59 protein-coding genes and 2 tRNA genes (2 of these 61 running past the window's edge) are annotated in these 53,351 nt (G+C 67.9%); 27 read left to right on the forward strand and 34 right to left on the reverse strand.

Annotated features, from left to right (window positions below; genetic code table 11):
• The 5 genes from proB to DKG75_RS06870 form a co-directional block, all read right to left on the reverse strand.
• Positions 1 to 306, reverse strand: the 5' portion of a protein-coding gene (gene proB, locus DKG75_RS06850) for a glutamate 5-kinase (protein ID WP_109920354.1). The gene continues 849 nt to the left of window position 1, outside the view; only the first 306 of its 1,155 coding nucleotides appear in the window; the start codon lies at positions 304 to 306; its stop codon lies beyond the left edge, outside the window.
• Positions 307 to 357: 51 nt separating this feature from the next.
• A complete protein-coding gene (gene obgE, locus DKG75_RS06855; protein ID WP_109920355.1) occupies positions 358 to 1,422 on the reverse strand; it encodes a GTPase ObgE in 1,065 nt (354 codons plus the stop codon).
• Positions 1,423 to 1,526: 104 nt separating this feature from the next.
• A complete protein-coding gene (rpmA, locus tag DKG75_RS06860) occupies positions 1,527 to 1,796 on the reverse strand; it encodes a 50S ribosomal protein L27 (RefSeq protein ID WP_109920356.1) in 270 nt (89 codons plus the stop codon).
• Positions 1,797 to 1,826: 30 nt separating this feature from the next.
• Positions 1,827 to 2,141 (reverse strand): 50S ribosomal protein L21, encoded by a 315-nt coding sequence (rplU, locus tag DKG75_RS06865; protein WP_109920357.1) that lies wholly within the window; start codon positions 2,139 to 2,141, stop codon positions 1,827 to 1,829.
• Positions 2,142 to 2,260: 119 nt separating this feature from the next.
• Positions 2,261 to 2,605: a DUF2293 domain-containing protein gene (locus DKG75_RS06870; protein WP_109920358.1), complete on the reverse strand. Its 345-nt coding sequence runs from the start codon at positions 2,603 to 2,605 to the stop codon at positions 2,261 to 2,263.
• Between the two features lie 108 nt (positions 2,606 to 2,713).
• Here DKG75_RS06870 and DKG75_RS06875 point away from each other — a divergent pair.
• Positions 2,714 to 2,803 (forward strand) — tRNA-Ser (locus DKG75_RS06875).
• 51 nt (positions 2,804 to 2,854) lie between these two features.
• Here the strand turns inward: DKG75_RS06875 and DKG75_RS06880 are convergent.
• Together DKG75_RS06880 and DKG75_RS22695 are read right to left on the reverse strand one after the other, a co-directional pair.
• A complete protein-coding gene (locus tag DKG75_RS06880) occupies positions 2,855 to 3,787 on the reverse strand; it encodes a 2-hydroxyacid dehydrogenase (RefSeq protein ID WP_166646466.1) in 933 nt (310 codons plus the stop codon).
• 99 nt (positions 3,788 to 3,886) lie between these two features.
• Positions 3,887 to 4,099, reverse strand: a complete 213-nt coding sequence (locus DKG75_RS22695; protein ID WP_133636927.1) for a hypothetical protein — start codon at positions 4,097 to 4,099, stop codon at positions 3,887 to 3,889.
• On the opposite strand from DKG75_RS22695, the gene DKG75_RS06885 reads away from it, so the two are divergent.
• The 7 genes from DKG75_RS06885 to DKG75_RS06915 all read left to right on the forward strand — a co-directional run bounded on the left by DKG75_RS06885 (position 4,098) and on the right by DKG75_RS06915 (position 9,529).
• Positions 4,098 to 4,913, forward strand: coding sequence for a transporter substrate-binding domain-containing protein (locus tag DKG75_RS06885; protein WP_109920360.1), 816 nt, complete (start codon positions 4,098 to 4,100; stop codon positions 4,911 to 4,913). The two genes, DKG75_RS22695 and DKG75_RS06885, sit on opposite strands and share 2 nt — an antisense overlap.
• 76 nt (positions 4,914 to 4,989) lie before the next feature.
• A complete protein-coding gene (locus DKG75_RS06890; protein WP_109920361.1) occupies positions 4,990 to 5,697 on the forward strand; it encodes an ABC transporter permease subunit in 708 nt (235 codons plus the stop codon).
• 1 nt (position 5,698) lies between these two features.
• Entirely contained in the window at positions 5,699 to 6,391 is a 693-nt protein-coding gene (locus DKG75_RS06895; protein WP_109920362.1) for an ABC transporter permease, read from the forward strand.
• A gap of 8 nt (positions 6,392 to 6,399) precedes the next feature.
• Positions 6,400 to 7,155: an amino acid ABC transporter ATP-binding protein gene (locus tag DKG75_RS06900; protein ID WP_109920363.1), complete on the forward strand. Its 756-nt coding sequence runs from the start codon at positions 6,400 to 6,402 to the stop codon at positions 7,153 to 7,155.
• Between the two features lie 66 nt (positions 7,156 to 7,221).
• Entirely contained in the window at positions 7,222 to 7,602 is a 381-nt protein-coding gene (locus DKG75_RS06905) for a YbaN family protein (RefSeq protein ID WP_109920364.1), read from the forward strand.
• A gap of 108 nt (positions 7,603 to 7,710) precedes the next feature.
• Positions 7,711 to 8,703, forward strand: coding sequence for a fatty acid desaturase (locus DKG75_RS06910; RefSeq protein WP_109920365.1), 993 nt, complete (start codon positions 7,711 to 7,713; stop codon positions 8,701 to 8,703).
• Positions 8,696 to 9,529 (forward strand): sugar phosphate isomerase/epimerase family protein, encoded by an 834-nt coding sequence (locus DKG75_RS06915; RefSeq protein ID WP_109920366.1) that lies wholly within the window; start codon positions 8,696 to 8,698, stop codon positions 9,527 to 9,529. The genes DKG75_RS06910 and DKG75_RS06915 overlap by 8 nt, the downstream gene beginning before the upstream one ends.
• Here the strand turns inward: DKG75_RS06915 and DKG75_RS06920 are convergent.
• From DKG75_RS06920 to DKG75_RS06935, 4 genes are read right to left on the reverse strand one after another with little or no spacing between them, the layout of a single operon-like run.
• Complete coding sequence (locus DKG75_RS06920) at positions 9,526 to 10,608, reverse strand: ABC transporter ATP-binding protein (protein ID WP_109920367.1); 1,083 nt, start codon at positions 10,606 to 10,608, stop codon at positions 9,526 to 9,528. The genes DKG75_RS06915 and DKG75_RS06920 overlap by 4 nt on opposite strands.
• Positions 10,608 to 11,414, reverse strand: coding sequence for an ABC transporter permease (locus DKG75_RS06925; RefSeq protein WP_109920368.1), 807 nt, complete (start codon positions 11,412 to 11,414; stop codon positions 10,608 to 10,610). The genes DKG75_RS06920 and DKG75_RS06925 overlap by 1 nt, the downstream gene beginning before the upstream one ends.
• Positions 11,414 to 12,289, reverse strand: a complete 876-nt coding sequence (locus DKG75_RS06930) for an ABC transporter permease (RefSeq protein WP_243746522.1) — start codon at positions 12,287 to 12,289, stop codon at positions 11,414 to 11,416. Before DKG75_RS06930 ends, DKG75_RS06925 begins: the two co-directional genes overlap by 1 nt.
• On the reverse strand, positions 12,279 to 13,379 hold the full coding sequence (locus tag DKG75_RS06935) for an extracellular solute-binding protein (RefSeq protein ID WP_109920370.1): 1,101 nt from the start codon (positions 13,377 to 13,379) through the stop codon (positions 12,279 to 12,281). Before DKG75_RS06935 ends, DKG75_RS06930 begins: the two co-directional genes overlap by 11 nt.
• Before the next feature lie 152 nt (positions 13,380 to 13,531).
• On the opposite strand from DKG75_RS06935, the gene DKG75_RS06940 reads away from it, so the two are divergent.
• The gene (locus DKG75_RS06940) at positions 13,532 to 14,479 is read left to right on the forward strand and encodes a LysR family transcriptional regulator (protein ID WP_109920371.1); all 948 of its coding nucleotides are present in this window, start codon (positions 13,532 to 13,534) and stop codon (positions 14,477 to 14,479) included.
• A gap of 6 nt (positions 14,480 to 14,485) precedes the next feature.
• Here DKG75_RS06940 and DKG75_RS06945 read toward each other — a convergent pair whose 3' ends face one another.
• The 4 genes from DKG75_RS06945 to DKG75_RS06960 form a co-directional block, all read right to left on the reverse strand.
• Positions 14,486 to 16,093 (reverse strand): carboxyl transferase domain-containing protein, encoded by a 1,608-nt coding sequence (locus DKG75_RS06945; RefSeq protein WP_109920372.1) that lies wholly within the window; start codon positions 16,091 to 16,093, stop codon positions 14,486 to 14,488.
• Position 16,094: 1 nt separating this feature from the next.
• Entirely contained in the window at positions 16,095 to 16,586 is a 492-nt protein-coding gene (locus DKG75_RS06950; RefSeq protein WP_109920373.1) for a biotin/lipoyl-containing protein, read from the reverse strand.
• A gap of 163 nt (positions 16,587 to 16,749) precedes the next feature.
• On the reverse strand, positions 16,750 to 18,234 hold the full coding sequence (locus tag DKG75_RS06955; protein WP_109920374.1) for an acetyl-CoA carboxylase biotin carboxylase subunit: 1,485 nt from the start codon (positions 18,232 to 18,234) through the stop codon (positions 16,750 to 16,752).
• Between the two features lie 19 nt (positions 18,235 to 18,253).
• Complete coding sequence (locus DKG75_RS06960) at positions 18,254 to 18,862, reverse strand: TetR/AcrR family transcriptional regulator (RefSeq protein WP_166646465.1); 609 nt, start codon at positions 18,860 to 18,862, stop codon at positions 18,254 to 18,256.
• A gap of 114 nt (positions 18,863 to 18,976) precedes the next feature.
• Between DKG75_RS06960 and DKG75_RS06965 the strand changes: the two genes are divergently transcribed.
• Positions 18,977 to 20,194, forward strand: coding sequence for an acyl-CoA dehydrogenase family protein (locus DKG75_RS06965; RefSeq protein WP_109920376.1), 1,218 nt, complete (start codon positions 18,977 to 18,979; stop codon positions 20,192 to 20,194).
• A 6-nt stretch (positions 20,195 to 20,200) separates the two neighbouring features.
• Here DKG75_RS06965 and DKG75_RS06970 read toward each other — a convergent pair whose 3' ends face one another.
• A complete protein-coding gene (locus tag DKG75_RS06970; RefSeq protein WP_109920377.1) occupies positions 20,201 to 21,241 on the reverse strand; it encodes a 2Fe-2S iron-sulfur cluster-binding protein in 1,041 nt (346 codons plus the stop codon).
• A gap of 19 nt (positions 21,242 to 21,260) precedes the next feature.
• Positions 21,261 to 22,415, reverse strand: a complete 1,155-nt coding sequence (locus DKG75_RS06975) for an alkane 1-monooxygenase (protein ID WP_109920378.1) — start codon at positions 22,413 to 22,415, stop codon at positions 21,261 to 21,263.
• A gap of 179 nt (positions 22,416 to 22,594) precedes the next feature.
• Between DKG75_RS06975 and DKG75_RS06980 the strand changes: the two genes are divergently transcribed.
• Entirely contained in the window at positions 22,595 to 23,602 is a 1,008-nt protein-coding gene (locus DKG75_RS06980; RefSeq protein ID WP_208112054.1) for a pyridoxamine 5'-phosphate oxidase family protein, read from the forward strand.
• A gap of 46 nt (positions 23,603 to 23,648) precedes the next feature.
• Here DKG75_RS06980 and ahpF read toward each other — a convergent pair whose 3' ends face one another.
• Entirely contained in the window at positions 23,649 to 25,223 is a 1,575-nt protein-coding gene (ahpF, locus tag DKG75_RS06985; RefSeq protein WP_109920379.1) for an alkyl hydroperoxide reductase subunit F, read from the reverse strand.
• Positions 25,224 to 25,328: 105 nt separating this feature from the next.
• Complete coding sequence (gene ahpC, locus DKG75_RS06990) at positions 25,329 to 25,892, reverse strand: alkyl hydroperoxide reductase subunit C (protein ID WP_109920380.1); 564 nt, start codon at positions 25,890 to 25,892, stop codon at positions 25,329 to 25,331.
• A 474-nt stretch (positions 25,893 to 26,366) separates the two neighbouring features.
• On the opposite strand from ahpC, the gene DKG75_RS06995 reads away from it, so the two are divergent.
• From DKG75_RS06995 to DKG75_RS07010, 5 genes are all read left to right on the forward strand, one after another.
• Positions 26,367 to 27,230 carry a DUF2189 domain-containing protein gene (locus tag DKG75_RS06995; RefSeq protein ID WP_109920381.1) on the forward strand — a complete coding sequence of 288 codons (864 nt, stop codon included), beginning with the start codon at positions 26,367 to 26,369 and terminating at the stop codon, positions 27,228 to 27,230.
• 78 nt (positions 27,231 to 27,308) lie between these two features.
• A complete protein-coding gene (locus tag DKG75_RS22950; protein WP_166646464.1) occupies positions 27,309 to 27,452 on the forward strand; it encodes a hypothetical protein in 144 nt (47 codons plus the stop codon).
• Between the two features lie 77 nt (positions 27,453 to 27,529).
• Positions 27,530 to 27,922, forward strand: a complete 393-nt coding sequence (locus tag DKG75_RS07000; RefSeq protein WP_166646463.1) for a mannose-binding lectin — start codon at positions 27,530 to 27,532, stop codon at positions 27,920 to 27,922.
• Positions 27,923 to 28,159: 237 nt separating this feature from the next.
• Entirely contained in the window at positions 28,160 to 28,759 is a 600-nt protein-coding gene (locus tag DKG75_RS07005; protein ID WP_109920383.1) for a hypothetical protein, read from the forward strand.
• On the forward strand, positions 28,734 to 28,937 hold the full coding sequence (locus DKG75_RS07010) for a hypothetical protein (protein ID WP_109920384.1): 204 nt from the start codon (positions 28,734 to 28,736) through the stop codon (positions 28,935 to 28,937). The genes DKG75_RS07005 and DKG75_RS07010 overlap by 26 nt, the downstream gene beginning before the upstream one ends.
• A 135-nt stretch (positions 28,938 to 29,072) precedes the next feature.
• On the opposite strand, the gene DKG75_RS07015 is transcribed toward DKG75_RS07010, so the two are convergent.
• Positions 29,073 to 29,148, reverse strand: a tRNA-Ala gene (locus DKG75_RS07015).
• 117 nt (positions 29,149 to 29,265) lie between these two features.
• Between DKG75_RS07015 and DKG75_RS07020 the strand changes: the two genes are divergently transcribed.
• The 5 genes from DKG75_RS07020 to DKG75_RS07040 all read left to right on the forward strand — a co-directional run bounded on the left by DKG75_RS07020 (position 29,266) and on the right by DKG75_RS07040 (position 33,126).
• On the forward strand, positions 29,266 to 29,556 hold the full coding sequence (locus DKG75_RS07020; RefSeq protein WP_109920385.1) for a YggT family protein: 291 nt from the start codon (positions 29,266 to 29,268) through the stop codon (positions 29,554 to 29,556).
• Positions 29,553 to 29,891, forward strand: a complete 339-nt coding sequence (locus DKG75_RS07025) for a DUF167 domain-containing protein (protein WP_109920386.1) — start codon at positions 29,553 to 29,555, stop codon at positions 29,889 to 29,891. The genes DKG75_RS07020 and DKG75_RS07025 overlap by 4 nt, the downstream gene beginning before the upstream one ends.
• Positions 29,892 to 29,903: 12 nt before the next feature.
• The gene (gene folD, locus DKG75_RS07030; protein ID WP_109920387.1) at positions 29,904 to 30,794 is read left to right on the forward strand and encodes a bifunctional methylenetetrahydrofolate dehydrogenase/methenyltetrahydrofolate cyclohydrolase FolD; all 891 of its coding nucleotides are present in this window, start codon (positions 29,904 to 29,906) and stop codon (positions 30,792 to 30,794) included.
• 90 nt (positions 30,795 to 30,884) lie between these two features.
• A complete protein-coding gene (locus DKG75_RS07035; protein WP_109920388.1) occupies positions 30,885 to 31,499 on the forward strand; it encodes a LysE/ArgO family amino acid transporter in 615 nt (204 codons plus the stop codon).
• A gap of 127 nt (positions 31,500 to 31,626) precedes the next feature.
• Positions 31,627 to 33,126, forward strand: coding sequence for a flavin-containing monooxygenase (locus DKG75_RS07040; protein WP_109920389.1), 1,500 nt, complete (start codon positions 31,627 to 31,629; stop codon positions 33,124 to 33,126).
• A gap of 12 nt (positions 33,127 to 33,138) precedes the next feature.
• Here DKG75_RS07040 and DKG75_RS07045 read toward each other — a convergent pair whose 3' ends face one another.
• On the reverse strand, positions 33,139 to 33,792 hold the full coding sequence (locus tag DKG75_RS07045) for a TetR/AcrR family transcriptional regulator (RefSeq protein WP_109920390.1): 654 nt from the start codon (positions 33,790 to 33,792) through the stop codon (positions 33,139 to 33,141).
• 177 nt (positions 33,793 to 33,969) lie between these two features.
• On the opposite strand from DKG75_RS07045, the gene DKG75_RS07050 reads away from it, so the two are divergent.
• The 3 genes from DKG75_RS07050 to DKG75_RS07060 are packed head-to-tail and all read left to right on the forward strand — an operon-like array spanning position 33,970 to position 37,636.
• Entirely contained in the window at positions 33,970 to 36,120 is a 2,151-nt protein-coding gene (locus DKG75_RS07050; RefSeq protein WP_166646462.1) for a DUF1302 domain-containing protein, read from the forward strand.
• A 41-nt stretch (positions 36,121 to 36,161) separates the two neighbouring features.
• Positions 36,162 to 37,028: an SDR family oxidoreductase gene (locus tag DKG75_RS07055; RefSeq protein ID WP_109920392.1), complete on the forward strand. Its 867-nt coding sequence runs from the start codon at positions 36,162 to 36,164 to the stop codon at positions 37,026 to 37,028.
• A complete protein-coding gene (locus tag DKG75_RS07060; protein ID WP_208112053.1) occupies positions 37,025 to 37,636 on the forward strand; it encodes a carboxymuconolactone decarboxylase family protein in 612 nt (203 codons plus the stop codon). The genes DKG75_RS07055 and DKG75_RS07060 overlap by 4 nt, the downstream gene beginning before the upstream one ends.
• 105 nt (positions 37,637 to 37,741) lie before the next feature.
• Here the strand turns inward: DKG75_RS07060 and DKG75_RS07065 are convergent, their stop codons facing one another.
• The 6 genes from DKG75_RS07065 to ftsE all read right to left on the reverse strand — a co-directional run bounded on the left by DKG75_RS07065 (position 37,742) and on the right by ftsE (position 43,836).
• Positions 37,742 to 40,078: an adenosylcobalamin-dependent ribonucleoside-diphosphate reductase gene (locus tag DKG75_RS07065; RefSeq protein WP_109920393.1), complete on the reverse strand. Its 2,337-nt coding sequence runs from the start codon at positions 40,076 to 40,078 to the stop codon at positions 37,742 to 37,744.
• Between the two features lie 257 nt (positions 40,079 to 40,335).
• Positions 40,336 to 41,073 carry a lysophospholipid acyltransferase family protein gene (locus DKG75_RS07070; protein ID WP_243746521.1) on the reverse strand — a complete coding sequence of 246 codons (738 nt, stop codon included), beginning with the start codon at positions 41,071 to 41,073 and terminating at the stop codon, positions 40,336 to 40,338.
• Positions 41,073 to 41,729 carry a YdcF family protein gene (locus DKG75_RS07075; RefSeq protein ID WP_109920394.1) on the reverse strand — a complete coding sequence of 219 codons (657 nt, stop codon included), beginning with the start codon at positions 41,727 to 41,729 and terminating at the stop codon, positions 41,073 to 41,075. Before DKG75_RS07075 ends, DKG75_RS07070 begins: the two co-directional genes overlap by 1 nt.
• Positions 41,729 to 42,283: an HAD hydrolase-like protein gene (locus DKG75_RS07080; protein WP_109920395.1), complete on the reverse strand. Its 555-nt coding sequence runs from the start codon at positions 42,281 to 42,283 to the stop codon at positions 41,729 to 41,731. The genes DKG75_RS07075 and DKG75_RS07080 overlap by 1 nt, the downstream gene beginning before the upstream one ends.
• 3 nt (positions 42,284 to 42,286) lie before the next feature.
• On the reverse strand, positions 42,287 to 43,168 hold the full coding sequence (locus tag DKG75_RS07085) for a cell division protein FtsX (protein ID WP_109920396.1): 882 nt from the start codon (positions 43,166 to 43,168) through the stop codon (positions 42,287 to 42,289).
• A gap of 2 nt (positions 43,169 to 43,170) precedes the next feature.
• Positions 43,171 to 43,836, reverse strand: a complete 666-nt coding sequence (ftsE, locus tag DKG75_RS07090; RefSeq protein WP_109920397.1) for a cell division ATP-binding protein FtsE — start codon at positions 43,834 to 43,836, stop codon at positions 43,171 to 43,173.
• A gap of 177 nt (positions 43,837 to 44,013) precedes the next feature.
• Between ftsE and DKG75_RS07095 the strand changes: the two genes are divergently transcribed.
• A complete protein-coding gene (locus tag DKG75_RS07095; RefSeq protein ID WP_109921049.1) occupies positions 44,014 to 44,679 on the forward strand; it encodes a DUF3426 domain-containing protein in 666 nt (221 codons plus the stop codon).
• The gene (gene hpt, locus DKG75_RS07100; RefSeq protein ID WP_109920398.1) at positions 44,676 to 45,218 is read left to right on the forward strand and encodes a hypoxanthine phosphoribosyltransferase; all 543 of its coding nucleotides are present in this window, start codon (positions 44,676 to 44,678) and stop codon (positions 45,216 to 45,218) included. Before DKG75_RS07095 ends, hpt begins: the two co-directional genes overlap by 4 nt.
• 19 nt (positions 45,219 to 45,237) lie before the next feature.
• Here hpt and DKG75_RS07105 read toward each other — a convergent pair whose 3' ends face one another.
• The 4 genes from DKG75_RS07105 to argH are packed head-to-tail and all read right to left on the reverse strand — an operon-like array spanning position 45,238 to position 50,606.
• Positions 45,238 to 47,706 carry a TIGR02302 family protein gene (locus tag DKG75_RS07105; RefSeq protein ID WP_109920399.1) on the reverse strand — a complete coding sequence of 823 codons (2,469 nt, stop codon included), beginning with the start codon at positions 47,704 to 47,706 and terminating at the stop codon, positions 45,238 to 45,240.
• A gap of 1 nt (position 47,707) precedes the next feature.
• Positions 47,708 to 48,988 (reverse strand): diaminopimelate decarboxylase, encoded by a 1,281-nt coding sequence (gene lysA, locus DKG75_RS07110; protein WP_109920400.1) that lies wholly within the window; start codon positions 48,986 to 48,988, stop codon positions 47,708 to 47,710.
• Positions 48,989 to 49,003: 15 nt separating this feature from the next.
• A complete protein-coding gene (locus DKG75_RS22700) occupies positions 49,004 to 49,183 on the reverse strand; it encodes a hypothetical protein (protein ID WP_133636925.1) in 180 nt (59 codons plus the stop codon).
• 10 nt (positions 49,184 to 49,193) lie between these two features.
• On the reverse strand, positions 49,194 to 50,606 hold the full coding sequence (gene argH, locus DKG75_RS07115; RefSeq protein WP_243746520.1) for an argininosuccinate lyase: 1,413 nt from the start codon (positions 50,604 to 50,606) through the stop codon (positions 49,194 to 49,196).
• A 54-nt stretch (positions 50,607 to 50,660) separates the two neighbouring features.
• On the opposite strand from argH, the gene DKG75_RS07120 reads away from it, so the two are divergent.
• The gene (locus DKG75_RS07120; protein ID WP_166646461.1) at positions 50,661 to 51,224 is read left to right on the forward strand and encodes a TlpA family protein disulfide reductase; all 564 of its coding nucleotides are present in this window, start codon (positions 50,661 to 50,663) and stop codon (positions 51,222 to 51,224) included.
• Here DKG75_RS07120 and DKG75_RS07125 read toward each other — a convergent pair whose 3' ends face one another.
• The 3 genes in view from DKG75_RS07125 to DKG75_RS07135 are tightly spaced (at most 40 nt apart) and all read right to left on the reverse strand, a layout consistent with a single transcriptional unit that may run on beyond the window.
• Positions 51,225 to 52,028, reverse strand: a complete 804-nt coding sequence (locus tag DKG75_RS07125) for an undecaprenyl-diphosphate phosphatase (RefSeq protein WP_109920401.1) — start codon at positions 52,026 to 52,028, stop codon at positions 51,225 to 51,227.
• Positions 52,029 to 52,032: 4 nt separating this feature from the next.
• Positions 52,033 to 53,007, reverse strand: a complete 975-nt coding sequence (gene corA / locus DKG75_RS07130; protein ID WP_109920402.1) for a magnesium/cobalt transporter CorA — start codon at positions 53,005 to 53,007, stop codon at positions 52,033 to 52,035.
• A 40-nt stretch (positions 53,008 to 53,047) separates the two neighbouring features.
• On the reverse strand, positions 53,048 to 53,351 hold the 3' end of the coding sequence (locus DKG75_RS07135) for a potassium/proton antiporter (protein WP_109920403.1). It continues 1,514 nt past the right edge of the window; 304 of the gene's 1,818 nt are visible here — the last part of the coding sequence; its start codon lies beyond the right edge, outside the window — the gene reads right to left on this strand; the stop codon is at positions 53,048 to 53,050.

A 53,351-nucleotide genomic window follows, 5' to 3' on the forward strand; every position in this document is an offset into this window, starting at 1 on the left:
ATGGGTCAGGCGGATCTGGCCGACGGCCGCCGCCGCCTGCTTTTCCTCGAGCGGCAAGGGCCCCTTGGGCAGGCCCAGGTGCCGGCGGCCAAGCGCGATGGCGCCGGACGAGACGATGACCGTATCCTGGCCGCGCGTCTTGATCGCGGCGATGTCGGCGGCGACGCCCTCCAGCCACTGGCGGCGCAGCTTGCCGCTGCCCTGGTCGACCAGGAGGGCGGAACCGATCTTCACCACGATGCGGGTGGCGGCGCGCAGGCGCTCGGCGCTGGAACGGCTCTCGGAATTCGGTTCGGCGATGCTCATGGGGGCTGCCCCTTCGGTGATGCTTCGGATCGGGTCAACGGGTCCGAAGCGTCACGGTCGCCAGCCCTCCGGCGGCGTTGGGGCATGTTCTGTGCGGTTTTCGAAGGCTTCCTCGGCCCGGCGGTCGCGGACCGGGCCGATGGCGGCGCGCAGCAGGTCGGTGACGCCCTGGCCGGTCTGGCCCGAGATCACATGGATCGCCTTCCGCGACTTCCGGGCGGAGCGGGCGATGGCCGCGGCCTTGGCCTCGATCTCGTCCGGGGACAGGGAATCGCATTTGTTCAGGGCGATGATCTCGGGCTTCTCGATCAGGCCCTCGCCGTAATAGCGCAATTCGCGGCGGATCATGCGATAGGCCGCCTGCGGGTCGTCCTGGGTGCCGTCGACGAGGTGGATCAGCACGTTGCAGCGCTCGACATGGGCCAGGAACTGGGCGCCCAGGCCGATGCCTTCCGAGGCGCCCTCGATCAGGCCGGGCAGGTCGGCCAGCACGAATTCCTCGCCGTCGACGGCGACGACGCCGAGCTGCGGCTTCAGGGTGGTGAAGGGATAGTCGGCGATCTTGGGCCGCGCCCGCGAGGTGGCGGCGAGGAAGGTCGATTTCCCGGCATTGGGCAGGCCGATCAGGCCGGCGTCGGCAATCAGCTTCAGGCGGAGAATGACCGTCATCTCGATGCCCGGCTGGCCGGGATTGGCGTGGCGCGGCGCCTGGTTGCCCGGGCCCTTGAAATGGGCGTTGCCGAAGCCGCCGTTGCCGCCCTTGGCCAGCACGATCCTCTCGCCCGCCTTGGTGAAATCGTAGAGGATTTCCTGCTCGTCCTCGTCCAGGATCTGGGTGCCCATGGGCACCTTCAGGACGATATCCTTGCCGGCGCCGCCGTGGCGGTCCTTGCCCATGCCGTGAACGCCGGTGCCGGCCTTGAAATGCTGCTGGTAGCGATAGTCCAGCAGGGTGTTCAGGTTCTGCACGCATTCGATGACGACATCGCCGCCGCGGCCGCCGTCACCGCCGTCCGGGCCGCCGAACTCGATGAACTTCTCGCGCCGGAACGAGACGCAGCCGGCGCCGCCGCTGCCGCTCTTCACATAGATCTTGGCGTAATCGAGGAATTTCATCGCTGCATGCCTGAAAAAGGAAACGGGCCCGGCGCTGGCGCCGGACCCGTCAAACCCCGCTCGTCACGCCGCGGGCCGGACGGGCCGCGGCTGGTCGCGGCAGATTACTCCGCCGCCGCCGGCAGCTCTTCGACCGAGACATAGGTCCGGCCGAGCTTGCCGATGGCGAACTTCACCTTGCCCGCGATCAGGGCGAAGATGGTGTGGTCCTTGCCGAGGCCGACATTGGCGCCCGGGTGGAACTTGGTGCCGCGCTGGCGGATGATGATGTTGCCGGGGATCACGGCCTCGCCGCCGTACTTCTTGACCCCGAGGCGCCGACCGTCCGAATCGCGACCGTTACGGGACGAGCCGCCTGCTTTTTTATGAGCCATGGTTTGCTCCTATCTCTCGTAACCGTGCGCTCAGGCGACGGCGATGCTGGTGATCTTCAGGACGGTCAGGTCCTGGCGATGGCCGTTCTTGCGGCGCGAATTCTGGCGGCGGCGCTTCTTGAACACGATCAGCTTCGGGCCGCGGGCCTGGCCGACGATCTCGGCGGTGACCGTGGCACCGGCGACCACGGGGGCGCCGACGGTGACATTCTCACCCTCGCCGACCAGGAGGACCTGATCGAGGGAGATGGTGGAGCCGGCCTCGCCTTCCAGGCGCTCGACCGTGATGACTTCGTTCTCGGCGACCTTGTACTGCTTGCCGCCGGTCTTGATAACCGCAAACATTCGACCCAGTCCTTCTTGCACAGGTGTTTGCCACCTGCTGCCGTCTTCCGCGGCAGGGGCCCGACTGGAGCCCATAAGTGAATACCACGGCAGGCACATGCCCGCCGCGAGAGCGCGCACTATAGCGATGGCGGGTCCGGAGTCAACGCCAGATCGCCGCCCCTCTCGCCGTCCGCCGCCGGGATTTCCCGGCAGCCCCAGCCGCGCAGCACGGCGCCGAGCGCCGCCGCGGTGAAATGGCGTGCCGCCTCCCGGCCATAGCCCTCGGCCAGCAGGCGGTCGTAATCGGTGAAGCCGTGCCGGCCATAGCCGACCAGCGCCGCCCAGGCAGATGCGGGCGCCGGCGCCGCGCGCATCTGCCGCGAGCCGAGCGCCCGGTCGACCACCGCCGCCCGGTCCCGGGCCGGCAGGCGCGGCGCCAGCACGCGCAGGGCTTCATCGATGGCGGCGGCACGTCGGCTCATGCCCCATCATGCCCGCCGCCCCCCGCCCGGCGAAAGAGACGATTTTTTCCTTTGCAACCGGCACCGACCTCGGCTATCTCTCCCCGCCTTGACGACCCGATGTCTCGCGGAGAGGTGCCAGAGTGGTCGATCGGGGCGGTCTCGAAAACCGTTGTACCTTCGCGGGTACCGTGGGTTCGAATCCCACCCTCTCCGCCACTTCCCCCTGGATATCATAGAGACCGCCGCCCGGCGCCCGGCCCCTGGCCGTCAGTAGCCGCGGGCCGTGTCGACCGCGTTCAGCAGCGGGTCGCCGCGGAGGGCGCGGTCGAAATTCTCGATCACGGTGCGGGCCGCCGTCTCGGGGGCGATGGCGCCGGCGACATGCGGGGTGGCCAGGATTTCGGGTCGCGAATAGATCGGGTGTTCGACCGGCAGGGGTTCGGTCGAGAAGACGTCCAGGGTGGCGCCGGCGATCCGGCCGGCATCGATGGCCGCGATCAGGTCGTCCTCGATCAGATGGCCGCCGCGGCCGATGTTGACGACGAAGCTCTCCGCCGGCATCAGGGCGAAGGTCCCGGCATTGAGGATGCCCGCGGTCGCCGGCGTCAGGGCCAGGACATTGACGACGAGCCGGCTGGCGGCCAGGAAATCCGGCAATTCGCCGGTGCCGGCATGGCAGCGCACGCCGTCGATCCGGTGCGGCCCGCGCGACCAGCCCGAGACCGGAAAGCCGAGGTCGCGCAACTGCCGCGCGATCGCCCCGCCCAGGACGCCGAGGCCCATCACCCCGATGGGGAAATCGCCCTTCCGCCGGGCCGGGCGATAGTCCCACAGCCGCGCCCGGGTCTGGCGCTCGAAATGATCGAAGCCGCGGTAATGGCGATAGACCGCGGCGACGGCGTAATCGGTCATGGTCTCGGTCAGGCTGTCGTCGATCAGCCGGGCCAGGGGCACGCCCGCCGGCAGTTCGGCCAGGTTCAGCTGGTTGATCCCGGCCCCCAGCGACTGGATGCCCTTCAGGCCGGTGAAGGCGGCAAGGCCCGCCGCCGGCGGCTTCCACAAAAGCGCGAAGGGCACCGAGGCGGGATCCGTGACATTACGCCAGTCGACGACCTCGATCTCGGGGCGAAGGGCCGCGACCGCCGCCGCCCAGGCCGCCGGATCGTCGAGGTCGCTGGAAAACAGGATCTGTTGCTTCATCTGCTGCCGGTCCCCGTCCATGGCCCGAGCACGGGCGATAGCAAGCTGTCGTTCGCCCGAACGGTCGCAGACCCGGGCGGCCGTGCGATTACGAATCTTTCAAATCATCATTTGAACCGGTGAAAAGTCCAAATATTGAGCGCCGGAAAGGCAATGATTTCGGGCCTGTGGCGCGAAATTATGCGCCTTTGCCCAAAAATCGCGCATGCCCGCGTCAATTGACAATAATTCGGTCTGTCCCTGTACTTCATGAGACCGGCGCGCCGGATCACGTGCCGACCTTTCCCCCTTTGCGAAAGAGGTCTCGATCATGGGTATGTTCAAGTCAGGATTGCTGGGCCTCGCTCTTGCCGCCCTTGCCGCCGGCACCGGCCTTGCCGCCGACAAGGTGATCATCGGCAACGAAGGGACTTATCCGCCCTTCAGCATGATCACGCCCGAAGGCAAGCTGATCGGCGTCGAGCCCGAGCTTGCGGAAGAAATGTGCAAGCGGATGAAGGTAACCTGCGAGTTCGCGATCATGGACTTCAAGGCCCTGATCCCCTCGCTGTTGCAGGGCAAGGTCGACGTCGTCGGCAGCCAGGTGACGCCGACGCCGGAGCGCAAGGAAAAGGCCCTGTTCGGCATTCCCGTGGTCTACAACCCGGACACTTACGTCGTCCGCAAGGGCAAGACCTACGAGTTCACGCCGGCGGGCCTGAAGGGGGTGCGCATCGGCGTGCAGCGCGGCTCGGCGATGGCGACCTTCATCACCTCGCAATATGGCGATGCGCCGGTGGTCTCGCTCTACGACAACCCGGACCAGATCAAGCTGGATCTTCTCGCCGGGCGCATCGACATGACCTATGGCGCCAAGCTGAACTGGACCGCGGAATTGATCGACAAGCCGGAAGGCAAGGATTTCGAGCTGGCCGGCGGCGACAATTGGTCGGGCGATACCTCGATCGCGCCGGAACAGCGCGGGTCGAGCTGGATCGTGCGGAAGGGCGAGGACGAGTTGATCGCCAAGATGGATGCGGCGCTGAAATCCATGCTGGACGACTGCACCTTCACGCAGATCCGCAAGAAATACCTCTCGGTCGCCATCGTCGCCGCCGAGGCCGCCTGCGTCGCCAAGGAGGGCTGAGGCCCGATTGGCAGGGGCCCCGCCGGCACCATCACCCCCCGGGTGCCGGCGGGGATTTCCAGTGGAGTAACCGGGCATGGAACTTCTCGCCCTGGGCGATACGGGTTACGGCGACGAACTGCTGTTCGGGGCCGTGATCACCATGAAGCTGGCGGTTTACGGGTTCCTGCTGGCGCTGGTCTTCGGCCTCGCGCTCGCGGTCTTCGCCCTGAAGGGCAAGGGGCCGCGCTGGTGGCTGTTCCGGGTTTACGCCTCGGTCTTCACCGGGGTGCCGTCGCTGCTCATCATCTTCCTGTTCTATTTCGGCGGGGCCGAGATCGTGCGCGGCCTGCTGTCCCCCCTCGGCATCCGGGTGAAGCTGGACGTCTCGCCCTTCGCTGCCGGGGTCGCGGCGCTGGCGCTGGTCTATGCTGCCTATCTGGGCGACCTGATCCGGGGGGCCATCCTCAATGTGCCCAAGGGCCAGTTCGAGGCCTGCGAGGCGCTGTCCGTGCCGCGCCGCCACCTGTGGTTCCGGATCGTGCTACCCCAGGCGCTGCGCCTCGCCCTGCCCGGGCTGGCCAATACCTGGATCGTCCTGCTCAAGGATACGGCATTGGTCTCGCTGGCCGGGCTGAACGACCTGATCGCCCAGGCGAAGATCGCCGCCGGCTCGACCAAGGAACCCTTCATGTTCTTCACGGCGGCGCTGCTGTTCTTCGTCCTGATCAGTTCGCTGACCCTGCCCCTGGTGCGCCAGGTGGCGCTGCGCCTCGAGCGCGGCCAGCGCCGGGCGAGGGTGTGACATGACCTTCGATCTCGCCCTGGCCTGGGAAAACATGCCGGCCCTGATGGCGGGGGCCTGGACCACCCTGCTGGTCACCGTCACGGTGATGGCGGTGGGCGGGCCGCTCGGCCTGCTGGTGTCCTTCGCGCGGATGTCGCGGCACCGCGGGCTGGCATTCTTCGGCGCGGCTTATGTCGCGGTGTGCCGGGGCGCGCCCAGCCTGATCCTGCTCTATCTGATCTACAACGGCCTGGCGCAGCTCGATATCGTGCGCGAGGGCTGGCTGTGGCTGCTGTTCCAGCATGCCTTCTTCTGCGTGGTGGTGGCCTTCTCGCTGAACCATTCGGGCTATGTCGTCGAGATCATGCGCGGCGGCATGGAGGCGGTGCCGGCCGGCCTGATCGAGGCGGCGGCGGCACTCGGCCTGTCGCCCCGGCAGGTGCTGTGGCAGATCCGCCTGCCCATCGCCGTCCGCTACGGCCTGAAGGCCTATCAGACCGAATCGCTGATCTTCATGAAATCGACGGCGGCGGTCAGCGCCGTGACCCTGACCGACCTGACGGCGGCGGCGAACGAAATCTTCTACCTGACCTATGATCCCTTCACCCCGATCCTGGCCGCGGGCTTCATCTATTGGGTCATCAACAATGCGATGCGCCTTGGCTTCGGGTGGCTGGACCGCCGCCTGAACCGCCATCTGGCGCCGGCGTGAGGGGCCCCATGGAATTCGCCGGACTGGATCGCTATCCCGCCGTCTCGATGGAGCGGGTGGACAAATGGTACGGGCGCTATCACGCGCTGCGCGCCGTCAGCCTCACCGTGCAGCGGGGCGAGAAACTGGTGATCTGCGGGCCGTCCGGCTCCGGCAAATCGACCCTGATCCGCTGCATCAACGCCCTCGAACCGCATGAGGGCGGGCGCATCACCGTGAACGGAATCCTGCTCGGGCCCGACCGCGTCTCGGTCCTCGACGTCCGGCGCGAGGCGGGGATGGTATTCCAGCAGTTCAACCTGTTTCCGCACCTGACCATTCTGGACAATTGCACCTTCGCGCCGCGTACCGCCCTGAAGATGGATAAGGCCAAGGCGGAAACCCTGGCCCTGCGCTATCTCGCCCGGGTCCATATCGCCGACCAGGCCCATAAATACCCGGCGCAACTGTCGGGCGGGCAGCAGCAGCGGGTGGCGATCGCCCGGGCCCTGTGCATGGAACCGCGCATCATGCTGTTCGACGAGCCGACCTCCGCCCTCGACCCCGAAATGGTGGGCGAGGTGCTGCGCGCGATCGAGGAGCTGGCGGCGGACGGCATGACCATGATCTGCGTCACCCATGAAATGGGCTTCGCCCGCAAGGTCGCCGACCGCTGCCTGTTCATGGACCAGGGCGAAATCGTCGAGGATGCCCCGGCGGCGACATTTTTCGATGCGCCGAAAAGCGATCGCCTGCAGGCCTTCCTGGCCCAGGTCCTGAAATAGGGGCGCGGGCGGATCCGCCGGACTCATGCTATGCTCCCGCAGAGGTGACGGGAGGGTGGCATTGTCATGAAGCGGGCGCAGCAGGCTTTCTATCTGGTGCTGGGCCTCGCCATGACCGCGCTCGGCATCATCGGCGCCTTCCTGCCGGTCATGCCGACCACGATTTTCCTGATCCTGGCCGCCGCCTGTTTCGCCCGCTCCTCGCCCCGGCTGGAAGCCTGGCTGGTGAATCACCCCCAATTGGGGCCCACCGTGGTCGCCTGGCGCCGCCACGGCGCGATTTCGCGGCGGGGCAAGGCGCTGGCGCTGTCCGGCATGGCGTTCGGTTACGGCGTCTTCTACCTGGGCAGCCGGCCGGCCCTGTGGCTGGCCCTGGTCGTCGCCGGGGTGATCGGGCTTTGCGCCGCCTATGTCGCCTCGCGCCCGCTGCCGCCGGTCGACGGCTGAAGGTTCAGCTTTCGCTCAAGTAACATTATTGCCGTTCGGATTTCCGGCGCCCGGGCCTTCCCCGATCATCCTGGCATTGTTCCATTTCGATGCCGGGAGCGCTGCCCCATGGATGAAGTCTTCGTTCGCAAGAATCTGATCAAGCCCGGGCGGCTGCACGAGCTTTCGGCCCGGTCGGACCTGCGCGGCGCGCTTCAGCTCGGCAGCCATGCCGCGGCGATCGTCGCCACCGGCTACCTGCTGCATCTCGCGCTCGGGACGTGGTGGGTGGTGCCGGCCTTCATCCTGCACGGCGGGTTGCTGAACTTCCTCTATGCCGGGCAACATGAATTGTCCCATTGGACCGTGTTCAAGACCCGGGCCCTGAACGAGGTCTTCGGCCGCATCGTCGGCTTCGTCCTGCTCTATCCCCGCGATTTCGACCAGATCCAGCACACCGCCCACCACCGCCACACCCAGGACTGGGAACAGGACGGCGAACTGGTGCGCGGGCCCTATTCCCTGTTCGGCTACCTGATGTGGTTCCTCGGGCCGTCCTACTGGTATTCGCGGATCGCCCGCCTCGTCCGCTTCTGCTGCGGCATCGTGGTCGAGCCCTATATCCCGGAAGTCCGCCGCAAGGACGTGATCCGGGAAGCCCGGCTGCACATGGCCGGTTACCTCGCGATCGCCGCCGTTTCGATCTATGCCCAGAGCTGGGCCGCCGTCCTCTACTGGCTGGCGCCGATGATCGCGACCAAGTTCATCCACCAGTTCCAGAACACGATCGAGCACCTCGGCCTGTCGCACGAGCAGAACATCCTGACCAACACCCGCTCGACCCGGACCAATGCCGTGCTGCGCTGGGCCTGCTGGAACATGCAGTATCACACCGCCCACCATGCCTTCCCGGGCGTGCCGTTCTGGAAGCTGAAGGACCTGCATCGCGAAATCTTCGACGGCAACGGCATCAAGCCCTATTCGATGACCTACCTCGGCTTCCAGCTGGACGTGATCCGCAAATTGTCCGGCGGCCGCACCGAGGCCGACTATCCGATGGACCGGCCCTGGATCATGGACGAGACCAACCGGGCGGATGCCAAGGTCGCGGCCAATGCCTGACCTCAAGGTCTATCAGTCGCTGTGGGCGACCGAGAAGCGCACCCCCGGCGTCCCCGAGACGCCGGTGGCGGCGCGCTTCGAGGCGGTGAAGGCGGCGGGCTATGACGGCATGGCGATCGACCTCGGCGCTCTCTCCCTCGATCAGGCGCGGGCCTGCGTGCCCCTGTTCGGGCAGGTCGGGCTGGGCGGCCTCTTGACCGCCTTCCCGAAATCGATCGAGGACCTGCGCCCGGCGCTTCACCTCGCCAAGGACATCGGCTCGCCCTTCGTCGTCGTGGTCGGGCAGGTGATGCCGGTCTCGGTCGAGGGCTCGATCCCGGTGATCCGGGACTGGCTGCGGGTGGCGCGCGAGGAAGGCGTGCCGATTCAGTTCGAGACCCACCGCGCCTGCATCACCAACGACATGTTCGCCACCCTGCAACTGCTGGACGCGATCCCCGAGATGCGCATGGCCTGCGATCTGTCGCATTACGTGGTCGACCGGGAAATGACCCTGCCGCTGTTTCCCGACTATCACCTTCAGATCAGCCGGATCCTGGAGCGCTGCGACAGTTTCCAGGGCCGGATCGCCAACCGCTGCCAGGTGCAATTGCCGGTCGGCTTCCCGCAGACCAGGCCCTGGCTCGACCTCTTCCTCGGCTGGTGGGCGGAAGGGTTCCGGCGCTGGAAGGCGCGGGCGGCGGCGGACGACAGCCTGATCTTCCTGTGCGAACTGGGCCCCCGGGATTACGCCATCACCGGCGCCGACGGGCTGGAGCTTTCGGACCGGGACGCGGATGCGCTGGTCCTTCGCGATCACGCCAGAAGGCTGTTCGCCGAGGTTTAATCCTCCGCGACGGCGACGGTCGCCGTCCGGTCCCACGACAGGGTGACGTCGGCGCCTTCCGCCGGCAGGGCGTCGGCGCGCTCGATCGGGGTATTGATCGCGAAGGGCGTGCCGCCGGCCGTGCGCACGGTCAGTTCGGCATGGGTGCCGAGGAAGATCGCGGTTTCGACCCGGGCGGGCAGGGCATTGTCGCCCCCCGGCCCGAGGCGGAGCGCCTGCGGGCGCAGCGCCAGCAAGGCCTCGTCCCCGGTCTTGACCGGGCGGCCGCGCGCGGCATGGCGGATCGGGCCGTCCGCGGTCTCGACCAGGACGGTGCCGCCGGTGGTCTCGCCGACCCGGCCGGCGATGAAATTGCTCTTGCCCAGGAAATCGGCGACGAAACGGGTTTCCGGCAGGTCGTAGAGGTCGCGCGGGGCGCCCAATTGCACGATCCGCCCGGCGCGCATGATCGCGATCCGGTCGGACATGGCCATGGCCTCTTCCTGGTCGTGGGTGACGTTGACGAAGGTCCGCCCCAGTTTCCGGTGCAACTGGCGCAATTCGATCTGCAGGTCGTGGCGCAGCTTCTTGTCGAGGGCGCCCATCGGCTCGTCGAGCAGCAGGACCTCGGGCGAGAAGACCAGGGCGCGGGCCAGCGCCACGCGCTGCTGCTGGCCGCCGGACAATTGCTTGGGCAGGCGCTTCGCCAGGGCGTCGAGCTGGACGAGGGCCAGGGCCTCCGCCACCTTGGCCTCGATCAGGGGCCGGTCGAGACCGCGCACCTTCAAGGGATAGGCGACATTCTCGGCGACGCTCATATGGGGGAACAGGGCGTAACCCTGGAACACCACGCCGAAATTCCGCTTCTCGGGGGCAAGGGCGGTGATCGACCGGCCGCCGACGAAAATATCGCCGTGGCTCGGCTCGACGAAGCCGGCCAGCGCCATCAGAAGCGTGCTCTTGCCGGAACCCGATGGCCCGAGCAGGGTCAGGAATTCGCCCGGCGCGATGGTCAGGTCGATATCGTCCAGCGCCTTGAAGGGCCCGTAGAATTTGGAAAGGCCGTAAAGGCGGATGTCCCGGCCGGCGGCGGTGCTCATCAGGCTTCCCCGGATTTGGCGCGCATCAGGTCACGCAACAGGTAAAGAACGGCGACGATCACGGTGATGCCGATCATGAGGGTGGAAACGGCCGCCACCGCGGGATCGATATTGTCCCTGATGTCGGACCAGATCTTGCGCGGCAGGGTATAGACGCTGCGCGACGAGACGAAGAGGGTGACGATGATCTCGTCCCACGAAATCACGAAGGCGAACAGGCCGCCGGTAAGCAGGCCGGCCTTCACATTGGGCACGATCACGTCCCGCACCACCCGGAACGGCCCGGCGCCCAGGCTGCGCGCCGCCTGCACGATGCGGGGATCCAGCCCCTCGAGGGCGGCGGAAACGGTCATGAAGACGAAGGGCATGCCGAGAATGGCATGGGCCAGGATGACGCCGAACACCGTATCGAACAGGCCGAGCGTCACCCAGCTGCGCGACAGGGCCAGGGCGGTGACGATGGGCGGCACGATCATCGGCATCAGGGCGAGCACGCCGATGATCCGGGCCGCCCGCCCGCCGATTCGCCACAGGCCGATCGCCGCCGCCGCCCCGATGACGGTGGCCAGCACCGTCGCCCCGATGCCGACCACGGCACTGTCGCCCAGCGCCCCCAGCCAGGCGGGCGAGGTGAAGACGGTCTCGTAATGGCGCAGCGACAATTCCCCGTCCGGCATGGACAGGAAACGTTCCGGCGTCAGGGACAGGGGCACCGAAATGAACATCGGCGCCAGCAGGAAACCGATGACGATCCAGGCAATGGTGAGCGAGAGGACGAGGCCCGGCGCAAGGCGCAGCTTCCGCATCAGCCGAACCCTTTCTTCAGGCCCACGGTCTTGCCCATGATGCCGATCAGGACCAGGGTCAGGACCAGGAGCACCACCGACTGCGCGGCACCGAAGCCCCAGCGCACGGTTTGCAGGATGGCGACGCTGACCGATTCCGCCAGCATGACCACGCGCCCGCCGCCCAGGATCGCCGGCGTCACATAGAAGCCGAGGCCGAAGACGAAGACGATGACCATGGCCGCGAACACCCCCGGCAGGGTGAGCGGCAGATAGACCTTGAGGAAAGTGGTGGCCGGCCCGGCGCCCAGGCTGCGCGAGGCGAACAGCAGGCGCTGGTCGATGCCGCGCATGACGGCGAAGATGGGCAGCACGGCATAGGGGATCAGGTAATGCACCATGCCGATGACGACGCCCAATTCGTTGCGGACCAGGGCCAGCGGCTCGTCGATCAGGCCGCCGCGCATCAGCCAGTCGTTCACCGGCCCCTGGTCGCGCAGCAGGACGAGCCAGGAAAACGCCCGCACCAGCACCGAAATCCACAAGGGGACGAGCACGCCGACAAGCAGGATGCGCTGGTGGCGGTCGCCGGCATGGGCCATGGCGAAGGCGACGCAGAAACCGAGCACGATGGAGATCGCGGTGGTGACGGCGCAGATGCGCAGCGTCGTCATCAGCACCTTGACCGGCCCGGCGGCGGTGACGAGGCGCTCGTAATTGTCGAGCCCGGGCTTCGGATCGGTTACCGACAGCACCAGGATATTGCCGAGCGGCAGGAGATAGAGGCCGATGGTGACGATCAGCAGCGGCGCCACCAGCCACCAGTAGGGATCGAGACGGCCCCGCGCATTGCGCAAGGCCGTCTCGATGCGGGCGGCGACGGGTTCAGCCGGCAACGGCGTCGAGCCACGCATTCAGTTCGGTGTCGTAATGTTCCGCATACCATTTTTCGTTGCGGATCACGCCGACGTCGAGATGCGAGGTCGGGTTCAGGCGCGCCTGTTCCGGGCTCAGCAGGGGGATGGCGGCCGGGTTGGCCGGGCCGTTGCCCATGGCTTCCAACAGCTTGATCTGCTTCTGCGGGTCCTGGGTCGAGGCGATGAAATCCTGGGCCAGCTTCAGGTTCTTGCCGCCCTTCGGGATGCACCAGGCGCCGGGGCTGACGATCTGCTGGTTCCAGGTCCAGGCGACGCGGCCCTTGGTGTCGCGCTCCAGCACAGAACATCGCGTGTTCCAGATGTTGCCCATCACCACTTCGCCGTCGAGGAACAATTGCTGGCTGGACGCGCCCGAATCCCAGAGAACCAGACTGTCGCCCAGCGATTTCACCATCTCGACGACCAGCTTCATGTCGATCGGATAGACTTCCTCCGGCTTCTTGCCGGCGGCCAGCATGAAGATTTCCGGCATGCCCATGAACCACTTCCAGAGCGTGCGCTTGCCCGGGAATTTCTTCAGGTCGAAGAAATCGGCCCAGCTCGTCGGCGCTTCCGGCAGCTTGGTCTTGTCATAGGCGAGGACATAGGAATAGACGTAGTTGCCGGCCGACAGGTCGAACTTGTTCCAGTCGAAATAGCCCTTGGGATCGACCACCGCATAGTCGATCGGCTCCAGGTAGTCGGGGCCGAGCTGAAGGCCGTAGAAACCGTCGCCGTCGGACACGTCCCAGATGACGTTCTTCTCGTCGACCATCTTCTTGATGTTGCCGGGCAGGGGGCCGGCGCCGTCGATATTCACCTTGGTGCCGGTGGCGGCGGTGAAGGGCGCGGTCCAGGCGTCGGTATAGGCCTTGACGGCATCGCCGCCGAAGTTGGAGATGGTGATCTCGCCCGCCGCCTGGGCCTTGCGGCCGCCGAGGCCGACCCCGGCCGCCGTCGCCCCCAGCATGGCGCAGAGGGTGAGGAAATCGCGCCGGTTCACCCGCCCCCGGGCGTAGAGATCGCGCGCGAGTGCAAGGGAATCCTCGCGGTGAAGGTCTTGATCCATGCCGCACTCCAGCTCTGTTGCCCAAGCGCCTGTCGTTTGGGCATGATCAACCTTAATGCACAAATATTGCACTGCACGATGGTGATCGCCAAACCTTTGGTTAAGCGGAGGCTAAACTGAATAAGACGAATTCCAGGTCGCGCGCCCCCCAAGTGTTCCGCGGGGCGATATCGGACGGCGACCTGCGCCTTCTGCGTGTCTTTCGCACCGTGGTCGAGAACGGCGGCTTCACCGCGGCCGAAGTGGCGCTGAACAAGTCGAAATCGGCCATCAGCCTGGATATCGCCCATCTCGAACAGCGCATGGGCACCAAGCTGTGCGTGCGCGGGCGCAGCGGCTTCCGCCTGACCGACGAGGGGCAGATCGTCTATCTCGCCTCGCTGCAATTGTTCACCGACGTCGAGAAATTCCGCGACCGGGTGGCGACGGCGGTGAAGGCCCTGACCGGGCGGGTGTCGCTCCTTCTGGTCGACAATCTGGTCTCGGTCGCGGCCGGGCCGATGACGCGGGCGATCGGCGATTTCGCCAAGCGCCACGGCAAGGTCGAGATCGTCATGGATTCGGCGACGCCGGCCGGGGTCGAGCAGGGCATCCTGGACGGCGAGGCCGATCTCGGCGTCTCGGTCGTGCCGCGCGAATTGTCGTCGATCGAGATGATCCCGCTGTTCCGCGAGGAATTGCGCCTCTATTGCGGGCGGAACCACGAATTGGCGCAAGCCGGGCTGGACGGGCTGACGGCGGAGGCGGTGAAGCAGCACCGGCTGGTCATGCCCGGCGTGACCGAGGATCCGGATTTCGCCGCCCTGGCCGGCGGTTTCCGCACCGATGCGCGTTCGAGCAATATCGACGCCCGCATCCTTCTCGTTCTCAGCGGGGCCTTTCTCGGTTTCCTGCCGCCCCATTTCGTTGCCCCCTGGGTCGAGAGCGGCGAATTGCTGGAAGTCCTGCCCAGGCACTTCCGCACCGAGAACACCTTCTATGTGCTGTTCAAGAAATCGGCGCGGCAGAGCGCGGCGGCCCAGGCCTTTCTCTCCATCCTCCTGGCCAGTTTCGAGAAGGCGAAGCGGATGGAGATCTCGAAACTGGGCCAGTTGGCGTGACCAGGGTTACATGCGGAAGACGCCGAAATGCGGCCGCTCGATCGGCCGGTTCAGGGTCGCGCTGAGGGTGATCGCCAGCGCGTTCCGGGTATCGACCGGGTCGAGGATGCCGTCGTCCCACATTTCCGAGGTCGAATAATAGGCGCTGGACAGGCGGCGGTAATCGTCGAGGATCGGTTCCCGGATCGCCGCCACCGCCTCGGCCGAGAGGGTGTCGCCGCCGCGCGTCGCCTGTTTCACCTTGAGGTCGGTCAGGACATTGGCGGCCTGGTCGGCGCCCATGACCGAGATCTGGCTCTGCGGCCACATGAACAGGAAGCGGGGATCGAAGGCCCGGCCCGACATGCCGTAGTTGCCGGCCCCGAACGAGCCGTTCACGATCAGGGTGAGCTTCGGCACTTCGAGGCCGGAGACCGCCATGATCATCTTGGCGCCGTCCTTGGTGATGCCGCGATGCTCGTATTCGCGGCCGACCATATAACCGGTGATATTTTGCAGGAACAGGATCGGGGTGCGGTTCTGGTCGCACAATTGCATGAAATGGGCGCCCTTCAGCGAACTGTCGTTGAAGAGCACGCCGTTGTTGCCGATGATCCCCACCCGCATGCCATAGAGATGGGCGAAACCGCAGACCAGCGTGGTGCCATAGGCCGGCTGGTATTCGTGGAAGCGGCTGCCGTCGACGAGGCGGGCGATCACTTCCCGCATGTCGAACTGCACCTTGATGTCGCGCGGGATGATGCCGTAAAGCTCGGCCGGGTCGTAATGCGGCGCTTCGGGGGCGATGCGTTCGATCTTCAGTTTTTCCGCCCGCTTCCAGGTGCCGACGATGTCGCGGGCAATCGCAATCGCGTGCATTTCGGTGTCGGCCGGGTAATCGGCGGTGCCGGAGATCTGGGTATGGGTGTCGCAGCCGCCCAACTCGTCGACCGTCACCACTTCACCGGTCGCGGCCTTCACCAGCGGCGGCCCGCCCAGGAAGATGGCGCCGGTGCCGCGCACGATGACGTTATATTCCGACAGGGCGGGGATATAGGCGCCGCCCGCCGTGCAATGGCCGAGCACGATGGCGACCTGGGGCACGCCCAGCTTCGACAGGGTGGCCTGGTTGCGGAAGATGCGCCCGGCCAGATATTTGTCGGCGAAGAGATCGGCCTGGAGCGGCAGGAAGCCGCCGGCGGAATCGCAGAGATGGACCACCGGCAGACGGTTTTCGATGGCGATGTCGAGGGCGCGGACGATCTTCTTCACGGACAGCGGATACCACGCCCCGCCCTTCACCGCCGGATCGTCGGCATGGATCACCACTTCCTGGCCGGCGACGATGCCGATGCCGGTGACGATGGCCGCCCCCGGCACGTCGCCGCCGTAAGCCTGATTGGCCGCCAGGGTGGACAATTCGAAGAAGGGCGTGCCGGGGTCGAGCAGGGCTTCGATCCGTTCCCGCACGCCCAGCTTGTTCTGGCGGGCGAGCCGGTCGAGATCGCGCTGCGGGCGCTCGAAGCGGGCCTTGCGGTGCTTCTCGCGCAGCGTTGCCGCAAGGTTCCGGTTGTGGAGGGCATTCGCCTGGAATTCGGGCGAGGCGGTGTCGATCAGGCTTTCGATCAGGCGCATGTCAGGCGGTCTCGGCAGGCACGAGGGCGATCAGGGCGGCGCCCTTGTTGAAGGTCTTGCCGGCGGCGACATGCACCGCCTCGATGACGGCATCGCGCGGGGCCTTGATCGCGGTCTCCAGCTTCATGCTTTCGATCACCATCATCACCTGGCCGGCGGCGACCGTATCGCCTGCCATTACATTGACCGCGACCACGGCGCCGGGCATGGGCGCGGCGATGGCATCCGCGCCGCCGCCGGCAGCGCCCCTGGCGAAGCGGGCCAGCGGTTCGCGATAGTCGATGCGGTGGGCCTTGCCGTTCAGGTGCACGAAGACCGTATCGCCGTCGACGGCGACCGCGATCCGCTCGGCCTTGCCGTTAACGGTGAGTATCTTGCCGGCCAGCGAGACGGGGATGGTCTCGGCACCGACCAGCAGGGTGTAGAGACCGTCGCCGGCGGGTGCGAGGCCCGCTTCGGCTTCCGCCTCGTCGATCAGGAGAAGGTGACGCATGGGGCGTTTCCGGTGGTTATCGATGGGGTCGCAGTGCTTGTTCTTGTTTGGGGGTTCCCCCTCACCCCCGCCCTCTCCCCCAAGGGGGCGAGGGAGCCCGACCACGCGGGCTGCAAGCCCTCGCCCCCTTGGGGGAGAGGGTTGGGTGAGGGGGACCTCCCGGTCAATTGCGCCAGGCGCCGATGGCGGCGTGAAGGGCGGGAATGCGGTCGGCGGCGTCGCGCGTGGGGCGCAGGCTCAGGGTTGCGGCGGCCAGCAGGCGGCGGATCTCGTCCGGCGTCGGGGCCGGCTCGGCGGCCAGATCGGGCCGGGCGTCCAGGGTGCCGGTATGGACCGCGCCGCCGGCAAACACCTCGTCCGCCAGCAGCCGGTCCAGGAAGGCGGCATTGGTCTCGCAGCCCAGCAGCACGAGATCGGCAAGGGCGGCGCGGGCGCGGGCGATCGCCTCCGCCCTTGTGGCGCCATGGACGATCAGTTTCGCCAGCATGGGATCGAAGGCGGTGGTGACCGCCTGCCCCTTCGCGATGCCGGAATCGATGCGGATGCCGGGGCCGGCGGGCCAATCCAGGGCCAGCACCTTGCCGGTGGTGGGCACGAAGCCGCGCGCCGGGCTTTCGGCATAGAGGCGCAGTTCGATCGCATGGCCGTTGGACGGCACCTCGCCTTGCGCCAGCGGCAGCCTCTCGCCGGCGGCGACGCGCAACTGGATCTCGACCAGGTCGAGGCCCGTAATCTCTTCCGTTACCGGGTGTTCGACCTGAAGGCGGGTGTTCATCTCAAGGAAATAGAATTCGCCGTCGCCATAGATGAATTCGACCGTGCCGGCATTCCGGTAGTGCGCGGCGCGCGCAATGCCGGCGGCGGTTTCGCAGATGGCGGTCCGCTGGTCAGCGGTCAGGGCCGGCGAGGGGGTTTCCTCGACGATCTTCTGGAAGCGGCGCTGGACCGAGCATTCGCGCTCGTGCAGGTGGATGACGCTGCCATGGGCATCGCCCATCACCTGCACCTCGATATGGCGCGGGTTCTCGACGAAACGCTCGACATAGAGCCGGCCGTCGCCGAAATAGCGCTGGCCTTCCGAACGGGCGCGGGCGATTTCCTCGTCAAGCAGGGCAAGGTCGCGGACGATCCTCATGCCCTTGCCGCCGCCGCCGGCCGAGGGTTTGATCAGCAGGGGCGCGCCGACCTGGCGGGCGCGCTCGGCGAAGGTCGCCGGGTCGTCGTCCTCGATCGCCGAGGGGGCGACGGGAAAACCCCGGTCGGCGACGAATTTCCGCGCCCGCACCTTGTCGCCCATCAGGTCGATGGCCTCGGGCAGGGGGCCGACGAAGGCGATGCCCGCCGCCGCCACCGCGCGGGCGAAGCCGGCGTTCTCGGACAGGAAGCCATAGCCGGGATGGATGGCGCCGGCGCCGGCCGCCCGTGCCGCCTCGATGATCTGGGCACCGTCGAGGAAGGCGGCGACCGGGGTCGGGCCCTTGATCTCGATGGCGATGTCGGCGGCGGCGATGGCGGGCGCGCCCTTGTCGGCGGCGTGGAAGACGATGGCGCCCTTCAGGCCCAGGCGTCTGGCGGTGCGCAGGATGCGAAGCGCAATCTCGCCCCGGTTGGCCACCAGGACGGTATCGAAGGGAAAGGGCTGGGTCATGTCCTGTCGGTCTTTGTTTTCAGGTTTTCGCCGGAATGCCGATGCCGCCGTAGATCAGGGCGGTGACGGCCTTGGCCGTCTCGTCCACGTCGAGCTTGCCGTCGCCGTTCACATAGGGCCAGGCGATGTGCTCGATCGCGCCGAAGATGACGTTGCGCACCAGGCGGGGCGAGGCATCCGCCTTCACCTCGCCCTGCCCGATGCCCGCCTCGATCAAGGCGGTCAGGACCGACACATAGCGCCGGTTCAGATTCTGGATGGCGGAACCCTTGTAATCGCTGGCGACCCGGACTTCCGACAGGAACAGCCGGCACAATTCCCGGTCGGCGACGAAATTGCCCAGGTGGCGCCGGATCAGGGCGTGCAGCCTGTCCTCGAAAGTGGCGCCGTTGGCCGCCTCCTTTTCGAGGGCGGCGACGACACGCTCGTAGAAGGCTTCGAGCACGCGGTACAAGAGGTCGCGCTTGTTGGAGAAATAGCGATAGATCAGGCCGTCGGAAATCTCGGCGGCGCGGGCGATCTCGGCGATGGAGGCGGCTTCATAGCCCTTGGCGCCGAAGACGGCGGTCGCGGCCTCGACGATCGCGTCGATCCGGTCCTGCATGCGTTTGGCGCTGATGACCGGCATGGCCGTCATTCTCCCCCTTGTCTCCGTCGCCATATTGAATATGCTTCATTTTAATCGTGTCAACCGGGGACATGCGGAAAAACAGCGCCACCCCGGCCGGGAGGAGAGACCAGCATGAATGCGTCTGCGTCGGCCGCGGCCGATTTCGGGGTGAACGGCGCCGGCCTGAACGGCTTTCGCCTGACCCCGGACCAGCAGGAAATCCTGGATCAGGCCGACAGGTTCGGCCGGGGCGAATTGTTCGACCTGGCGCCGAAGATGGACAATGACGAATGGTGGCCGCCCCAGGTGATGCCGGCGCTGGCCCGCATGGGCTTCCTCGGCGTCACGGTCGAGCCGGACCTGGGCGGGGCCGGCGCCGATTTCTTCACCTCGGGGCTGATCGCCCAGGGGCTGGCGCGCTGGAATCACGCGGTGGCCCTGTCCTATGTCGCCCATGAGAACCTGTGCCTGAACAATATCGCCCGGAACGGCAATGCCGCGATCCGGGCGCGCTACCTGCCCGGCCTGATCGACGGGACCAAGATCGGCGCGCTCGGCCTGACCGAGCCGGGGGCCGGTTCCGATGCGCTGGGCTCGATGGCGACGACGGCGCGGCGCGAGGGCGACCATTACATCCTGAACGGCCGCAAGCTCTATATCACCAACGGCCCGGTGGCGGATTACCTGCTGGTCTATGCCAAGACCGACAAGGCGGCCGGCGCCAAGGGTATTTCCGCCTTCGTGATCGAGAAGGATTTCCCCGGCTTCCAGGTGGCGCAGAAGCTGGACAAGATGGGTTTCCGCGGCTCGACCACGGCGGAACTGGTGTTCGACGATTGCCGCGTGCCGGCGGAAAACCTGGTCGGGGTCGAGAACCGGGGGGTTGCGGTCGTCATGTCCGGCCTCGACCTCGAACGCGCCATCGTCGCCATGATCAATCTCGGCATGGCGGAACGGGCCTTCGACCTTGCGCTTGACTATGCCAAGACCCGCGAGCAGTTCGGCCGCAAGATCGGCGAGTTCCAGATGATCCAGGCGAAGTTGGCCGAGATGTGGACCACGATCGAAACCATGAAGACTTTCTGCTACCGCACCCTGGCGGAGGCGAACGGCCTGGAGGAAGGCGCCGGCGGCCGCGGCGACATTCACAAGCTGACGGCGGCCTGCATCCTCTATGCCGCCGAAGGCTGCACCCGCGTGGTCTCGGACGCGGTGCAGATCTTCGGCGGCGCCGGCTATATGCGCGAATCCGAGGTCAACCGCCTCTACCGCGCCTCCAAGCTGCTGGAGATCGGCGCCGGCACCTCGGAAGTGCGGAAGCTGATCATCGCCGGTGAATTGCTGAAGTAGGCGCAATCAGGCGGCGGGGCGTTGGGCCCCGCTGCTTTGGCCCCCGCTGCTTTGGTCGGTGAATTTGTCGAAACTGATGGCGGCGGGGGCAAGGCCCCGGCCGCGCAGCACGGCGATGGCGGCATCGATCATCGCCGGCGGGCCGCAGAGCGCGGCGGCGGCCGGCAGCGGCATCTCGGCCAGCGGCGCGGTGACCAGCCCGCGCTCCCCCGCCCAGTCGCTGCCCGCCGGCTCGGCGGACAGGATGAAACGCACCGTCAGGTCGAGTTGGCGGGACAGGGCGTCCAGCCGGTCCCGGGCATAGAGATCGGCCGCCGTCCGCGCCCCGAACAGCAGGGTCAGCTTGCGCCGGTCGCCCGCCGCCGCCAGGGTTTCCAGCACCGACAGCACGGGGCCGAGGCCGGAGCCCCCGGCGATGAAGAGGCCGGGCCCCGGCGCCTTCAGGCCGAAGTCGCCCCGGGGCTGGCCGAGGCTGATCGCGGTGCCGGCGCGGTCGCCGCCGAACAGCCAGCCGGTGAAGGCGCCGCCCGGGACATGGCGGATGATGAAGCGCGCGGTCCCGTCCCCTTGCGGCGCATGGGCGAAGGAATAGCACCGCCCCTCGGCCACGCCCGGAACCGACAGGGTGGCATATTGCCCGGCCTTGAAATCGATGGTGCTGTCCAGGGCGAGCGTGATGTCCTGGATATCATGGGTCAGCCCGTCCTGGCGCAGGATCCGGCCGGCGACGGTGCTGTCGGCCACGGCCAGGGGCTGGACCACCACCGGCCCCTTGGGCACCGCCTGGCAGGCCAGGATGCAGCCGGCGGACAGTTCGTCCGCTGACAGCGTGTAGGAAAAGTCGGTCAGGGCGCGGATCTCGCCCTCGACCAGCCTGCTCTTGCAGGCGCCGCAACTGCCGACCCGGCAATTGCTGGGGTAGTCGACCCCGGCCTTCAGGGCGGCGCCCAGGATGGTGGCGCCTTTCGGGGCCTCGATCACCCGGCCCGAGGGGGCGAGGGTGATCGTCGGGGTTTCGGTCTTCCTGCCGAACAGCCTGCCGAACATGGCGTTTCCTCCCGTCCCGTTATTCGGCGGCGACCAGCGTGTCGCGCGGGGTTTCGCCGCGCAGGATGGCGCGCTCGGCCGGGGTGGCGTGGTTCGTCTCCCATTCCCGCACCTTGGGCGCCATCACCCGGAACCACAGCGGCGGCACGAAGGCGATCATGATCATGACGATATAGCCATAGGGCATGGTCGGCGCGTCCAGATAGGGCTTCAGGTCCCAGAACGGCTTGTCGCCATGGGCGTGATGGTCGGAATGGCGGGTCAGGTTGAACAGGATCTTCGAGGAAACCGCATGGTTGGAATTCCACGAATGATCGGTGCGCACCTGGGTGCCCGGCACGCGGACGATGCCGTAATGCTCGATATAATTCACATATTCGAGCCAGCTCTTGCCGAACAGCGCGGTCGCGGCATAGGCCAGGGCGCCGACGGGGCCGGCCGCCAGGGCGAAGAGCCCGGTGATGCCCGCCTGCATGGCCAGCCCGCGCAGGAACCGGTTGTCCCCATGCAGCCAGTGGCGGTTGCGCCGGGCCAGGCGGTCGCGCTCCAGGCGGAATTCGTTCCGATACTGGCCCCAGGCCGAGCGGAAGACGAAAGTATAGAGCGTCTCGCCCTTCCGCGAGGTCGCGGGGTCGTCATAGGTCGCGATATTCTTGTGGTGGCCATAGACATGCTCGATGCCGAAGGAGGCGTCATAGGCCGTCGCCAGCATCCAGCGCCCGAACAGCATGGACCAGCGGTCCCAGGTGCGGTGGGTCAGTTCATGGCCGACATTGATCCCGGCCACCCCCAGCATGGTGCCGACCGAAATCATGGCGCCGGCAAAGGTGAAGCCCCCGGCCTCGGCGCGTGCCGCCAGCGCGTCATACCCCGTCGCCTGCTGCACCAGGGCGCCCAGGCCGAAAAGATCGCTGGCCGGGGCGGCCAGGAACCAGGCGAAGCCCAGCAGCATGAGGCCGATCAGGGGCAGCACGCCATAGAGCAGGGCATCCAGCACCCAGGTCTGGCCATAGTCCGGCTCGCTGGTGTCTGGGGCGAAGAACTGGTCGATGGCGCCGCCCAGGATCAGGGTCAGGGCCAGCCCCGTCCAGACGAAAGGCCCGCCCAGGAGCAGGCCGGCGGTGGTCGCGAGCACGATCGGATAGCACAGGAAAAATTGGCCGTAGCGAAGCATGGTTCCCTCCCCATCAGGCAGCGGCAGCGGTTATTTAGAGTGTTTACTCGAATTAGAGTATATACTCGAATCCGATTGTCAATGGCCTCGTTGGGGGCGGGCGGGCATCGGCAAATGCGATAAACCGGGCGGTGTCGGCGATGGCACCATCGGAGCGGAAGAGAAAAGGGATCCCGCGCATGCCGGACCAGATCACCGATATCACCGATATCGCCGGTCTCGAAGCCTGCATCGGCAAGCCGTCGGGAGCGGTCGACCTCAAGGTCATCGATCACCTGGATGGGGAGGCGGCGCGCTGGCTGGCGGCCGCACCGCTGGCTTTCGTCGCCTTCGGCGATGGTGATGGTCTTGCCGTCACCCTGGCGGGCGGGGCGCCCGGCTTTGCCGCCGCGGCCGGGCCGGGCCGACTGGAACTGCCGGCGGCCTGTCTCGACGACGCCGGTTCCGCCAGGGTCGGTACCGGCTTCGGTTCCCTGTTCCTGGTGCCCGGGATCGGCGAAACCCTGCGGGTGAACGGCCGCGTCGCCGGCCTTCGGGACGGTGTGATCGCAGTGGCGGTCGAGGAATGCTATGCCCATTGCGCCAAGGCGCTGATCCGGTCCGATTTCTGGGCGGCGGCGCCGGGGGCGGGGTCCGCCGCCGAATTTCCCGAAGCCTGCCGCTTCATGGCGCTGGCGACCATGGATGCGGCCGGGCGCCTGGACGTCAGCCCCAAGGGGGATCCGGCGGGCCTGCTGCTGCGCCGGGCCGACGGCGCCCTGTGGTTCCCGGAACGCCCGGGCAACCGCCGGACCGACAGCTATCGCAATATCCTGAGCCGGCCGCGGCTGGCCGCCTGCGCCCTGGTGCCGGGCGGTACGGCGGTGGCCTCGCTATCCGGGCGGCCGACGCTGACCGTGGCGGCGGCGGCCCGCACTCCCTTCGCGGTCGAGGGGAAATTGCCCCTGCTGGTGACGAGGGTCGATGCGCCGGTGCTCGAAATCGGGGAAAGCCCGGCCCTGGCCCGCGCCCGGCCCTGGCCGGCGGCGCCCCGCCCGGCGGGGATCGATCCGGCGGCGGTCTTCACCGCGCATATCCGGCTGAACAGGGGCAGGAGCCTGCAGGCCCGGCTGGTCAGCACCGTGCTGGCGGTGCCGGGCCTGATGGAGAAGGGCCTCGCCGGCGACTACAAGAAAAACCTCTACTGAAGAGGAAGCGGGACCGCCGGTCGCCCGGCGGCCCCCGCCGCTTGCCTTACTCCGCCGCGGCCGCCACGGGGACGGAACTGCGGATCAGGTGGTCGAAGGCGCCGAGCGATGCCTTCGCGCCCTCGCCCATGGCGATGACGATCTGCTTGTAGGGCACGGTGGTCACGTCGCCGGCGGCGAAGACGCCGGCGACCGAGGTCTGGCCCTTGGCATCGACGATGATCTCGCCGCGCGGGGTCAGGTCCACCGGGCCGCCCTTCAGCCATTCGGTATTGGGCACCAGGCCGATCTGCACGAAGATGCCTTCGAGGTCGAGCTTGTGGCTCTCGCCGCTCTTCCGGTCCTTATAGGCGAGGCCGGTGACCTTCTGGCCGTCGCCCAGCACTGCCGTCGTCTGCGCTTCCATGACGATGGTGACATTGGGCAGGCTTTTCAGCTTGGTCACCAGCACCGCATCGGCCCGCAGCACATCCATGAACTCGAACAGGGTGACATGGGCGACGATGCCGGCAAGGTCGATCGCCGCCTCGACGCCGGAATTGCCGCCGCCGATCACCGCGACGCGCTTGCCCTTGAACAGGGGGCCGTCGCAATGCGGGCAATAGGCGACGCCCTTGGTGCGATACTCTTTCTCGCCGGGCACGCCCATGTCGCGCCAGCGCGCCCCGGTCGCCAGGATCACGGCCTTGGAGCGGAGCTTGGCCCCGGATTCCAGTTCCACCTCGATCAGGTCACCGGCGGTCAGCTTGCCGGCCCGCTGAAGATTCATGATGTCCACGTCATAGGACTTCACATGTTCTTCGAGCCCGGCGGCAAGACGCGGCCCCTCGGTTTCCTTGACCGAGATGAAATTCTCGATGCCCAGGGTGTCGAGCACCTGGCCGCCGAAGCGTTCGGCGACGACGCCGGTGCGGATGCCCTTCCGCGCGGCATAGATCGCGGCCGCCGCGCCGGCCGGGCCGCCGCCGACGACCAGCACGTCGAAGGGCGCCTTGGCGTCGATCTTCTCGGCCGCGCGCTTTTCGGCGCCGGTGTCCAGCTTCTTCAGGATCTCGCCCGCTTCCATGCGGCCCTGGCCGAAGACTTCGCCGTTCAGGTAGACGGTGGGCACGGCCATGATCTGCAGCGCCGTCACTTCGTCCTGGAACAGGGCGCCGTCGATCATCTCGTGGCGGATCCGGGGGTTCAGCACCGCCATCAGGTTCAGGGCCTGCACCACTTCCGGGCAGTTCTGGCAGGTCAGCGAGATATAGGTCTTGAAGGTGAAATCGCCGTCCAGGGCCTTGATCTGCTCGATCGTGTCCGCGTCCACCTTGGGCGGATAGCCGCCGACCTGGAGCAGGGCGAGCACGAGGGAGGTGAATTCATGGCCCATGGGCAGGCCGGAGAAGCGGATCCCCACCGAACCGTCCGGGCGGTTCAAGGCGAAGGAGGGCGTCTTCACGTCCGCGCCATTGTCTTCCCGCAGCGAGACCAGGGACGAGACGTCCTTGATATCGGCGAGCAGGGAGCGCATCTGCGCCGAGGCTTCGCTGTCGTCGAGGGAGGCCACGATCTCGATCGGCGACGTGGCCCGTTCCATATAGCCCTTGAGCTGGGCCTTGAGCGTGGCGTCCAACATGACGGATTACCGACTTTCCGCGCCGAACGGGCGCTAAATAGAAAGTGTACGGGGCCGAAGCCCCCGGGGCCTGACGGCCCCGGACGCCCCGAGAGTGATGCGAACTCAGATCTTGCCGACGAGATCCAGCGACGGCTTCAGGGTCTCGGCGCCGGGGGTCCACTTCGCCGGGCAGACTTCGCCGGGGTGCGAGGCGACATACTGGGCGGCCTTCACCTTGCGGAGAAGTTCCTTGGCGTCGCGGCCGATGCCGTTGTCATGGACTTCGATGATCTTGATCAGGCCTTCGGGGTTGATCACGAAGGTGCCGCGATAGGCGAGGCCTTCTTCCTCGATCAGGACTTCGAAGTTGCGCGAGATCGCGAGGGTCGGGTCGGCGACCAGCGGATACTGGACCTTGCCGATGGTGTCCGAGGTGTCGTGCCAGGCCTTGTGGGTGAAATGGGTGTCGGTCGACACGCCGTAGATTTCGACGCCCAGGCCCTGGAATTCCGCGTAATTGTCGGCGAGGTCGCCCAGCTCGGTCGGGCAGACGAAGGTGAAGTCGGCCGGATAGAACACGAAGACCGACCACTTGCCCTTCAGCGTCTCGTTGGTCACTTCGACGAACTTGCCGTTGTGATAGGCCTGGGCCTTGAAGGGCTTCACTTCGGTATTGATCAGCGACATCTGACTATCCTCTCGGGTTTGAAGCAGGACGAAGGGCCCGCCACGGGTTTCTCCGTCGGGTGTCTAATTACACCTAACCGCCTGACTGCGTGACTAAAATGGCAGCCAGATTAGAATTATTCAAGAGGGCTGCGCGATGGTTTTCGTGATCGAGTGATCGGTCGGTCCGATCACCGGCCCCCGTGGCCGGCAGGGGCGGGGGCGGCTGAGGCGGCAGTATCGGCCGGGCGGCGGCGGCCTGCCTTGCGCTGGATCAAGGGGTGCATGATGGGCCGCGACAAGGGGAAATTCCAGGCGTATCTTCAACCCCGGGGTCGCGGACTGGTCATGGTCGGACAGTCGGGTGAGGCGTTTCGCCACGGCCGGCCCCAGGGCTCCCGGTCCCGGCGCGATGCCTTTCGCGGTGGGCGGTCAACGATCAGGACGGCGCCGATCGGGAACGATGATCGGCAACGCCGATTGGGGAGAAACGCCATGACCATCCGCAATCCGGTCGAATGGGGGGCCGACTTCGTTTCCGGCGCGGCCCGCGCCTTCGGTGCCGCCGGGCACGACATCTACCGCGAGGACGCGGACGCGGCCCTGCCCCTGCCGGCGATCCGCCGGCTCGATCTGGCCGATCTCGGCACCGTGCTGGCCCGGGGCCTGCGGGATTTCGCCGCCTGCCGCACCGATGTGATCTTCCTCTGCCTCGTCTATCCGGTGATCGGGCTGGTGCTCAGCCGGGCGGCGATGGAACAGGCCTTGCTGCCGCTGGTCTTCCCGCTGGCCGCCGGCTTCGCCCTGATCGGGCCCCTGGCCGGCGTCGGGCTTTACGAACTCAGCCGCCAGCGCGAGACGGGGGGCGAGGTGTCGTGGCTGGGGGCGCTGCATGTCCTGCGCTCGCCGTCGATCGTCGGCATCGCCCTGCTCGGCCTGGTCCTGGTCGGCATGTTCTTCGCGTGGCAGTTCGCCGCCGTCGCCATCTATGACGCGACCCTGGGGCCGCAGCCGCCGGCCTCGCTGGCCGCTTTCCTGCACGACGTGCTGAACACGCGCCAGGGCCTGATCATGACCGCGATCGGCCTCGGGGTCGGTTTCGTCTTCGCCGTCGCCGTGCTCACGATCTCGGTCGTGTCCTTCCCGATGATGGTGGACCGCCATGCCCGGGTCGATGTCGCCGTGCTGACCTCGCTGCGGGCGGTCGCTACCAACCCGGGGGTCATGGCCGCCTGGGGGCTGGTCGTCGCCGGGCTGCTCTTCCTCGGCAGCCTGCCGATGTTCGCCGGGCTCGTCGTCGTCCTGCCCGTGCTCGGCCATGCCACCTGGCATCTCTACCGGCGGATGGTGGGGCGCTGAGCCCCCCTTGCAAAGCACCCCGTCGTTCCCACGTCCAGGGCGGCGGGGCGCCTCCCGTCCGGAAAGCCAGGATATGCCATGACCGAACCCGAATCCCGACCGCCGGCCCGCAAGCCCGACTTCGCCGGCCCGGGCCGCCTGGGGCGATGGCTGCTCATTCTCGTCTCGGCCGGCGTGCTGATCCGGATCGCGGTCGACGTCGCCCAGACCTACGGTTGGTGACGGCCGTCACGGCCGGCCCCTTGCCCGGGCAGGGCGAAAGGCCGAAACTGGCGCCGGAATTCGGTGGGGGAAATCTGATGCGCCTTTTGCTGCTTGCGACCGGTTTTCTCGCCCTCGGCATCGGCTCGGCGGCGGCCGGCTCGTCCAGCTTCCAGCGGTCCTGCACCGACATCCGGCTGGAGGTGGACCGCCGGTCGGTCTACCTGAGTGCCACCTGCGACAACGGCCGGGGCCGGCAGCGCGGCACCGATATCGAATTGACCGGCATCCACAATGACGACGGCCGCCTGGTGCGCGGCACGCCCGGCGCCGCCAGCTCGTTCCAGCGCAGCTGCCGGGATATCCGGATCGACGCCAGTCGCAAGCGCGTCGTGCTCGAGGCGACCTGCCAGTCCCGCTCCGGCCGCTGGCGCGACACGCGGATCGAAATCGAGGACATCCACAACATCAACGGCCGCCTGCAACGCTAGGGCCGGGCGTCGCCCTGCCCCTCGCCCGGGCCGAGGAGGAGCATCAGCCTGCCCGTATTGTCCTCACGAGGGTTTCGCGGACATGTGTCGCACTGATATCGGTGTTTCGCTACCGAGCATTGATGCCGATCGGGTCAAGGCGCTGAGGGGCCGGGGCCTGGGCGCCACAGCCATCGCCAGGGCACTCGGCATCGGCTACAGGGCGCCGGAGGCCGCAGCACCGCTCGGTGCCCTCGCATGACCGCTTATCGCCCGCAGTATCTGGAGGCCCTTGCCCTGATCGCCAGGGCTGCCAGCGCCACCGTGAAGGCCGGAGGAGCCGCACCCATTCTTGTCGGGGGCGCTGCGGTCGAGTTCTTCACCGGCGGCGCCATCACCTCGGGGGACTTCGATCTCTGGACCGGGGCGGACGACCTGATCAGGCGGAACCTCTTGGCGGTGGGGTTCAAGGACGAGGACAGGCAGGGCCGCCTTGTCCGTGGCTTCTACCACCCGGACCTCGACATGGGCGTGGAACTGGTCAGCGGTCATCTGTTCGATGGGCGGTGCGACCGGGCCCGGCTCGTCCTCGCCAGGATCGGGAAGGACACGATCCACCTCGCGCCCATCGAGGACCTGATTGCCGACCGCATGGGCCAATATAATTCTTCCCCGCAGAAGGTCCCCGCCATGTTGGAACAGGCTGCCGTCCTCTACCTCCTTGCGGACGGCCTGGACGACGCCTACCTTCACAGGCGTATTCACGAGGATACCGCCGGAGACTTCGGTCTCCCCGACCTCAAGGACGCAGCACAGGAGCTGGCGAGCAAGCATGAGCGATCGCGCCGTCACGATTGAAGAGCAGGCCGAACGTATCGCCCGCAGGGTCGAGGCCCTGGGGTGGTCTTCCGTGCCCGCCCCGGTCAACGATGGGGCTCGCCGGACGGTGGAGAAGCGGCGCCTGTTGAAGGCGATCGAGGAGAACGCCAAGGCCCAAGGGCGGGAGCCGAGGTTCCTGCTGCCGGCCAAGGGGTAACGCTCCTTCCGGCGGCCTTGATTTATGCCCCTGATGATGCGGTCCGGGCCTTAGGCAAGGTTGCCCCCTCAACTGGACACGCGCCACATCGGCAAGTCATCGATTTCAAAGGAAAATCCGCAGCGCCGGTACGGTTGGTGGAGCTGAGGGGAATCGAACCCCTGACCTCCTCATTGCGAACGAGGCGCTCTCCCATCTGAGCTACAGCCCCGTACCCGCCGCTTGCGAGGCGCGAAAAATGCTCTAAGCGATATCGTCTGTCAAGCGGGTTGCGTAACGGCGTTTCACGCCCTACATCGGCAGGGGTCAGACCCCGGATGGACCGCCGATGATTGCCCTGCTTCAGACCATCGACCTCGTTCTCAGCCTCTATACCTGGGTGCTGATCATTGCCGCCGTGCTGTCGTGGCTGGTCGCACTCAATGTGGTCAATCCCTACAGCCCGGCGGTGCGCTCGCTCGGGCGCGGGATCCAGGTCCTGACCGAGCCGCTGCTACGCCCGATTCGCCGGGTGGTGCCGGCGGCCGGCGGGATGGATTTCTCGCCCCTGATCCTGCTGATCGCCATCTACTTCCTGCGCCGCTTCATCCCGGAAATCGTGCTCGGCACCCTGGGATGAGCGAACTGCCCTATCGGCCCGGGGTGGACGGCCAAGGGGTGCTGCTGGCGGTCCGGCTGTCGCCGCGGGCCTCGCGCAATGCGGTCGAGGGGGTCGTCGCCGGGGCCGACGGGCGGGCGGCGCTTTCGATCAAGCTGAACGCCCCGCCGGTCGACGGTGCCGCCAACGAAGCCCTGGTCCGCTTCGTCGCCGCCGGGCTCGGCATCGGCAAGTCGGCGGTCGCGATCAAAAGCGGCCACACCGCGCGGCAAAAACTGCTGCACATCGCCGGTGCGGCACCAGACCTGTTGCACCGTATCGACAAATGGCTTAACCCCGCGCCATCCAGGATCTGACGGGGTTTTCCCATGACCGCAGCGATCATCGACGGCAAGGCTTTCGCGGCCGGCCTCCGCCAGCGCGTGGCCCAGCATGTGGCCCGCCTGCGCGAGGACCACGGCCTCGTGCCCGGGCTTGCGGTCGTGCTCGTCGGCGACGATCCGGCCAGCCATGTCTATGTCCGCAACAAGGGCGAGCAGACCAAGGCGGCGGGGATGAATTCCTTCGAATTCCGCCTGCCCGACGACGCCCCGGAAAGCGCCCTGCTGGAGCGGGTGGCGGCGCTGAACGCGGACCCGGCGGTGCACGGTATCCTGGTGCAATTGCCCCTGCCGAAGCATATGGATGCGGCCAAGGTGATCGACCTGATCGATCCGGCCAAGGATGTCGACGGCTTCCATGTCGTCAATGCCGGGAAACTGGCGGTCGGCGCCGACGGCATCGTGCCCTGCACGCCGCTCGGCTGCCTGATGCTGATCCGCGACCGGCTGGGCCCCCGGCTCGCCGGGCTGAACGCGGTGGTCATCGGCCGCTCCAACATCGTCGGCAAGCCCATGGCGCAACTGTTGCTGCGCGAAAGCTGCACCGTCACCGTCGCCCATTCGAAGACCCGCGACCTGCCGGCCCTGGCCCGCAGCGCCGATATCCTGGTCGCCGCCGTCGGCGTGCCGGAAATGGTGAAGGGCGATTGGGTGAAGCCCGGCGCCGTGGTCATCGACGTCGGCATGAACCGCATCCCCAAGGCGGACGGCAGCGGCACCCGCCTGGTCGGCGACGTCGCCTTTGCCGAGGCCGCGGCGGTGGCCGGCCATATCACGCCGGTGCCCGGCGGCGTCGGCCCCATGACCATCGCCTGCCTGCTGGCCAATACGCTGACCGCTGCCTGCGCCCGCGCCGGCCTGCCGGTACCGGCGCTCTGACTTAGCCGGGCTTAATCGGACCAATCCGATTTAACTGGGCTGAAGGGCCGGGGCCTTCTATCACCGCCGCATTCCAACCCGGGTGCGCGCATGAGCCTGTCCCTTCCCGTCCTTCTCACCGGTTTCGGCAGCGGCCTCGGCCTGATCATGGCCATCGGGGCGCAGAATGCCTTCGTGCTGCGCCAGGGCCTGATCCGGCGCCATGTCTTCGCCGTCTGCCTTGTCTGCGCCCTGTCGGACGCGCTGCTGATCACCCTCGGCATCACGGCGCTTGGCACGGTCAAGGCGGCGCTGCCCTGGGCGGAGCCCGTGCTCCGCTACGGCGGGGCGGCCTTCCTGCTCTGGTACGGCGGCCGCAGCCTGCTGTCGGCGCTGCGGGGCGGGCAGGCGCTGCGGGCGGCGGCAGGGCCGGGGGCGGGGTTGGGGCCGACACTGGCCACCGCCCTGCTGCTGACCTTCGCCAATCCCCATGTCTATCTCGATACGGTCGTGCTGCTCGGCACCATCGCCGCGCAATTTCCCGGGCAGGGGCTGGCCTTCGGCCTGGGCGCGGTGACCGCATCCTTCGTCTTCTTCTTTGCCCTCGGCTTCGGGGCCCGGCTGCTGGCGCCGCTGTTCGCCCGGCCCGCGGCCTGGCGGGGGCTGGATCTCCTGGTCGCCGCCATCATGGGGCTGGTCGCCACCAAACTCCTCCTCGGGGCGTGATTGATCCGGATCAATGCCGGGCGCCGCCGCCGCAGTAAAAGTTGACGCCAGTGTCACGAATGCGTGACCATGGTGGCAGGTGCCGGCAAGAAGGCACCGCGAAGAAGAATGGAAGGGAGTTCCAGGCATGGCAACGGCAGCACGCGCCGTCGCGCCCCAAAGCGCGGCAGCGGAGCATTTCGACGTCCTCATCGTCGGCGCCGGGATTTCGGGGGTGGGCGCCGCCTATCACCTGACCCGGCAATGTCCGGACCTCAGTTTCGCGGTCCTCGAGGCCAAGGACACGTTCGGCGGCACCTGGGTGACGCATCGCTATCCCGGGGTGCGCTCGGACAGCGATCTCTATACTTTCGGCTATCGCTTCAAGCCCTGGGTCGGCAACCCGATCGCCAGCGCCGGCGAAATCCTGGACTACATGGGCGAGGTGATCGCCGAGAACGACCTCGGCCGCCACATCCGCTATGGCCACCGCATCGAGCGGGCCGCCTGGTCGAGCGCCGCGGCGCGCTGGACCTTGACGGTGACCCGGAACGACACCGGCGAGACCTTCGAGATTACTGCCGGCTTCCTCTGGATGTGCCAGGGCTATTACCGCCACGAGCAGGGCTATACGCCCGACTGGCCGGGCCTCGGCGATTATCGGGGCCGCGTCGTCCATCCCCAGTCCTGGCCTGCGGACCTCGACTACAAGGGCAAGCGGGTGGTGGTGATCGGTTCCGGCGCGACCGCGGCGACCCTGGTGCCGGCGATCGCCGGGGATTGCGCCCATGTCACCCTGCTCCAGCGTTCGCCGACCTATTTCCTGCCGGCGAAGAATGCCAACGACCTGGCCGACCAGCTGCGCGCCCTCGAGGTCGACGAAAGCTGGATCCACGAAATCACCCGGCGCAAGATCCTGGCCGACCAGGAGGAATTCTGCCGCCGCGCGGTCGAGGAGCCGGAAGCGGTGACGGCGGAACTGCTGGGCGCGGCGCGCCTCTTCCTCGACGAGGAAACGGTGCGGCGCCATTTCACCCCGCGCTATCGGCCGTGGCAGCAGCGCGTCGCCTTCATCCCCGACGGCGACCTCTTTCAAGGCATCGCCGCCGGCAAGGCGTCCGTCGTCACCGACGAGATCGAAGGCTTCACCGCGACCGGCATCCGCCTGAAATCGGGCGCGGTGCTGGAGGCCGACATCGTGATCACGGCGACCGGCTTCAACCTCAGCGTCCTCGGCGATATCGCCTTCACCGTCGACGGCCGGCCCGTGACCTTCGGCGATACGGTCACCTATCGCGGCATGATGGCGACCGGCCTGCCCAACATGGTCTGGATCATGGGCTATTTCCGCGCCAGCTGGACGCTGCGGGTCGATCTGGTCGCGGATTTCGTCTGCCGCCTGCTCACCCACATGCGGGCGAAGGGCGCGGCCAAGGTGGAAGTCCGCCTCCGGCCCGAGGATGCGGACATGCCGCTGCTGCCCTTCATCGACGGCGAGAATTTCAACCCCGGCTATCTGACGCGCGGCCTGCACCTGATGCCGAAGCGGGGCGACAAGCCGGAATGGCAGCACAACCAGGATTACTGGCGGGAACGGAAGGAACTGCCCGCCATCGATCTCGACGACGGGGCCTTCGTCTATTCCTGACGGCCGTTGCGGTCAGCGTCCATTCATCTGGGTGGACGCGAGCCGCCGCCACAGGCCGAGATAATGGCCCAGCAGGTCGGGCGGCAGCATATGGGCGTCCAGCGCCATGCCGCGCATCAGCCAGCGGCCCAGCATCAGGGTCTCGGTGACGCTGCCGACCGCCCCCGGCGCCGGCACGAAGCGGGCCGCCGCGACCGTGGCCAGCTTTGCCATGATGCGTTCCGAAAGATCGTGCAGGACCGCCGCCAGTGCCGGGTTGCGCCGGCTGGCGACCAGAAGCTCCAGATAGATCTCGTTCACCTCCCCGCTGAAGAATTCGCCCCAGGCCGCGGCGACCATGGTTTCGACCGCCTGATCGCCGCCTGACAGCGCCGCCACGATCTGGTCGAGCCGGTCGTGCACCGCGGTCAGCAGGTGTTCCGCCGTCGCCAGGATCAGCGCTTCCATGGTCGGGAAGTGATGGGCCCAGGCGCCGCGGGAAACCCCCGCCCGCGTCACCACCTGGGCGACGCCGGTGGCGGCGAAGCCCTGGTCGGCCAGGCAGGCCAGCGTCGCCTCGATGATTTTCGCCCGCGTGGCCGAACGCCGTTCGGCCTGGGTCGTCCTGGCTTTTGGGGATGATGCCCTGGGGGATGGTGCCGGCGGCATTTTCGATCCGGTTGACATGACGGTTTTCCATGTGATTTATACAAACCGAACGATCGGTCTGTAAATGAAGCCTGTCGACGGGCCAAAGCCGAACGTACAGCGAAGGGGGGAGAGCGGGGAATGGCGGTCAACGGGAAGAAGCCCGGGGGGCATCAGCGCGCCCTCCATCCGCAAGGGAGCAATAAAGACCGGGGCATGCGGACGGTCGCCGCGGCGGCGGCCGGCGGCCTTGCCCTGGGTCTGGCCGCGACGGCGCCGGCCCTCGAATTCGACCTGACGGACGAGATCAGCGGTTCGCTGATCGTCTCGCTTTCGACGGGCGCGCAATTCCGCATGGCCGATCGCGATCCCCGCAATTATGGCTACTATTATGGCGGCGGCCTGGTGTCGTCGGGCAATGACGACGGCAACCTGAATTTCGAGAAATACGACCCCGTCAGCCAGATTACCACCGCCTCGGCGGAATTGAGCCTGAAGTGGCGGAATTTATTCCTCTTCACCCGGGGCAGCGCCTTCTACGACACGGTGGCCGCCGCCAACGACCTGGCCGATTTCCGGCCCGAGGACCGGGTCTACACCAGCGGCCGCTATCCGGAAGGGGCCGACAACAAGGCCGATTGGGACGCCCGCGTCCTCGACTATTACATCGGCGGCAATTTCACGGTCTTCGACCGCAACCTGAACCTGAAGCTGGGCAGCCAGGTCCTGAACTGGGGCGAGGCGCTGTTCACCGTCAACGGCATTTCGGTGATCAACCCGATCGATGTCGGCAAGATCCGCACCCCCGGCGCTGAACTGAAGGATGCGCTGATCCCGGTGCCGATGATCGTGGCCGGATATGAACTGGCCGCCGGCCTGTCGATCGAAGGCTTCTACCAATTGGATTTCGAGCCCTACAAGCTCGATGCCTGCGGCAGTTTCTTTTCCTTCACCGACAATTTCTGCGACGGCGTGAAGATCAGTTCCAGCTTCACCGATGCCGGCGACCGCTCGTCCTATACCACCGGCGCCGGGCTGAACCCGCGGGATTACGACGATCCGAACAGCACGGTCGCCGCGGTCAACGCCAAGGTGATCCAGCGCGACGATCCGGCGGTGGACGACTGGGGCGTCGCCCTGCGCTATTTCGTGCCCGAACTGAACAATACGGAATTCCAGCTCTATTACGTCAACTATACCTCGCGCCTGCCGTCGCTGCGCGGGACGGCGCCCGTCGACTATGCCCCCGGCACCGGCGACCTGAACCTGGCCGCCCTCGCCCCCCATCTGATCGATTCCCTCTTCGACGCCCTTGGCCAGGGCCGGCTGGATGCGCTCAGTTCGGCCCTGGCCGGCCTCCTGGGCGGCCCGGTGACCGATCTCGCCGGGGCCCTGACGGGACCGATAACGTCTCGCCTGATCAGCCCGCCCTTCGGTACCGCGCCGCGTTCCACCGTGCTCACCAACCTCGAGAACGGCTCGCTGGAGCTTTATTATCCCGAAGGCATCGACATGGTCGGCTTCGCCTTCAACACCACCTATGATCCGCTCGGCGTCGCCATCAATGCCGAGATCAGCTACAAGCACGATGCGCCGGTCTGGATCTCGGAGCCGGCCTTCCTGGTCGCGCTCTATGACGGCGCGGGCGGCGTGCCCCTCGATTCGGCGACCAAGGCGCCGACGTCGCTCGGCATCCGGAACCCGGGGATCGCGCCCCTGCTCGATACGGATTTCCTGAAGTTCGAGGATGTCTTCATCCCGGGCCGGGTGTTCACCCTCGACATGCGCCACGACATCTGGCAGGCGGCGATCCGCTTCACCCAGGTCCGCGGCGGCACCGATTGGCTCACCGGCCTGCTCGGCGCCAACCAGTTGCTGGCAATGGTCGAATTCGGCGCCCTCTACATCGACCTGAAGGACGGCGTGCAATATGCCGCCTATGGCCAGAACGGCTTTTCGGGCTTCCAGACCCGCTCCCTGAGCCTCGGCCCGGCCGAGATCATGCCGCCGATCCACGCCACCGAACTCGGCACCGAATTCCCCGAGACCGGCAAGACGCCGACGCGCTGGTCGGGCGGGGTGCAGGGCCTGTTCTTCTGGGATTACCCGGATGTCCTGCCGGGCGTCACCATGGTGCCGTCCATCGGCTTTTCCCACGGCCTGTTCGGCATCACCCCGGCGCCCAACCCGGGCTTCACCAAAAGCGTGACCTCGATGAACCTCGGCCTGAAGTTCGACTACCTCAGCCAATGGTCCCTGAACCTGAACTATTTCAAGAGCTGGGGCGGCGGCGGCGGCGCGGGCGGTGCCCGCAACCCCTATATCGACCGCGACTTCATCGGCGCCAGCCTGTCCTACGTTTTCTAGGATCGTCCCCCGATCCTGCCGTTTCCTGAAGGGAGATTGCCATGGCCATCCGGAACCTCTCCGGTCGCAAATGCCTCGTCACCGGGGCCGCCAGCGGCATCGGGCGGGCGACCGCCCTCGCCGCCGCCCGCGAGGGCGCCCTGCTGTTCCTGACCGACATCAACGGCCCGGGGCTGGCCAGGGTGGCGGCCGAGATCGAGGCGGCGGGCGGCATCGTCGCCCTGTCACGGGCGCTGAACATCGAGGATATCGCCGCCGTCCGCACTTTCGCCGACGACATTCACCGCAAGTCCGGCCCCCTGGACATCGTGATGAATATCGCCGGCATCTCGATCTGGGGCGAGGTCGAGAACCTCACCCACGAGCATTGGCGGCAGGTCGTCGAAATCAACCTGATGGGGCCGATCCATGTCATCGAATGCTTCATCCCGGCCATGATCGCCGGGGGCAGGGGCGGGCATCTGGTCAATGTCTCGTCGGCGGCCGGCCTGTTCGGCCTGCCCTGGCATGCGGCCTATAGCGCCGCCAAATTCGGCCTGCGCGGGATTTCGGAAGTGCTTCGCTTCGATCTCGCCCGCCACGGCATCGGTGTCAGCCTGGTCTGCCCGGGGGCGGTGCGCACCGGCCTGGTCGAGACCATCAAGGTTCTCGGGGTCGATGTCCGCTCGCCGGCGGTGCAGGCATTCCGCGCCGGCTTCGAGCATCGGGCGGTCACGCCCGAGGCGGCGGCGGCGGCGATCCTCAAGGGGATCCGGCGCAACCGCTATCTCGTCTTCACCTCCGCCGATATCCGCATCGGCCATTGGCTGCAATGCCGCCTGCCGTTCCTCTACCGGCTGCTGATGCGGCGCCTGAATGACCGGATGCAGGCGGTGGCGGCGGCATCCCGCCGGGGGGCGGCGTCGTGATCCCGCCCGGCGGCTGGATCGATGCGGGCACGCCGCGCGTCACCCCGCTTCCGCCCGCGGAACTGCCGTGGTTCGCGCGCCTCGTGTCCTGGGGCGCGCGGCGCTGGGGCCGGCGGCATACGGCGAATGCCGAGATCCCGGCCCTGTTCCTGATGCTGCTGCGGCACCGGCGGCTGTTCTGGCCCTGGCTGCGCTTTGCCGCCCGCCTGATGCCCAACGGCTCGATCGGCCGGCGCGAGGCGGAACTGGTCATCCTCCGCGTCGCCTGGACTTGCCGCTGCCGCTATGAATGGGGCCAGCACGCGGCGATCGCGCTTCGCCTCGGCTTCACCCCGGCCGAGATCAGGCGCGTGGCGGAAGGCCCCGAGGCCGAGGGCTGGCAGCCCAAGCAATCGGCCCTGCTGCGCGCGGTCGACGAATTGCACCGCGACCGGGTGGTCTCGGCCGTGACCTGGGGCCGGCTCGCGGCGGTCTACGACCAGCGCCAGCTGATCGAGGTCGTGATGCTGGCCGGCCACTATGAGATGCTGGCCGGCGTCCTCAACACCACGGCCCTGCCCCTCGACGCGACGGTAGAACGGGCGCTGGCCGGGCAGGATCTCGTTTAGAGTTTGTCCGGTTTTGGCTGAATCAGCCAAAATCGAAAAAGACAAACGGCCGCGCACAAAGCAGGAGTTTGTCCGCTTCAGTATGAAGCGGACAAACTCTAAGCGTCAGCCGCACTTCGAGTAACCGCAGGAGAAGCAGGCGTCGCAGCCCTCCTGGCGGACCAGGCTCGGCTGGCCGCAGCGCGGGCAGCCGCGCGCCCCCTTGGGGCCGGCGGTGCCCGCATTGCCGCCTTCGGCGAGGCGCTGGAATTTTTCCGGCACCTCGACCTTGGCCGACTGGATGAAGCCGATGTCGATCAGGTGCTGTTCGATCACCTCGCCGATCGCGGCAAGCAGCGAGGGCACGTAACGCCCCTGCATCCAATAGCCGCCGCGCGGATCGAACACCGCCTTCAGTTCCTCGACCACGAAGGCGACGTCGCCGCCGCGCCGGAACACCGCCGAGATCATGCGCGTCAGCGCCACGGTCCAGGCGTAATGCTCCATGTTCTTCGAGTTGATGAAGACCTCGAACGGCCGGCGCCGGCCTTCCTGCACGACGTCGTTCACGGTGATATAGAGGGCGTGTTCCGATTCCGGCCAGCGCACCTTGTAGGTCTTGCCCGGCAGCACTTCCGGCCGGTCCAGCGGCCGGGTCATGTAGACGACGCCGCCGGCCTCATAGACATCCTCGTGGCGGACGCTGGCGGCCGGCGTCTCCAGCGGCAGCTGGGGCTCGGCCTCCGGCTTCTTCTCCTCCTTCTTCGGCTCGACGGAGAGGACGGAGCCGGTGATGTCGTTCGGGCGATAGGTGGTGCAGCCCTTGCACCCCTCGGCCCAGGCCATCAGGTAGACGTCCTTGAAGGCGTCGAAGGAAATATCCTCCGGGCAGTTGATGGTCTTCGAGATCGAGCTGTCGACATATTTCTGCACCATGGCCTGCACCCGCACATGGTCGGCGGGGGTCAGCACCTGGGCATCGACGAAATAATCCGGCAGGGGCGCCTCGCCCTTCAGGCGGCGCCACAGGCGATAGGCGTAATCGGTCACATCCTCTTCCCGGCGGGTGCCGTCGGGCATCAGGACCTTCCGCGTATAGGCGAAGGAAAACACCGGTTCGAGGCCGGAGGAGACATTGTCGGCAAAGAGCGAGATCGTCCCCGTCGGCGCGATCGAGGTGAGCAGCGCATTGCGGATGCCGTGCGCCGCGATCGCCGCCCGCACGTCCGCATCGAGGCCGCGGACCGCTTCGCCGGCCAGGTATTTCTCGCGGTCGAACAGGGGGAAGGCGCCCTTCTCGGCGGCGAGTTCGGTCGAGGCGAGATAGGCCGAGCGCTGGATCTGGTGCATCCAGCGCTCGATCAGGCGCAGCGCCTGGGGCCCGCCATAGCGCGCCCGGCACATGATCAGGGCATCGGCAAGGCCGGTGACGCCAAGGCCGATGCGGCGCTTCGCCTTCGCCTCGGCCAATTGCTCGGGCAGGGGGAAGTTCGAGGCATCGACCACATTGTCCATCATGCGGACGGCGAGGCGCACCACCCGGTCGAGATCGGCGAGGTCGAGATCCGCCGTCTCCTCGAAGGGGTTGCGGACGAAGCGGGCGAGATTGACCGAGCCGAGCAGGCAGGCGCCGTAAGGCGGCAGGGGCTGTTCGCCGCAGGGGTTGGTCGCGCTGATCGTTTCCGCGTACCAGAGATTGTTCAGCCGGTTGACCCGGTCGATGAAGATCACCCCCGGCTCGGCATAGGCATAGGTCGCCTTCATGATCGTGTCCCACAGGTCGCGGGCCTGCACGGTCTTGTAGACGACGCCGTCGAAGACGAGGTTCCAGGGCTCGTCCCGTTCCACCGCCGCCATGAACGGATCGGTGACCAGGACCGAGAGGTTGAACATGCGCAGGCGGCCGGGGTCGCGCTTGGCCGCGATGAAGGCTTCGATATCCGGGTGGTCGCAGCGCATGGTCGCCATCATGGCGCCCCGGCGCGAGCCGGCGGACATGATGGTCCGGCACATGCTGTCCCAGACGTCCATGAAGGGCAGGGGGCCGGAGGCGTCGGCGCCGACGCCTTTCACCGGCGCGCCCTTGGGGCGCAGGGTCGAGAAGTCGTAACCGATGCCGCCGCCCTGCTGCATGGTCAGGGCGGCTTCGCGCAGATGCTCGAAAATGCCCGACATGTCGTCCGGCACCGTGCCCATGACGAAACAGTTGAACAGGGTCACCCGGCGATCGGTGCCGGCGCCGGCGACGATCCGGCCCGCCGGCATGAAGCGGAAATCGGCCAGCGCCGAATGGAAGTCGGCGGCGTGGCGGGCGCGCGTCTCGGGGGGTTCGACCGCGGCCAGCGCGGTCGCCACGCGCTGCCAGGTATCCTCGATGGTGGCGTCGATCACCGTACCGTCCGCTTCCTTCAGGCGGTACTTCATGTCCCAGATCTGCTGGCTGATCGGCGCGATCGATACCATGGCGCGGTCCTCAACGTGGGTCTTCGGGGGTGACAGGGCGGGCGGTGAACGATCATAGGCCATCCGGCCGCCCCTTCGTTCTCTTTTTGTTTTCATTGCCGGGCGTGGTTGTTTCCACAATGTTCCCGAGCACAAGATGCTGATTTTGTTACAGAATTGGACTTATCCACGAATCCTGGAAATTGTGGCGCAACACTTATCCACAAGCGATATATGGGGCCGTGGGCAATGTTCCCGATTCGTCTGCGCCCCTAGATTTAGGCCGGCGGCCCGGCCTTGGCAACCGCGGCCAGGGCGTCGGAGGCGGCTTCGACCTGGGCTTCGAGCGAGGTCATGAAGGGATCGCGGCGCAGGCCCGGCGGGATCGGCGGCAGGAATTCGACGGTGATCCGGCCCGGCGGCCGGCGGAACGCCCGGCGCGGCCAGACCAGGCCGGAATTGAGCGCGACCGGCACGCAAGGCAGGCCCAATTGGGCGTAAAGGGCGGCGACCCCCGGCTGATAGGGGGCCTTGGTGCCGACGGCGACCCGCGTCCCTTGCGGGAAGATCAGCACGGAACGGCCCCCGGCGGCGGCAGCCTTGGCCCGGCGCACCATGTCCTTCAGCGCCTTGGCGCCGGCGGAACGGTCGATCGGGATCATGCGCATGACCAGGATGTACCAGCCGTAGAGCGGGATCCAGGTCAGCTCGCGCTTGAGCACGACCGCGGGCATGCCGCAGATCGACAGAAGCGCGATCGTATCCCAGGCCGACTGGTGCTTGGCGGCGATCAGCACCGGGCCGTTGGCCAGGCGCTCGCGCCCCTTGACCTCAACCGTGATGCCGCAGATCAGCCTGAGGCCGAGGTTGACCCCGCCGACCCAGAAGCGGGCGGCCAGCATGCCGAGATTGCGCGGCATCACCAGCGCCGGCGACAGCACCAGGGCCGACAGCGCGGTCCAGGCGTAGAAATAAAGGTTGAAGACGGCCGATCGAAACCAGGTCAGCAAGGTCATCAGGGCGTTTCCGGTCTCAGGGGCGGCAGGGTGTCGGCCGGGGCGGGCGCCGCGCTCTCCGCGGGCGGGGCGGTCCGTTCCGGTTGCGGCGGCGATGCCTCGCTCAGGCGGCGGCGCAGCAGGGCGGCGACGAATTTGGCGAATTCCAGCGGCGCTGTCACGGGGGGCAGCGAACCGCTCTCGAATACCCGTTCGGGGAATACCGGGTGCGGCACCAGTTCGACCCCGGGCAGGGCCCGGTCCAGTTCGACCAGGGTGCGCGGCATGTGATAGGCGGCGGTGACCACGCGCAGCGTCGCCATGCCGTGGGACCGGGCCCAGGCCGCCGCCTCTTCCGCATTGCCGATGGTGTTGCGCGCCTGATAGCCGAGATCGACGCAGCAGCGGAACAGATCGTCCGGCAGGGCGGGCAGGCGCTCGCGGATATCCTCGGGCTTGCTGTCGGTCGAGACGCCGGAGATCAGCAGGCGCCGGGCCCGGCCCGCGGCCATGATCTGCGCCGCTTCGTCGAGGCGGAGCGCGCCGCCGGTCAGGACCACGATGCCGTCGGTCCGGCGTTCGGGGTCGCTGACCGCGGTCGGAATCCGGCCGAGGAACCAGGCATAGGCCCCGGCGAGAAAGGCGAGGATGAGAAAGACCAGGCGCAGGCTGCGCATCACCCGTCCTCCTGTCCGACGCCCAGGATGAGGTCGACCGCCGCCGCCAGATCGCCCGCGACCCGGAGCGGCAGCAGGTCGCGCGGGATGCCGGCGCCCTGGGTGGTGCGGCCGCGCCCGGTCTGCACCAGGATGCGGGCGACACCCGCCGCCGCGGCGGCCTGGAGGTCGTCCAGGCAATGGCCGACCAGCACCGCCCGGTCGGGCGGGCAGCGGAAATCCTGCAGCAGGGCGCGAATCGGGGCCAGCGCGGGCGGCGCCGGCGGCCCGCCCGGGGCGACCCCGACATGGCCGATCCGGTCGAGCCGCGCCCCCTCGGCGGCGAGCAGGTCGCGCAGGTGGTCGTGCAGGCGCGCCAGCATGGCCTCGTCGAGCGGACCCCGGCCGAGCAGGGGCTGGCGGGTGACCACCGCGGTCAGCGTTCCGGCCGCGTTCAGCCGGGCCAGCGCCCGCCCGGCGCCGGGCAGAAGCGCCAGTTCGCCCGGGTTGCGGATGCCCCCGGCCCGGTCGGCGGCCAGCACGCCGTCGCGTTCGAGAATCACCAGCCGCGCCATGGCTCAGACCATCCTGCGCAGCGCGCGGGTGACGGTGATCCCCGCCGTCGCCATGGTCAGCAGGCCGACGGCGACCGGCAGGCCGGCCAGCGGCAGCAGGCTGGCCAGAAGATCGTCCAGCGCCGGCAGGAAGGGCGAATCGAGCGAGGCGGCGTAAAGCGCCAGGCCATAGAGGGCAAGCCCGCCGACCAGGGCGCCCAACGCGCCGCCGACCAGCCCGAGGCGCAGGAAATGCCCCTCGAATTCGCGCGCGACGGCGCGTTCCCGGGCGCCGATCTGATGCACGATCTCGACGATGCCGTGATGGGCGGCAAGGCCGGCGCCGGTCGCGAAGACGACGACGGCGACAAGGCAGAAGCCGACCAGGGCGACCACCGCATAGGCCCCGCCCTCGATCGCGGCGGCGATTTCCGCGATCTCGTCCAGGCTGTCGACCGCGGCCTCGACCCGGGCACCCTTGACCACGGTTTCGATGCGGGCGGCCAGCGCCGCCGGTTCCAGCCGCGTGTCCGGGGTGGCGACGATGTCGATCAGGACCGGCAGGGGCAGGTCGCCGACCGCGGCATCGCGGCCGAGCCAGGGTTCCAGCAGGCGCTGCATGGTCGGCTGGGGCACGACTTCGGCGGCCAGCACGCCCTCGGTCTCGGCCAGGAGGTCGACGACGCGGGCGACGGTCTCCTCGTCGACCGCGCCGGCCTCGGCGGTCGGCAGTTCGACGGTATAGCGCCCGGCCAGTTCGGCCTGGAAGCTGGCCAGCGAACTGTCGATGGCGATGGCGGCGGCGGCGGCCAGCGTCAGCAGCAGGACCATGACGGCGATGATCGCGGGCACCAGCCGGTTGGACAGCGCACCCCGCGGCAGCAGGTTGAGAGAACGTCCGATCATGGTCAGCCGTGCCCGCCGAGCACCAGTTCGCCGCGGACGAGGCGCAGCACGGCGGCGCGGTGCCGCTCCATCATGGCGATATCGTGAGTAGCGATCAGGATCGTGGTGCCGATGCGGTTCAGTTCGAGGAAGAGATGCATCAGGCGGTCGCCCATGTCGGGATCGACGCTGCCGGTCGGCTCGTCGGCCAGGAGCAGGCGCGGGCGGGCGATGACGGCGCGGGCGATCGCCACCCGCTGCTGCTCGCCGCCGGACAATTCGGGCGGGGTGGCGCGGATGCGGTCGGCCAGCCCGACCCAGCCGAGCAATTCCTCGACATGGGCGCGGATATCCGGTTCGGGATTGCCGGCGACGCGCAGGGGCAGGGCGACATTGTCGAACACGCTCATATGGTCGATCAGGCGGAAATCCTGGTAGACGACGCCGATCTGCCGGCGCAGCGCCGGCATCGCCGGGCGCGGCAGGCGCGACAGATCCTGCCCCAGGATCTCGATCATGCCGCGCGAGGGCCGATGCGCGAGGAACATCAGCTTGAGCAGCGAGGACTTGCCCGCCCCGCTGGCCCCGGTCAGATAGGTGAAGGAACCGCGCGGCAGTTCGAAGGAGACGTCACGCAACACCTCCTGACCGACGCCATAGCGCATCCCGACATTGTCGAAGCGGACCATAGAGAAAGCCTGATCTTTGAAGCGGCACCATGGCATGAAGCGGCTGCCGAGGCCAACCCCCCACGATCATGCCCCTGGCCTGCCCCGGGAGGCGTGCGTCCATCGTCGTCAAAAGCTGGCAGCGCGCGGTAAGGTCGCCTATAAAGGCCGGATAGGCCCCGTCGACATTCGTTCCGCATGATCATCACCTGCCCATCCTGCAGCACAAGATACCTGCTGCCTCCGGCCGCGCTCAGCGCGTCGGGGCGGGACGTCCGCTGTGCGCGCTGCGGCCATGTCTGGTTCCAGGCGCCGCCCGCCGACCTGCCGCGCACCGTCGACCTGATCGAACCCCTGCGCCAGCACGGCGCGGGCGGTATCGCCGCCGCAGAACCCGTGCGCAACCTGCCGGGGCCCCCGCTGGCGCCGGCGCGCCATGGCGCCGCGCTCGGTTGGCTGCTGTTCATCGTCGTGCTGGCCGGCGGCCTCGGTGCCGCCGCGCTCTACCGCGACCGCATCGTCGAGGCCTGGCCGCCCTCGGGCAAATTGTTCGAACTGGTCGGCCTGCCGGTCACCGCCTACGGCCTCAGCCTGTCCGATCCGGTCAGCGAGCGCTCGACCGAGGGCAGCGCCGAAATCCTGACCGTTTCCGGCACCATCCAGTCGACCCTGGTGACCGCCCGGCCGGTGCCCCCGGTCTGGGTCAGCCTGACCGACGGCGGCGGCCGGGTGCTGCGCCGCGAACTGGCCGTCGCCGAGCCCGCCGTGCTGCCGGCTGGCGGCGAGGCCCGCTACAAGGTGCGCTTCGCCGCACCCCCCACCGAGGCGACAAGGGTCGCCGTGACCTTCGGAGAGACTCCATGACCCGGCCTGTGCCCAAGGGCAAGACCGTCCGCACCCTGTTCGACGCCGATGTCATCGACGCCCGCGTGAAGACGCTGGCCAAGGAAGTCGTGGCCAAGCTCGGCAAGGAATTCGTGGTCGTGCCCGTGCTGAAGGGCAGCTTCATGTTCGCCGCCGACCTGCTGCGCGCCCTTCACGCCGAAGGCGCCGAGGTCGAGGTCGATTTCGTCATCCTGTCGTCCTACGGCGACCGCACCACCAGTTCGGGGCAGGTCACGGTCCAGCGCGACATCAGCATCATCGTCCGCGACAAGCAGCTGCTGATCGTCGACGATATCCTCGAATCGGGCCGCACCCTGTCCTTCGCCAAGGACCTGATGGCGGCGCGCGGGGCCTCGGTCGAACTCTGCGTCCTGCTCGACAAGCCGAAGCGGCGCGAGAACAACCTCCAGGCCGATTTCGTCGGCTTCGAATGCCCGGAACGCTTCGTCGTCGGCTATGGCATGGATGTCGCCAACTGCTTCCGCGAACTGCCCTTCATCGGCGTGGTGGAGAACTGAGCGAGCCGGCCCGCGCGGGTCAGAAGCGTTCCAGCAGGCGGCGGATGTAATCCAGTTCGTCCTGGCTGCGGCTGCGGTCGCCGGCCCGGCGCTGCAATTCGTCGAGAATTTCGCGGACGCGCCTTGCCTCCGCCTCGGTCGGCACGCGGACGTCATCGCCCGAGCCGTAGTCGCGGCCGGGGCGCGGCCGGCCCAGGGGATCGCGCTCGCTGCCGGGCTGGCTGCTGCCGGCCCGGCCCTGGCCGCGCTCGATGCCCAGTTGCTGGGCCATCTGTTCGCCCAGCGCCTGCATGCCTTCGCGAAGTGCCGACAGGGCCTCGCCCTGGGCGGCGGCGGCGGCACCGGGGTTATTGCCTTCAAGCGCCTCGCGCGCCTGGTCCATGGCCCGTTCGGCCCGGGTCAGGGCATCCGGCAGGGGCAGGCCCGCCTCGTCCAGCTGGCGCAGCAAGTCGCCCAATTGCTGGCGCAGCCCTTCCTGGGATTCGGCCTGGCCGGACAGGTCGCCCGGCTGGCCTGATTGTCCGGGCTGGCCCTGGCCCGGTTGCTGCTGGCCTGATTGCTGTTGACCGGGGCGGCCGCGCTGGCCGGGCGTGCCGCCCTCGCGGCGCTGCTGTTCGGCGAAGGACTGGTCGCGCAGCTGGCCCTGCTCGCGCAGCATGTCGTTCAGCTGGTTCATGCCCTCGTTCAGGGCCTGGGCATCGCCGTTCTGCATCATGCCCTGCGCGGCCTGGAGGTTTTCCAGCATTTCCCGCAGGTTCTGCAGCATCTGGCGGGCGGCCTCGCGCGAACCGCTTTCGGCGGCGCGCTGGGCTTCGTCCAGCATGCGTTCGAGGTCGCGGCTGGTCATCATGTCGCCGCCCGGCAGGGGCTGGGCCTGATCGAAGCCGCGGCGCATCGCCTCTTCCGCCAGGGCCTGGAGATATTCGGCCATGGCCTGGCGCAATTCCTCCATCAGGCGGGCGATCTCGGCGTCGGAGGCGCCGGATTGCAGCGCCTCCTCCAGCGCGTCCTGGGCGGCGCGCAGGGCCGCCTGGGCATTGGGCACCCGGCCCTCGTCGAGGTCGAGGGCGATCTCCCACAGCAGGTCGACCACCTCGGCGTCCTTCGCCTTCTCGGCATTGCGGAACAGGGTGATCGCCGACAGGGTGAGGCCGAGATAGACCGGCATCCGCCCGCCATAGGCATCGATGCGCGCGGCGATGTCGCCAAGGGCCAGGGCCACCTGGCGCCGTTCCGCCGGCTTCGCCACCAGGCGCTTGCGCTGTTCGATGATGGCACGGGCCACCGGGTGGCGGAACTGGCGCTCGGGCAGGGTCACGATCACCGGCGCCGAATGGCCGGTCTGGTCCAGGGCATCGGTCGCGGTCAGTTCCAGGGTCACTTCGAGCCCGGCCCAGGGGTGAGCGGTCAGGTCGCGGAAGGTGACCGACTTCGCCTCGGGCCGCCCGGTCGCGCCGCCCAGCGGCACCACCAGGGGCTCGCCCCGGCCGGCGAGGCGGATGCTCAGCTGCACCCCGGCGACGCCGTAATCGTCGGTCGCCAGATAGGCGATGCGCAGCGCCTGCCGCTCGGTCGCCGAGGGCGGCGCGGCGAAGGCGACCGTCGGCGCCTTGTCCGCGAGCACTTCGAGCGGCCAGGACGCGATCTCCGACGTGCCGTCGAGGAAGCGCAGCCGGTCCCCGGCCCGAACCGGCACTTCGCCGGCGAAACTCCCGGTCTCGATCGCGTCGAGCGGCACGATGTCCTCGCCGAAGGCGACCCCGCCGCTGCCGACGCCGTGCAGCCGGGCCATGACGATGGAACCGGCGGCGATGCGCAGGGGCTGGCCCGGCGCCTGCCCCTGCTCGCCGAGATAGAGCGGCGGCAGGCGGGTATAGGCGGGCGGCGTGATCCAGGCTGTGTAACCGGCGGCATCGCCGGCGGCGCCCGCCGCCGGCTTGCCGAAGTGCGGCACCAGGGCGTCGCGCAGCCGTTCCGGCGCCTCGGGCCCGGCGGCGATGCCGGTGACGACCAGGGCGAGGACGACCAGGGCGCGCAGGGCCCAGGGGTCGTGCCGCGCCACCACCGGGCGCGGCCCGTGCAGGCGCAGGCGCGCGGCGGCCTGCGCGGCGCGTTCCCGGTGGGCCTGCCACAGGGCCTCCGCCACCGGGTCCGGCCCGCTGCCGGACAAGGTATCTTCCAGGGTTTCGAGCGCCCGGTGCGGCACCGCATTGTCGGTTTCCAGCCGGCGCCGGGCCAGCGGTTCGGCCGGCAGGCGCAGCGCCGCCGGCACGCGCCGCCAGCCGAGCACCAGGGCCAGCCCGAACAGGCCGAGCAGGACGGCATGCAGCGTGCCCGGCAGCAGGCCGAAGACGCCGCCGAGGGCGAGTGCCAGGAACAGGCCGACGACCCCGAGCCCCGGCAGCAGCGCCGGCAGCAGCGCCTCCGCCGCCAGCGCCAGCCGCGTCGCGGTCAGGCGCCGCCGCAAGGGAAGGGGATCGTCCGCCATCTCAGGCGGTTCCGCCGTCGAGCCAGGGCGGCAGGCGGTCGAGGCCGATGATCCGCTCCGCCGGCACGCGCTCGCGCACCACGGCGAAATGCTCGCCGTTCACGAGCACTTCGGGGATCAGGGCGCGGGTGTTGTAGGTCGAGGCCATGACCGCGCCATAGGCGCCGGCCGACAGCACGGCGACCAGATCGCCCTGGGCCAGCGGCGTGAGGGGGCGGTCCTGGGCGATGAAATCGCCGGTCTCGCACACCGGGCCGACGAGGTCGACCGGCGCGACCGGAGCGTCCGGCGCCGGCGCCGCCACCGGCAGGATGCCGTGGTAAGCCTCGTAGAGGGTCGGTCGGAGCAGATCGTTCATGGCCGCATCCACGATCACGAAAGTCTTCGCCGTCGCCTTCTTCACGTAGAGCACCCGGGTGACCAGCACCCCGGCATTGCCGACGATCAGGCGGCCCGGCTCCAGGATGATGCCACAGCCGAGATGGCCCGTCGTCCTCTTTACGATGTCGGCGTAATGCTCGGGCGCGGGCGGCACCAGCCGGTTTTCCTCGTAAGGAATGCCGAGCCCGCCGCCGAGGTCGAGGCGGTCGATCTTGTGGCCGTCGGCGCGCAGCGCGAGGACCAGTTCCGCGACCTTGCGGAAGGCGGCCTCGAAGGGTTCGAGCGCGGTCAATTGGCTGCCGATATGGACGTCGACGCCGACCACCTTCACCCCCGGCAGGGCGGCGGCCCTGGCATAGACCGAGCGGACCTTTTCCCAGGCGATGCCGAACTTGTTCTCGGCCTTGCCGGTCGAGATCTTGGCATGGGTCTTGGCGTCCACGTCCGGGTTCACGCGGATGGTGACGGGCGCGACGGCGCCCTTGGCGACCGCGACCGCGGACAATTGTTCGAGTTCGGGTTCCGATTCGACATTGAACTGGTGGATGCCGGCCTCGAGCGCCAGGGCCATTTCCGCCGGGGTCTTGCCGACGCCGGAAAAGACGATGCGCGCGGCCGGGATGCCGGCGGCCAGGGCGCGCTGCAATTCCCCGCCCGAGACGACGTCGGCCCCGGCGCCCAGCCGGGCCAGGGTGGCGATCACCGCCTGGTTGGCATTGGCCTTCAGGGCATAGCAGACCAGGGCCTTCTGGTCGGCGAAGGCATCGGCGAAGACGCGGTAATGGCGTTCCAGCGTCGCCGTCGAGTAACAGTAGAAGGGCGTGCCGACGGCGGCGGCGATCGCTTCGATCGAGACCCCTTCGGCGCAGAGCCGGCCGTCGCGATATTCGAAATGGTTCATGGGGCGGGCGGTCTCTCAGTAGATCGGCTGCGGCTTCGATTGGGAATTGCGGCTTTCGGGCACGCCCATCTGGTTCGGGTGCACCGTCTCGGGCATAGACACGACGTCGCCGGTGCCCGGGCGCATGGGATCGCCCCGCTTGCCGCAGGCGGCCAGGGCCAGGACCATCAGGGTGCACAAAAGAACTGTCCGCATGATCCCGTCCTCAAAGCCCAAGGCGCGTGCGCGCCGCCGCGATCTGAAGGCGCACGCCCGAAGGCGCGGTGCCGCCGAAGCTGACCCGGCTCGCCACCGAATTGTCCACCGAAAGGACGTCGAAAACCGCCGCCGTGATCCGCGGCTCGATCCCCTGCATGTCGGCAAGGCTGAGAGCGTCGAGATCGATGCCCCGGGTCTCGGCCAGTTTCACGATCCGGCCGGTGACGTGATGGGCCTCGCGGAAGGGCATGTTCAGGGCCCGCACCAGCCAGTCGGCGAGATCGGTCGCGGTCGAGAAGCCGGTGCCGGCGGCGGCCTTCAGGACCGGCGCGTTCGGCGTCATGTCCCTGACCATGCCGGCCATGGCGGCGACCACCAGTTCGATCGCTTCGGCGGCCTCGAAGGTCGGTTCCTTGTCTTCCTGCATGTCCTTGGCATAGGCGAGCGGCAGGCCCTTCATGACGATGAGGAGGGCGTTCAGCGCGCCGATCACGCGCCCGACCTTGGCCCGGGACAGTTCCGCCGCGTCCGGGTTCCGCTTCTGCGGCATGATCGAGGAGCCGGTGGTGAAAGCGTCGGTCAGGGTGATGAAACGGAACTGGGCGCTGGTCCAGATCACGATTTCTTCCGCCAGGCGCGACAGATGCACGCCGAGGATCGAGGCCGCGGCCAGATATTCGAGGGCGAAATCGCGCGACGACACGCTGTCCAGCGAATTGGCCGTCGGCCGGTCGAAGCCGAGGGCGGCGGCGGTCGCGAAACGGTCGATCGGGAAGGAGGTGCCGGCCAGCGCGGCGGCGCCCAGCGGGCATTCGTTCAGCCGCGCGCGGGCATCGCGCAGGCGGCCGATGTCGCGTTCCAGCATGGCGACATAGGCCATCAGGTGATGGCCGAAGGTGATCGGCTGGGCGACCTGGAGATGGGTGAAGCCCGGCATCACCACATCGGCGTGCGTCTCCGCCTGGTCCAGCAGGGCGGCGACCAGATCGGTGGCCTGGCCGCTCAGCCGGTCGGCGGCATCGCGCACCCAGAGGCGGAAATCGGTCGCCACCTGGTCGTTCCGCGAGCGCGCGGTGTGCAGGCGGCCGGCGGCGGGGCCGATCAGCTCGGCCAGGCGGGCCTCGACATTCAGGTGAATGTCTTCCCGGTCGCGGCGGAACTCGAAGCGGCCCTCGTCGATCTCGGCCTTGACGGCGTCGAGGCCGGCCTGGATCTTTTCGCCGTCGTCGCTTGCAATGATGCCCTGGGCGACCAACATGGCCGCATGGGCCTTGGAGCCGGCGATATCCTGGGCATGGAGCTTGCGGTCGAAATCGATCGAGGCATTGATGCGCTCCATGATTTCGGCGGGGCCGCGCTCGAAGCGGCCGCCCCACATCTGGTTCGAGGACGTCTTGCTGTCGTTCTGGTCGTTGGACATCGATACTACTTGGTCTGTTGGAACGGTCGGCACACCATCGGGGAGTTGGATGACATGAAGCTGGTGCCGGTTCTCGCGATGTTGGCCGCCGCTGCCGTGATCGCCGGGGCGGTTGTCGCCTTCGGGCCGGGAGCGCTCGAGACGCGGGCCGCGCAGACGACAGGGATCGCCAACTTTAGCCCGAGCGACGCCCCGACGCCAGCACCGGCAACAGGTTTCGCGAATGCCGAGGGCGGCACCGTCACCCTGGCCGACTTCAAGGGCAAGGTGCTGGTGGTGAATTTCTGGGCCACCTGGTGCGCGCCCTGCATCGAGGAATTGCCCGCCCTCGCGCGCCTGAACGAAGCCTTGGCGCCGGAAAATGTGGCGGTCCTGGCGCTTTCCGTCGACCGGCTGGAGAACGCCCGGATCCGGAGCTTCCTCGACGCCAATGGCGCCGCCGCCCTCGCGCTCTACAAGGACGAGGGGATGGCGCTGGCCCGCGAGTTCAAGGTGCGCGGCCTGCCGACCACGGTGGTGATCGATGCCGAGGGCCGGGTGCGCGGCCAATTGGTCGGCCCCGCGGCCTGGGATTCCGAATCGGCCCTCGCCCTGGTCCGGTCCTTCAAGGGCCCCTGATCAGCGCAGCGCCAGCCAGACGATGACGCCGGTGCCCGCCGCGATCCGGTACCAGGCGAAGGGCGCGAAGCCGTGGCGCTCGATGAAGCCGACCGCCGCCTTGACCACCAGGGCGGCGACGACGAAGGCGATGGCGAAGCCGATGGCGATGGCCAGCGCGCCGGTCTGGGTCAGGCCGTCCGCGGTCTTGTAGAGATCGTAGCCGGTGGCGGCGACCATGGTCGGAATCGCCAGGAAGAAGGAATATTCCGCCGCCGCCTTGCGGCTGAGGCCGAAGCCGAGGCCGCCCATGATGGTGGCGCCCGAGCGCGAGACCCCGGGGATCATGGCCAGGCACTGCACGATCCCGATCCCGAGGGCGACGGGCGGCGTCATCTCGTCGACGCTGCCGATGCGCGGGCGGTCGAACAGCCGTTCCAGCACCAGGATGACGATGCCGCCGGCGATCAGGGCGACGGCGACGGTCAGCGGGCTTTCGAGCAGGACCGACTTGATGAACTTATAGGCCAGCAGGCCGACCACCGCCGCCGGCAGGAAGCCGACCAGGACGTTGACGGCGAAGCGCCATGCCCGCGGCTCGCGCCGCACGAGGCCGACCGTCGTTTCCGCCAGCCGGCGGTGATAGACGGTGCAGACGGCGAGAATGGCGCCGAGCTGGATCGCGATCAGGAAGGCGGCGGGCAGTTCGACCCCGAGCATTTCCTTGAGCACGATCAGGTGCCCGGTGGAGGAGACCGGCAGGAATTCGGTCAATCCCTCCAGCGTGCCGATCAGCACGACGGAGAGCAGCAGGAACAGGTCCATCGGATTACAGCCAGCCCTTGCGCTTGAAGTAGAGGTAAGGCAGCACGGCGGAGACGACCATCAGCACGATGGCCATGGGATAGCCGTAGTCCCATTTCAATTCCGGCATGAGATCGAAATTCATGCCGTAGATCGAGGCCATCAGGGTCGGCGGCAGGAACACGGTGGCGGCGACCGACAGGATCTTGATCACCCGCGTCTGTTCGATGTTGATCATGCCGAGCGTCGCGTCGAGCAGGAAGTTCACCTTCTGCGCCAGCGCCGAGGCATGTTCCGCGATCGAGCGGATGTCGCGGGCCATGGTCTTCAGGCGGGCGCGGTATTCCTTCTTCACCTCGGGCGTCAGCACCTGGGTCAGGAAGGTGACGACGCGCTCGATCGAGGCGAGGCTTTCCCTGACCTTGCCGGTCAGGTCGTCGAAGCGGCCGAGCGAGCGCAGCGCCCCTTCGAGGTCGGCGGCTTCGTCGCCCTTCCTGGTCCGGGCGCGGAAGACGTCGCGCGACAGCCCGTCCATCTCGACCGCGACATTCTCGAGGACGTCCGCCGCCCGGTCGATGATCGCCTCGATCAGGCCGGCGAGCGCCGTCTCGCCGCTTTCGCACTGGCCGGGCAGCTTCAGGGCCTTGGTGGCATAGATCGAAAAGGCCAGCGGATCGCTGTAGCGCAGGCTGACCAGGACGTGATTGGCCATGACGAAGGTGATCGCGCCCGCCTCCGCCGTCGGGGTGTCGGCCTTGGAGACCACGGTCGCGGTCATGAAGCGGGCACCGTCGACTTCATAGAGGCGGGACGAGGCTTCGATCTCGCGCATCTCGGCCCTGGTCGGCAGGTCGAGGCCGAGCAGGGCTTCGAGGGAATGTTCCTCGTCCGTCGTCGGCTCGAAGATATCGGCCCAGACCAGGCGTTCCGGCAGGGCGTCGCCCAGGGTCCAGGGCGTCTTCACCAGGCGGCCGTCGACGAAATGGTAGAGGGTCACCATGGCCGTCTCTCCTCCGCAGCGCCCGGTTCAGCGGCCCCTTTTAGGCGCCGCGCTGCCATACCGCAAGCCGGCGCATGCCCTGCACCCCGCGCCGGACCAGCGCCGCCGTGCGCGGGCCGATCAGGCGGGCGATGGTCGGGCGGTCCGCGTCGGGTTCGAGGGCGAGGCCGACGCTGTCCACCGCGCCCGCATCGTCGAGGCCGCGCACCACCAGTTCGACCGGGCCATAGGCCAGGCGGTCGCCCGGCACCGGCTGGCCGCCGAAGGCCGCGGCCAGCACGCCGGCGATGGTCCTGCCCCGGTCCTGGGGTTTCAGGTCGATGCCGTAGAGACGGCAGAAATCG

Source organism: Zavarzinia compransoris, from assembly GCF_003173055.1.
GTDB lineage: Bacteria > Pseudomonadota > Alphaproteobacteria > Zavarziniales > Zavarziniaceae > Zavarzinia > Zavarzinia compransoris.

Excerpts from the sequence above, each read along its gene's own strand:
- obgE (WP_109920355.1), bottom strand. The coding sequence starts at position 1,422 with ATGAAATTCCTCGATTACGCCAAGATCTATGTGAAGAGCGGCAGCGGC.
- rpmA (WP_109920356.1), bottom strand. The coding sequence starts at position 1,796 with ATGGCTCATAAAAAAGCAGGCGGCTCGTCCCGTAACGGTCGCGATTCG.
- rplU (WP_109920357.1), bottom strand. The coding sequence starts at position 2,141 with ATGTTTGCGGTTATCAAGACCGGCGGCAAGCAGTACAAGGTCGCCGAG.
- DKG75_RS06870 (WP_109920358.1), bottom strand. The coding sequence starts at position 2,605 with ATGAGCCGACGTGCCGCCGCCATCGATGAAGCCCTGCGCGTGCTGGCG.
- DKG75_RS06880 (WP_166646466.1), bottom strand. The coding sequence starts at position 3,787 with ATGAAGCAACAGATCCTGTTTTCCAGCGACCTCGACGATCCGGCGGCC.
- DKG75_RS06885 (WP_109920360.1), top strand. The coding sequence starts at position 4,098 with ATGGGTATGTTCAAGTCAGGATTGCTGGGCCTCGCTCTTGCCGCCCTT.
- DKG75_RS22695 (WP_133636927.1), bottom strand. The coding sequence starts at position 4,099 with ATGATCGAGACCTCTTTCGCAAAGGGGGAAAGGTCGGCACGTGATCCG.
- DKG75_RS06890 (WP_109920361.1), top strand. The coding sequence starts at position 4,990 with ATGGAACTTCTCGCCCTGGGCGATACGGGTTACGGCGACGAACTGCTG.
- DKG75_RS06895 (WP_109920362.1), top strand. The coding sequence starts at position 5,699 with ATGACCTTCGATCTCGCCCTGGCCTGGGAAAACATGCCGGCCCTGATG.
- DKG75_RS06900 (WP_109920363.1), top strand. The coding sequence starts at position 6,400 with ATGGAATTCGCCGGACTGGATCGCTATCCCGCCGTCTCGATGGAGCGG.
- DKG75_RS06905 (WP_109920364.1), top strand. The coding sequence starts at position 7,222 with ATGAAGCGGGCGCAGCAGGCTTTCTATCTGGTGCTGGGCCTCGCCATG.
- DKG75_RS06910 (WP_109920365.1), top strand. The coding sequence starts at position 7,711 with ATGGATGAAGTCTTCGTTCGCAAGAATCTGATCAAGCCCGGGCGGCTG.
- DKG75_RS06915 (WP_109920366.1), top strand. The coding sequence starts at position 8,696 with ATGCCTGACCTCAAGGTCTATCAGTCGCTGTGGGCGACCGAGAAGCGC.
- DKG75_RS06920 (WP_109920367.1), bottom strand. The coding sequence starts at position 10,608 with ATGAGCACCGCCGCCGGCCGGGACATCCGCCTTTACGGCCTTTCCAAA.
- DKG75_RS06925 (WP_109920368.1), bottom strand. The coding sequence starts at position 11,414 with ATGCGGAAGCTGCGCCTTGCGCCGGGCCTCGTCCTCTCGCTCACCATT.
- DKG75_RS06935 (WP_109920370.1), bottom strand. The coding sequence starts at position 13,379 with ATGGATCAAGACCTTCACCGCGAGGATTCCCTTGCACTCGCGCGCGAT.
- DKG75_RS06945 (WP_109920372.1), bottom strand. The coding sequence starts at position 16,093 with ATGCGCCTGATCGAAAGCCTGATCGACACCGCCTCGCCCGAATTCCAG.
- DKG75_RS06950 (WP_109920373.1), bottom strand. The coding sequence starts at position 16,586 with ATGCGTCACCTTCTCCTGATCGACGAGGCGGAAGCCGAAGCGGGCCTC.
- DKG75_RS06955 (WP_109920374.1), bottom strand. The coding sequence starts at position 18,234 with ATGACCCAGCCCTTTCCCTTCGATACCGTCCTGGTGGCCAACCGGGGC.
- DKG75_RS06960 (WP_166646465.1), bottom strand. The coding sequence starts at position 18,862 with ATGCCGGTCATCAGCGCCAAACGCATGCAGGACCGGATCGACGCGATC.
- DKG75_RS06965 (WP_109920376.1), top strand. The coding sequence starts at position 18,977 with ATGAATGCGTCTGCGTCGGCCGCGGCCGATTTCGGGGTGAACGGCGCC.
- DKG75_RS06970 (WP_109920377.1), bottom strand. The coding sequence starts at position 21,241 with ATGTTCGGCAGGCTGTTCGGCAGGAAGACCGAAACCCCGACGATCACC.
- DKG75_RS06975 (WP_109920378.1), bottom strand. The coding sequence starts at position 22,415 with ATGCTTCGCTACGGCCAATTTTTCCTGTGCTATCCGATCGTGCTCGCG.
- DKG75_RS06980 (WP_208112054.1), top strand. The coding sequence starts at position 22,595 with ATGCCGGACCAGATCACCGATATCACCGATATCGCCGGTCTCGAAGCC.
- ahpF (WP_109920379.1), bottom strand. The coding sequence starts at position 25,223 with ATGTTGGACGCCACGCTCAAGGCCCAGCTCAAGGGCTATATGGAACGG.
- ahpC (WP_109920380.1), bottom strand. The coding sequence starts at position 25,892 with ATGTCGCTGATCAATACCGAAGTGAAGCCCTTCAAGGCCCAGGCCTAT.
- DKG75_RS06995 (WP_109920381.1), top strand. The coding sequence starts at position 26,367 with ATGACCATCCGCAATCCGGTCGAATGGGGGGCCGACTTCGTTTCCGGC.
- DKG75_RS22950 (WP_166646464.1), top strand. The coding sequence starts at position 27,309 with ATGACCGAACCCGAATCCCGACCGCCGGCCCGCAAGCCCGACTTCGCC.
- DKG75_RS07000 (WP_166646463.1), top strand. The coding sequence starts at position 27,530 with ATGCGCCTTTTGCTGCTTGCGACCGGTTTTCTCGCCCTCGGCATCGGC.
- DKG75_RS07005 (WP_109920383.1), top strand. The coding sequence starts at position 28,160 with ATGACCGCTTATCGCCCGCAGTATCTGGAGGCCCTTGCCCTGATCGCC.
- DKG75_RS07010 (WP_109920384.1), top strand. The coding sequence starts at position 28,734 with ATGAGCGATCGCGCCGTCACGATTGAAGAGCAGGCCGAACGTATCGCC.
- DKG75_RS07020 (WP_109920385.1), top strand. The coding sequence starts at position 29,266 with ATGATTGCCCTGCTTCAGACCATCGACCTCGTTCTCAGCCTCTATACC.
- DKG75_RS07025 (WP_109920386.1), top strand. The coding sequence starts at position 29,553 with ATGAGCGAACTGCCCTATCGGCCCGGGGTGGACGGCCAAGGGGTGCTG.
- folD (WP_109920387.1), top strand. The coding sequence starts at position 29,904 with ATGACCGCAGCGATCATCGACGGCAAGGCTTTCGCGGCCGGCCTCCGC.
- DKG75_RS07035 (WP_109920388.1), top strand. The coding sequence starts at position 30,885 with ATGAGCCTGTCCCTTCCCGTCCTTCTCACCGGTTTCGGCAGCGGCCTC.
- DKG75_RS07040 (WP_109920389.1), top strand. The coding sequence starts at position 31,627 with ATGGCAACGGCAGCACGCGCCGTCGCGCCCCAAAGCGCGGCAGCGGAG.
- DKG75_RS07045 (WP_109920390.1), bottom strand. The coding sequence starts at position 33,792 with ATGTCAACCGGATCGAAAATGCCGCCGGCACCATCCCCCAGGGCATCA.
- DKG75_RS07050 (WP_166646462.1), top strand. The coding sequence starts at position 33,970 with ATGCGGACGGTCGCCGCGGCGGCGGCCGGCGGCCTTGCCCTGGGTCTG.
- DKG75_RS07055 (WP_109920392.1), top strand. The coding sequence starts at position 36,162 with ATGGCCATCCGGAACCTCTCCGGTCGCAAATGCCTCGTCACCGGGGCC.
- DKG75_RS07065 (WP_109920393.1), bottom strand. The coding sequence starts at position 40,078 with ATGGTATCGATCGCGCCGATCAGCCAGCAGATCTGGGACATGAAGTAC.
- DKG75_RS07070 (WP_243746521.1), bottom strand. The coding sequence starts at position 41,073 with ATGACCTTGCTGACCTGGTTTCGATCGGCCGTCTTCAACCTTTATTTC.
- DKG75_RS07075 (WP_109920394.1), bottom strand. The coding sequence starts at position 41,729 with ATGCGCAGCCTGCGCCTGGTCTTTCTCATCCTCGCCTTTCTCGCCGGG.
- DKG75_RS07080 (WP_109920395.1), bottom strand. The coding sequence starts at position 42,283 with ATGGCGCGGCTGGTGATTCTCGAACGCGACGGCGTGCTGGCCGCCGAC.
- DKG75_RS07085 (WP_109920396.1), bottom strand. The coding sequence starts at position 43,168 with ATGATCGGACGTTCTCTCAACCTGCTGCCGCGGGGTGCGCTGTCCAAC.
- ftsE (WP_109920397.1), bottom strand. The coding sequence starts at position 43,836 with ATGGTCCGCTTCGACAATGTCGGGATGCGCTATGGCGTCGGTCAGGAG.
- DKG75_RS07095 (WP_109921049.1), top strand. The coding sequence starts at position 44,014 with ATGATCATCACCTGCCCATCCTGCAGCACAAGATACCTGCTGCCTCCG.
- hpt (WP_109920398.1), top strand. The coding sequence starts at position 44,676 with ATGACCCGGCCTGTGCCCAAGGGCAAGACCGTCCGCACCCTGTTCGAC.
- DKG75_RS07105 (WP_109920399.1), bottom strand. The coding sequence starts at position 47,706 with ATGGCGGACGATCCCCTTCCCTTGCGGCGGCGCCTGACCGCGACGCGG.
- lysA (WP_109920400.1), bottom strand. The coding sequence starts at position 48,988 with ATGAACCATTTCGAATATCGCGACGGCCGGCTCTGCGCCGAAGGGGTC.
- DKG75_RS22700 (WP_133636925.1), bottom strand. The coding sequence starts at position 49,183 with ATGCGGACAGTTCTTTTGTGCACCCTGATGGTCCTGGCCCTGGCCGCC.
- argH (WP_243746520.1), bottom strand. The coding sequence starts at position 50,606 with ATGTCCAACGACCAGAACGACAGCAAGACGTCCTCGAACCAGATGTGG.
- DKG75_RS07120 (WP_166646461.1), top strand. The coding sequence starts at position 50,661 with ATGAAGCTGGTGCCGGTTCTCGCGATGTTGGCCGCCGCTGCCGTGATC.
- DKG75_RS07125 (WP_109920401.1), bottom strand. The coding sequence starts at position 52,028 with ATGGACCTGTTCCTGCTGCTCTCCGTCGTGCTGATCGGCACGCTGGAG.
- corA (WP_109920402.1), bottom strand. The coding sequence starts at position 53,007 with ATGGTGACCCTCTACCATTTCGTCGACGGCCGCCTGGTGAAGACGCCC.